Origin of the sequence: Enterococcus phoeniculicola ATCC BAA-412, assembly GCF_000407505.1 — a bacterium.
Lineage (GTDB): Bacteria > Bacillota > Bacilli > Lactobacillales > Enterococcaceae > Enterococcus_K > Enterococcus_K phoeniculicola.
This window is the reverse complement of sequence record NZ_ASWE01000002.1, coordinates 692,057-749,727: the sequence shown is the minus strand read 5'-3', so window position 1 is coordinate 749,727 and position 57,671 is coordinate 692,057. Positions and strand designations below refer to the sequence as shown.

General features: G+C 35.3%; 52 protein-coding genes (1 of these 52 cut by a window edge). 42 read left to right on the top strand and 10 right to left on the bottom strand.

Features of this window, described 5'->3' with window-relative positions; translation table 11 throughout:
• From I589_RS10245 to murC, 8 genes are all read left to right on the top strand, one after another.
• A protein-coding gene (locus I589_RS10245) for an L-cystine transporter (RefSeq protein WP_010767510.1) crosses the window boundary here: on the top strand, window positions 1–685 show its end. It extends 707 nt beyond the left edge of the window; 685 of the gene's 1,392 nt are visible here — the last part of the coding sequence; its start codon lies beyond the left edge, outside the window; it ends in the stop codon at window positions 683–685.
• 140 nt (window positions 686–825) lie between these two features.
• Window positions 826–1,197, top strand: a complete 372-nt coding sequence (locus I589_RS10240) for a VOC family protein (RefSeq protein WP_010767511.1) — start codon at window positions 826–828, stop codon at window positions 1,195–1,197.
• Window positions 1,198–1,439: 242 nt separating this feature from the next.
• On the top strand, window positions 1,440–2,393 hold the full coding sequence (trhO, locus tag I589_RS10235) for an oxygen-dependent tRNA uridine(34) hydroxylase TrhO (protein ID WP_010767512.1): 954 nt from the start codon (window positions 1,440–1,442) through the stop codon (window positions 2,391–2,393).
• A 291-nt stretch (window positions 2,394–2,684) separates the two neighbouring features.
• Complete coding sequence (locus tag I589_RS10230) at window positions 2,685–3,419, top strand: metallophosphoesterase (RefSeq protein ID WP_010767513.1); 735 nt, start codon at window positions 2,685–2,687, stop codon at window positions 3,417–3,419.
• A gap of 193 nt (window positions 3,420–3,612) precedes the next feature.
• Window positions 3,613–5,799 carry a Tex family protein gene (locus I589_RS10225; protein WP_010767514.1) on the top strand — a complete coding sequence of 729 codons (2,187 nt, stop codon included), beginning with the start codon at window positions 3,613–3,615 and terminating at the stop codon, window positions 5,797–5,799.
• Window positions 5,796–6,263, top strand: coding sequence for a SprT family protein (locus I589_RS10220; protein ID WP_010767515.1), 468 nt, complete (start codon window positions 5,796–5,798; stop codon window positions 6,261–6,263). Before I589_RS10225 ends, I589_RS10220 begins: the two co-directional genes overlap by 4 nt.
• 94 nt (window positions 6,264–6,357) lie before the next feature.
• Entirely contained in the window at window positions 6,358–7,104 is a 747-nt protein-coding gene (locus I589_RS10215) for a YdcF family protein (protein ID WP_010767516.1), read from the top strand.
• A 182-nt stretch (window positions 7,105–7,286) separates the two neighbouring features.
• Entirely contained in the window at window positions 7,287–8,621 is a 1,335-nt protein-coding gene (murC, locus tag I589_RS10210; protein WP_010767517.1) for a UDP-N-acetylmuramate--L-alanine ligase, read from the top strand.
• Between the two features lie 104 nt (window positions 8,622–8,725).
• On the opposite strand, the gene I589_RS10205 is transcribed toward murC, so the two are convergent.
• Window positions 8,726–9,766, bottom strand: coding sequence for an AI-2E family transporter (locus tag I589_RS10205; protein WP_010767518.1), 1,041 nt, complete (start codon window positions 9,764–9,766; stop codon window positions 8,726–8,728).
• 363 nt (window positions 9,767–10,129) lie between these two features.
• Between I589_RS10205 and I589_RS10200 the strand changes: the two genes are divergently transcribed.
• Window positions 10,130–10,612, top strand: coding sequence for a MaoC family dehydratase (locus I589_RS10200; RefSeq protein ID WP_034685123.1), 483 nt, complete (start codon window positions 10,130–10,132; stop codon window positions 10,610–10,612).
• On the top strand, window positions 10,605–11,285 hold the full coding sequence (locus I589_RS10195; protein ID WP_010767520.1) for a Bax inhibitor-1/YccA family protein: 681 nt from the start codon (window positions 10,605–10,607) through the stop codon (window positions 11,283–11,285). The genes I589_RS10200 and I589_RS10195 overlap by 8 nt, the downstream gene beginning before the upstream one ends.
• An 88-nt stretch (window positions 11,286–11,373) precedes the next feature.
• On the opposite strand, the gene I589_RS10190 is transcribed toward I589_RS10195, so the two are convergent.
• A complete protein-coding gene (locus I589_RS10190; protein WP_010767521.1) occupies window positions 11,374–12,891 on the bottom strand; it encodes a helix-turn-helix domain-containing protein in 1,518 nt (505 codons plus the stop codon).
• 483 nt (window positions 12,892–13,374) lie between these two features.
• Between I589_RS10190 and I589_RS10185 the strand changes: the two genes are divergently transcribed.
• Genes I589_RS10185 through I589_RS10170 form a run of 4 tightly spaced genes read left to right on the top strand, consistent with a single transcriptional unit; the run spans window position 13,375 to window position 17,140 of the window.
• Entirely contained in the window at window positions 13,375–14,070 is a 696-nt protein-coding gene (locus tag I589_RS10185; RefSeq protein ID WP_010767522.1) for a WxL domain-containing protein, read from the top strand.
• Between the two features lie 19 nt (window positions 14,071–14,089).
• Window positions 14,090–15,160 carry a WxLIP family cell surface protein gene (locus I589_RS10180; RefSeq protein WP_010767523.1) on the top strand — a complete coding sequence of 357 codons (1,071 nt, stop codon included), beginning with the start codon at window positions 14,090–14,092 and terminating at the stop codon, window positions 15,158–15,160.
• Between the two features lie 19 nt (window positions 15,161–15,179).
• The gene (locus tag I589_RS10175; RefSeq protein ID WP_010767524.1) at window positions 15,180–15,518 is read left to right on the top strand and encodes an EF2685/EF0750 family sortase-dependent surface protein; all 339 of its coding nucleotides are present in this window, start codon (window positions 15,180–15,182) and stop codon (window positions 15,516–15,518) included.
• On the top strand, window positions 15,506–17,140 hold the full coding sequence (locus I589_RS10170) for a hypothetical protein (RefSeq protein ID WP_010767525.1): 1,635 nt from the start codon (window positions 15,506–15,508) through the stop codon (window positions 17,138–17,140). Before I589_RS10175 ends, I589_RS10170 begins: the two co-directional genes overlap by 13 nt.
• Before the next feature lie 54 nt (window positions 17,141–17,194).
• Here the strand turns inward: I589_RS10170 and I589_RS10165 are convergent, their stop codons facing one another.
• The 3 genes from I589_RS10165 to I589_RS10155 are packed head-to-tail and all read right to left on the bottom strand — an operon-like array spanning window position 17,195 to window position 20,582.
• The gene (locus I589_RS10165; RefSeq protein ID WP_010767526.1) at window positions 17,195–18,346 is read right to left on the bottom strand and encodes a pyridoxal phosphate-dependent aminotransferase; all 1,152 of its coding nucleotides are present in this window, start codon (window positions 18,344–18,346) and stop codon (window positions 17,195–17,197) included.
• 9 nt (window positions 18,347–18,355) lie between these two features.
• Window positions 18,356–19,078, bottom strand: a complete 723-nt coding sequence (locus tag I589_RS10160) for an amino acid ABC transporter ATP-binding protein (RefSeq protein WP_010767527.1) — start codon at window positions 19,076–19,078, stop codon at window positions 18,356–18,358.
• Window positions 19,071–20,582: an ABC transporter substrate-binding protein/permease gene (locus tag I589_RS10155; protein ID WP_010767528.1), complete on the bottom strand. Its 1,512-nt coding sequence runs from the start codon at window positions 20,580–20,582 to the stop codon at window positions 19,071–19,073. The genes I589_RS10160 and I589_RS10155 overlap by 8 nt, the downstream gene beginning before the upstream one ends.
• A gap of 183 nt (window positions 20,583–20,765) precedes the next feature.
• Here I589_RS10155 and I589_RS10150 point away from each other — a divergent pair, with 183 nt between their 5' ends.
• The 8 genes from I589_RS10150 (at window position 20,766) to coaE (ending at window position 30,003) form a co-directional block, all read left to right on the top strand.
• Entirely contained in the window at window positions 20,766–21,854 is a 1,089-nt protein-coding gene (locus tag I589_RS10150) for an iron-containing alcohol dehydrogenase family protein (protein ID WP_010767529.1), read from the top strand.
• A 775-nt stretch (window positions 21,855–22,629) separates the two neighbouring features.
• The gene (locus I589_RS10145) at window positions 22,630–23,397 is read left to right on the top strand and encodes a hypothetical protein (protein ID WP_010767530.1); all 768 of its coding nucleotides are present in this window, start codon (window positions 22,630–22,632) and stop codon (window positions 23,395–23,397) included.
• Complete coding sequence (locus tag I589_RS10140; protein ID WP_010767531.1) at window positions 23,387–24,181, top strand: hypothetical protein; 795 nt, start codon at window positions 23,387–23,389, stop codon at window positions 24,179–24,181. Before I589_RS10145 ends, I589_RS10140 begins: the two co-directional genes overlap by 11 nt.
• 3 nt (window positions 24,182–24,184) lie before the next feature.
• Entirely contained in the window at window positions 24,185–24,967 is a 783-nt protein-coding gene (locus I589_RS10135; RefSeq protein ID WP_010767532.1) for a hypothetical protein, read from the top strand.
• Entirely contained in the window at window positions 24,964–25,611 is a 648-nt protein-coding gene (locus I589_RS10130; protein WP_010767533.1) for an ATP-binding cassette domain-containing protein, read from the top strand. Before I589_RS10135 ends, I589_RS10130 begins: the two co-directional genes overlap by 4 nt.
• 213 nt (window positions 25,612–25,824) lie before the next feature.
• On the top strand, window positions 25,825–28,470 hold the full coding sequence (polA, locus tag I589_RS10125) for a DNA polymerase I (RefSeq protein ID WP_010767534.1): 2,646 nt from the start codon (window positions 25,825–25,827) through the stop codon (window positions 28,468–28,470).
• 103 nt (window positions 28,471–28,573) lie between these two features.
• Window positions 28,574–29,416 carry a DNA-formamidopyrimidine glycosylase gene (gene mutM, locus I589_RS10120; protein ID WP_010767535.1) on the top strand — a complete coding sequence of 281 codons (843 nt, stop codon included), beginning with the start codon at window positions 28,574–28,576 and terminating at the stop codon, window positions 29,414–29,416.
• A complete protein-coding gene (coaE, locus tag I589_RS10115; protein WP_010767536.1) occupies window positions 29,413–30,003 on the top strand; it encodes a dephospho-CoA kinase in 591 nt (196 codons plus the stop codon). Before mutM ends, coaE begins: the two co-directional genes overlap by 4 nt.
• Window positions 30,004–30,069: 66 nt before the next feature.
• Here the strand turns inward: coaE and I589_RS17865 are convergent, their stop codons facing one another.
• The gene (locus tag I589_RS17865; protein ID WP_010767537.1) at window positions 30,070–31,482 is read right to left on the bottom strand and encodes a polysaccharide deacetylase family protein; all 1,413 of its coding nucleotides are present in this window, start codon (window positions 31,480–31,482) and stop codon (window positions 30,070–30,072) included.
• Window positions 31,483–31,625: 143 nt separating this feature from the next.
• On the opposite strand from I589_RS17865, the gene I589_RS10105 reads away from it, so the two are divergent.
• The 17 genes from I589_RS10105 (at window position 31,626) to I589_RS10025 (ending at window position 49,649) form a co-directional block, all read left to right on the top strand.
• Window positions 31,626–31,961: a CsbD family protein gene (locus I589_RS10105; RefSeq protein WP_010767538.1), complete on the top strand. Its 336-nt coding sequence runs from the start codon at window positions 31,626–31,628 to the stop codon at window positions 31,959–31,961.
• Window positions 31,962–32,343: 382 nt separating this feature from the next.
• Complete coding sequence (gene nrdR / locus I589_RS10100; RefSeq protein ID WP_010767539.1) at window positions 32,344–32,823, top strand: transcriptional regulator NrdR; 480 nt, start codon at window positions 32,344–32,346, stop codon at window positions 32,821–32,823.
• A gap of 18 nt (window positions 32,824–32,841) precedes the next feature.
• Window positions 32,842–34,236, top strand: a complete 1,395-nt coding sequence (locus tag I589_RS10095; protein ID WP_010767540.1) for a replication initiation and membrane attachment family protein — start codon at window positions 32,842–32,844, stop codon at window positions 34,234–34,236.
• Window positions 34,236–35,162: a primosomal protein DnaI gene (gene dnaI, locus I589_RS10090; protein ID WP_010767541.1), complete on the top strand. Its 927-nt coding sequence runs from the start codon at window positions 34,236–34,238 to the stop codon at window positions 35,160–35,162. Before I589_RS10095 ends, dnaI begins: the two co-directional genes overlap by 1 nt.
• A gap of 32 nt (window positions 35,163–35,194) precedes the next feature.
• Complete coding sequence (locus I589_RS10085) at window positions 35,195–35,671, top strand: hypothetical protein (RefSeq protein WP_010767542.1); 477 nt, start codon at window positions 35,195–35,197, stop codon at window positions 35,669–35,671.
• 150 nt (window positions 35,672–35,821) lie between these two features.
• Entirely contained in the window at window positions 35,822–36,991 is a 1,170-nt protein-coding gene (locus I589_RS10080) for a hypothetical protein (RefSeq protein ID WP_010767543.1), read from the top strand.
• Window positions 36,992–37,006: 15 nt separating this feature from the next.
• Window positions 37,007–38,485: a glycan biosynthesis hexose transferase WsfD gene (wsfD, locus tag I589_RS10075; RefSeq protein ID WP_010767544.1), complete on the top strand. Its 1,479-nt coding sequence runs from the start codon at window positions 37,007–37,009 to the stop codon at window positions 38,483–38,485.
• Window positions 38,482–40,065, top strand: a complete 1,584-nt coding sequence (locus I589_RS10070) for a hypothetical protein (protein WP_010767545.1) — start codon at window positions 38,482–38,484, stop codon at window positions 40,063–40,065. Before wsfD ends, I589_RS10070 begins: the two co-directional genes overlap by 4 nt.
• Window positions 40,062–41,324 (top strand): glycosyltransferase family 2 protein, encoded by a 1,263-nt coding sequence (locus I589_RS10065; RefSeq protein WP_010767546.1) that lies wholly within the window; start codon window positions 40,062–40,064, stop codon window positions 41,322–41,324. Before I589_RS10070 ends, I589_RS10065 begins: the two co-directional genes overlap by 4 nt.
• Before the next feature lie 11 nt (window positions 41,325–41,335).
• Complete coding sequence (locus I589_RS10060; protein ID WP_010767547.1) at window positions 41,336–43,402, top strand: cellulose biosynthesis cyclic di-GMP-binding regulatory protein BcsB; 2,067 nt, start codon at window positions 41,336–41,338, stop codon at window positions 43,400–43,402.
• A gap of 1 nt (window position 43,403) precedes the next feature.
• Entirely contained in the window at window positions 43,404–44,255 is an 852-nt protein-coding gene (locus I589_RS18530) for a hypothetical protein (protein WP_010767548.1), read from the top strand.
• Between the two features lie 178 nt (window positions 44,256–44,433).
• Complete coding sequence (locus tag I589_RS10050; protein ID WP_010767549.1) at window positions 44,434–44,922, top strand: MepB family protein; 489 nt, start codon at window positions 44,434–44,436, stop codon at window positions 44,920–44,922.
• A 144-nt stretch (window positions 44,923–45,066) separates the two neighbouring features.
• On the top strand, window positions 45,067–45,768 hold the full coding sequence (locus I589_RS10045; protein WP_010767550.1) for a tRNA (adenine(22)-N(1))-methyltransferase: 702 nt from the start codon (window positions 45,067–45,069) through the stop codon (window positions 45,766–45,768).
• Entirely contained in the window at window positions 45,765–46,889 is a 1,125-nt protein-coding gene (locus I589_RS10040; RefSeq protein ID WP_010767551.1) for a Nif3-like dinuclear metal center hexameric protein, read from the top strand. Before I589_RS10045 ends, I589_RS10040 begins: the two co-directional genes overlap by 4 nt.
• A gap of 15 nt (window positions 46,890–46,904) precedes the next feature.
• Window positions 46,905–48,134 carry a peptidase T gene (pepT, locus tag I589_RS10035; RefSeq protein WP_010767552.1) on the top strand — a complete coding sequence of 410 codons (1,230 nt, stop codon included), beginning with the start codon at window positions 46,905–46,907 and terminating at the stop codon, window positions 48,132–48,134.
• Between the two features lie 168 nt (window positions 48,135–48,302).
• Window positions 48,303–48,587: a DUF1294 domain-containing protein gene (locus I589_RS10030; RefSeq protein WP_010767553.1), complete on the top strand. Its 285-nt coding sequence runs from the start codon at window positions 48,303–48,305 to the stop codon at window positions 48,585–48,587.
• An 18-nt stretch (window positions 48,588–48,605) separates the two neighbouring features.
• Window positions 48,606–49,649 carry a lysylphosphatidylglycerol synthase transmembrane domain-containing protein gene (locus I589_RS10025; protein WP_010767554.1) on the top strand — a complete coding sequence of 348 codons (1,044 nt, stop codon included), beginning with the start codon at window positions 48,606–48,608 and terminating at the stop codon, window positions 49,647–49,649.
• A 161-nt stretch (window positions 49,650–49,810) separates the two neighbouring features.
• Here I589_RS10025 and I589_RS10020 read toward each other — a convergent pair whose 3' ends face one another.
• Window positions 49,811–50,824, bottom strand: coding sequence for a zinc-binding alcohol dehydrogenase family protein (locus I589_RS10020; protein WP_010767555.1), 1,014 nt, complete (start codon window positions 50,822–50,824; stop codon window positions 49,811–49,813).
• A 199-nt stretch (window positions 50,825–51,023) separates the two neighbouring features.
• On the opposite strand from I589_RS10020, the gene clpB reads away from it, so the two are divergent.
• The 3 genes from clpB (at window position 51,024) to I589_RS10000 (ending at window position 55,436) form a co-directional block, all read left to right on the top strand.
• A complete protein-coding gene (gene clpB, locus I589_RS10015; RefSeq protein WP_010767556.1) occupies window positions 51,024–53,633 on the top strand; it encodes an ATP-dependent chaperone ClpB in 2,610 nt (869 codons plus the stop codon).
• 719 nt (window positions 53,634–54,352) lie between these two features.
• On the top strand, window positions 54,353–54,790 hold the full coding sequence (locus I589_RS10005) for a hypothetical protein (RefSeq protein WP_010767558.1): 438 nt from the start codon (window positions 54,353–54,355) through the stop codon (window positions 54,788–54,790).
• A gap of 226 nt (window positions 54,791–55,016) precedes the next feature.
• Window positions 55,017–55,436: a GNAT family N-acetyltransferase gene (locus I589_RS10000; RefSeq protein ID WP_010767559.1), complete on the top strand. Its 420-nt coding sequence runs from the start codon at window positions 55,017–55,019 to the stop codon at window positions 55,434–55,436.
• A 78-nt stretch (window positions 55,437–55,514) separates the two neighbouring features.
• Here the strand turns inward: I589_RS10000 and I589_RS09995 are convergent, their stop codons facing one another.
• The 3 genes from I589_RS09995 to I589_RS09985 all read right to left on the bottom strand — a co-directional run bounded on the left by I589_RS09995 (window position 55,515) and on the right by I589_RS09985 (window position 57,638).
• Entirely contained in the window at window positions 55,515–56,417 is a 903-nt protein-coding gene (locus I589_RS09995; RefSeq protein WP_010767560.1) for a magnesium transporter CorA family protein, read from the bottom strand.
• Between the two features lie 282 nt (window positions 56,418–56,699).
• Entirely contained in the window at window positions 56,700–56,936 is a 237-nt protein-coding gene (locus tag I589_RS09990; protein ID WP_010767561.1) for a hypothetical protein, read from the bottom strand.
• A gap of 66 nt (window positions 56,937–57,002) precedes the next feature.
• Window positions 57,003–57,638: a pentapeptide repeat-containing protein gene (locus I589_RS09985; RefSeq protein WP_010767562.1), complete on the bottom strand. Its 636-nt coding sequence runs from the start codon at window positions 57,636–57,638 to the stop codon at window positions 57,003–57,005.
• Between the last annotated feature and the right edge of the window lie 33 nt (window positions 57,639–57,671).

Genomic DNA, 57,671 nt, shown 5'->3' with positions numbered 1-57,671 from the left:
AACTCCATACGGTGTTTTAGCCCTAATGACCAATGTTATGGCAACTAGTGATTTTGCAGCAATTGTCAACTTAGGGAAATTTGTTCTTGCTTCATATGTAGCATTAATTCTTGTACTTGTGGTTCATTCACTTGTTCTTGTCTCTGTAAAAGTTAGTCCTATCACGTATTTCAAAAAAGCTTTCCCTGTATTAAGTTTTGCATTTACCTCACGTTCAAGTGCGGGTGCATTACCTTTAAATATTGAAACACAAACAAAGGCATTAGGAGTAGATGAAGCAACAGCAAACTTTGCTGGAAGCTTTGGCTTATCAATTGGTCAAAACGGTTGTGCTGGTGTTTATCCTGCAATGTTAGCAACGATTGTCGCACCAACTGTCGGTATTAATGTGTTCAGTTTGGAATTCATTCTAATGCTTGTTGCAGTTGTAACGATTAGTTCATTTGGTGTGGCTGGAGTTGGCGGTGGCGCAACATTTGCTTCATTAATTGTTTTAGGTTCAATGAATCTGCCTGTTGCCATTGTTGGACTTGTTATTTCAGTTGAACCTTTAATTGATATGGCTAGAACAGCTGTAAATGTTAGCGATAGTATGCTAGCAGGTGTAGTAACAAGTAGCCACATTAAAGAGCTTGATCGAGATACGCTCAATGACAGTACAAAGCTTATTGATGTACAAGCATAATAATTTATAAAGAAACATGCAACTCTCTATTGACAAGGTCTAACCAGCCTTGTCTTTTTTTGTAAAGCAATTTCTAGCATAAGTGCTTATCTTTTGGTACACTGAGCAAGAAACGGATTATTTAATTTAGGAGTGAGACGATGTTTACTAATCAAATAAAAATTATGCTATATGTTGATAATGTAGAGGAATCTGCCGCTTTTTGGCAATCAGTAGGCTTTCATGAATTTGAAAGACAAGAGATGGATGGCACGCTAATTGTAGAAATTGGCCTATCTGCGACAGCTGAAAGTCGTTTAGTTTTATATGATCGAACCTTTATTGAGAAGCATTCTCCTGAGGTTGCTTTGAATTCTCCATCGATTATGTTTTCTAGTGACGATATTGTGTCTTTGTATAAAAAGATGCAGGAACTGGGAGTTACGTTGGGAGATTTAGTGAAACTTGGAGAAGAAATGGTTTTTAATTTTGCAGATAATGATGGGAATTACTTTGCTGTTTCAGGAAAATAATGATTCAAATATACTATTTCACAAGTAAAAAAAGGCGGATTTTTCCTCTTCAATGATTTTGAAGAGGAGGAATCGGCTTTTTTCTTATGAAATGCAGAGTTAATGAGAGAATCCTATAACTATTTATCTTACCAAATAAAAAAATAGCTCTTTTTTGTTCTTTTTTACACAAGCTAATACATAGTCTTCTTCTTTATTTTTTCATATACTATTAGAGATATTGATTGAAAGGAAGAAAAAATATGGATTATCGCGTACTGCTTTACTATAACTATACAACTATCGAGGACCCAGAAGCATTTGCAAAAGAGCATCTACGTTTTTGTAAAAGCTTAGATTTAAAGGGAAGAATCCTTGTCGCAAACGAAGGAATTAATGGGACACTATCTGGGACTATTGAAGATACAGAAAAATATATGGATGCTATGTTAAATGATCCTCGTTTTAAAGATACATATTTTAAAATGGACGACAGTGAAGGACACGCATTCAAAAAAATGTTCGTACGTCCAAGACCAGAGCTTGTTTCATTAAAACTAGAAGATGATATTGATCCTCATGAATTAACTGGAAAATATTTAGAGCCAGAAGCCTTCAAAGAGGCACTTCTTGCTGACGATACGGTGGTCATTGATGCAAGAAACGACTATGAATTTGATTTAGGGCATTTTAGAGGAGCTATTCGACCAGACATCAGAAGTTTCCGTGAACTCCCTCAATGGATTCGTGACAATAAAGAACAGTTCATGGATAAAAAAGTGGTTACTTATTGTACAGGTGGTATCCGCTGTGAGAAATTCTCTGGCTGGCTTGTTCGAGAAGGCTTTAAAGATGTTGCACAACTTCATGGAGGCATCACAGCTTATGGCAAAGATGAAGCTGTACGTGGTGAGCTTTGGGATGGAAAAATGTATGTGTTTGATGAACGAATTAGTGTTGAAATTAATTCTGTAGATAAACAAATCGTAGGGCGTGACTGGTTCGATGGAACACCCTGTGAACGTTATGTAAACTGTGCAAATCCAGAATGTAATCGACAAATTCTCTGTTCAGAAGAAAATGAAGCAATTCATTTAGGTGGCTGTTCGTATGAATGTAGTGCGCATCCGCATAATCGTTATACTGAAAAACATGGTATTTCAGAAGAAGAAAAAGCTCTTCGTTTAGAAGCTTTGAAAGTGAACGAAGCGGTATAAAAATAAAGGAAACTAGAATTCAACGACGTTTTTGTTTTTATATCATCACCCGTTTATAAAAAATGAGAGTGGGGCATCACCATCTATGTCCCATCCTTGGAAAATATTAATAAAGGTTGGGAAAAGGAGGAACATACCTGCTTGATTCTAGGAGTTAAACGCTTCTGTTTTCTGACCTAGTTAACCTATTTTAAGAGTCTGACGGATCACTCATTATGAGAGAGAGTTGAGGCTCTTTTTTTCTTGCTATTTTTTTAGCATTTGACGTATAGTAAAGTAGGAGGGGATAAGATGAAACCCTATGTTTATGCAATTAGTGATATTCACGGAGAGTATGAGTTATTCAAGCAAGTAATTTCTTATTTTGATCCTACGCTTCATCAGCTCGTTTTAATGGGTGACTTAAACGATCGAGGAGCACATACAAAAGAATCTTTTTTATTGGGAATGAAGCTAGTAAAAGAATTTGATGCCATCTATTTGAGGGGAAACCATGAAGAGTACTTCCTCGAATTTTTAGTCTCACCGGAAGACTGGTATCCTATGTATCTTAGAAATGGCGGGAAAGAAACGATTGAGAGTCTCCTGCACAAAGGAGCAACAGAGGAATACTCGCCTACCGAAATCTCAATGATGATACGAAGCCGTTATAAAGAATTGGTAGACTTTCTTGTCGAACGTCCTTTATATTATGAGTGGCAGCAATATGTATTCGTTCATGCTGGTGTCGATTTATCTAAAAAAGACTGGCATGAAACGAGTCCGCGTGATTTTTTATGGATTCGAGAGCCGTTTCACCAAGGAAAAAATAAGACAGGAAAAACGATTGTTTTCGGCCATACAATCACACCTATGCTTCATGGGGATATGCAAACTACCGATTTATGGCTTTCTGATAACAAAATAGGAATAGATGGCGGTGCGGTATTTGGCGGGTCTGTGCATGGTGTCATTTTTGATGAGAATGGGATTGTACAAGATATTGAATACCAAAATTTAAACGGCCCATGGCAGCCAGATAGATAAGAAGAGAGCAGGAAGTAACTATCCTAGTTATGAATCCGGCTCTTTTTGTCTTGCAGTCGTTTGCAGCAACAACCCAAAAACATAGACAACAAAAAATGGAAAGTCTCTTTCAGTCATGTGATATTCCATATGCCAATCAATGAAAACTTATGGTAGAATAAACAAGTATGTATTGTAGAAGTGAGGGAAAAAAATGGCAGAAAATTTAAATCAGGAAATTATTCAACTCGTTCAAAAAGAGTTGTCAGAATTTCGTCCAAAACAATTAACTACCGTATTAACTTTATTGAGTGAAGGAAATACGGTTCCTTTTATCGCTCGTTATCGAAAAGAAATGACAGATAGCTTAGATGAAGTTCAAATTCGACAAATCGAAGAACGATATGCGTATTTAGAAAACTTGGAAAAACGAAAACAAGAAGTCGTTCGTTTAATTGATGAACAGGAAAAATTGACACCTGAGTTAGAAGCATCTATAAAAAAAGCAACAAAGATGCAGCAAGTGGAAGATTTGTATCGTCCATACAAGCAAAAACGTCGGACAAAAGCAACGATTGCGAAAGAAAACGGCATCGAACCTTTTGCATTGTGGTTGTTAACCTTCCCTAAAGAAGCAGACGTCTATGGCGAAGCCAAACACTATATTAATGAAGAAAAAGAAGTGAACACAGCTGAAGAAGTTCTTCAAGGAGCCCACGAAATTATTGCTGAACAAGTTAGTGATGAAGCAAAATTCCGTACATGGATTCGTTCATTTACTTTTAATAAAGGAATGTACAGTAGTACGGTAAAAGAGAAGCAAAAAGATGAAAAAGAAGTTTATGAAATGTATTATGAATTCTCTGAACCAATCCATAAAATGGTTTCTCATCGAATTCTTGCAACAAATCGTGGAGAAAAAGAGGATATTTTAAAGGTCTCATTAGTAGTGGAAGAAGAGAAAATTTTTACTTACTTAGAAAGACAGCTAATTAAAAATAGTGAATCACCCGCTGTTCCTTTTGTTCGTGAAGCTTACCAAGATAGCTATAAACGATTTATTGGCCCAGCGATCGAGCGAGAAATTCGAAATGAGTTAACGGAGAAAGCAGATGAACAAGCGATTGCTATTTTTGGTGAAAATTTGCGTAATTTATTACTCCAATCACCATTAAAAGGAAAAGTTGTTTTAGGCTTTGACCCTGCCTACCGGACTGGATGTAAGTTAGCAGTGGTGGATGAAACAGGAAAAGTTTTAGCAATCGAAGTTATTTACCCGCATAAACCAGCATCTGCAGAAAAACGTGCAGCAGCAGCCCCCGCGTTTCGTAAACTAATTGAAACGTATAAAGTGGAAATGGTGGCCATTGGAAATGGAACGGCTAGTCGTGAATCTGAATTATTTGTTTCTGAACAATTAAAACAGACAGCACAAGAAGCCTTCTATGTGATTGTTAACGAGGCGGGTGCTTCGGTTTATTCTGCAAGTGATATTGCACGTACGGAATTTCCCCATCTTCAAGTAGAGGAAAGAAGTGCTGTAAGTATTGCACGTCGTTTGCAGGATCCGTTGGCTGAGCTTGTAAAAATTGATCCTAAAGCTGTTGGCGTTGGACAATATCAACATGACGTATCTCAAAAACGTTTAGCAGAACAATTGGATTTTGTGGTAGAAACAGCAGTAAACCAAGTTGGAGTGAATGCAAACACGGCAAGTCCTCAATTACTACAGCATATTTCAGGATTAAACAAAACAACTGCACAAAATATTGTAACCTATCGTGAAGAAAATGGTGCTTTTACGGCAAGAAATCAATTAAAGAAAGTTCCACGATTAGGACCGAAAGCTTATGAACAAGCCATTGGTTTTTTACGAATCCCAGATGGAAAAAATATATTAGATAATACAGGGATTCACCCTGAAAGCTATCCAATCGCAAAAGAAGTACTTAGTCTAGCAAATCTTAAGGAAAAAGAATTAGGTGAAGACTCTTCAAAGGAAAGCTTGCTGCGTTTAGATACACAAGCCGTTGCAGATCAATTAGCCGTTGGAAAAGAAACCTTATCTGATATTATTTCCGGCTTGGTACAACCAGGTAGGGATATGCGTGATGAAATGGCTGCTCCGCTATTAAGAAAAGATGTTCTTTCAATGGAAGATTTAAAACCAGGAATGGAGCTAGAAGGAACTGTCCGAAATGTGATTGATTTTGGGGCATTTGTCGATATTGGCGTAAAACAAGACGGTTTAGTTCATATCTCAAAACTAAGCAAAACGTTTGTTAAACACCCGACTGATGTTGTTGCTGTTGGAGATGTCGTAACCGTATGGGTAGAACAAGTTGATACGAATAAAGGAAGAATCAGCTTAACGATGCTATCTCCTTATCAAGAAAAATGACCAATCAAGAATTACAGCTACTTGTAGAAAAGGTTTCTCTTAATTTTTTTAAGAAGCCTTTTTTACATAAAGCTTCATTTAACCGAAGATTGAAAACCACTGGCGGACGTTACCATTTAGAAGGACATGGACTTGATTTTAATCCACGTATCTGGGAATTATATGGCGAAGAAGAATTAATTGCTGTCATTAAACACGAGCTGTGCCACTACCATCTGCATTTGGAAGGAAAAGGCTATCAGCATAAAGACGCTGCGTTCAAAAAACTTTTAAAAGACACTGGTGGTTCTCGTTATGCTCCGCCATTAGTTGATGTTCTTTACCAAGTCTATGAATGTCAAAACTGCGGGGCACAAATAAAACGCAGAAAAAAATTGAATACACAACGATTTGGCTGTGGCAGATGTAGAGGAAAATTAAAGTGGCTAAACGAACAAATGTTTTCTGTCCATGAGTTAAAATAAATCAAATTTTTTTAAAAAACTCTTTTCTATGAAACTTAGATAGCTTTTTTGTATAAATAGTTTTGTTTCCACTAGTGCAAAAGGAGGGAACGGAGTGAATACGATTGAAAAATGGAATGTGTTGTTAACATTCCTAGCAGAGAAGGAAGAAAAGAATCTGTCCGCTGACGTTTTAATTCTTGCAGGAAATTGCCTGCCGTATCTTACAAATTATGCAGGGACCCTTCTTGTTGAAGGGCATATCAAACAGATAGTGTTATCTGGCGGAGTAGGACATGCTACAGAAAAGCTGAGAAATAATTATGAAAAACTCGGCTATAAGTTTTCTAAAAAACTCAGTGAAGCGCAAATGAATGCGAACTATTTGTCATCAAAATTTTCAATAAATGACACGCAGCTTATTCTTGAAACGCATTCGACAAATTCCGGGGAAAATGCTCGCTTTTCTCTTGCTTCTTTTGGGAAGGCCGTGCCAGAAGAAGTCTTATTAATGAATGATCCTATTTTGCAACGACGTACACGGGCAACTTTTGAAAAAGAATGGGCGCATACTGAAACAAAATTTGAGAATTATGTTCCTTTCATCCCCAAACTTATCGAATTTTCCAGCAGACCGATTTTTCAACAAAGTGAATTAGAAATCAGCTGGTCAACAGCCTATTTTAAATCCTTGGTTTTGGGTGAGCTTCAGCGAATGCAGGATAACGAATGGGGATATGGAACAAAAGGGCTGAATTTTATGAAAGATATTCCTTTGCCAGCGAATGTTCAAAAAGCATTTGAAGAACTACTTATACAAGAAGATGAGTCTCTATCCGTGAGAAGAGAGTCTCTTTTATAAGTTCTTTTACCCCTTGAACACATGAATTTTTCGGTTCAGATTGTTTGTATTCTACGTAAGAACAAATAAGTCGGATATTTATGATTGAAATTTTTTCCATTTTATAAGATAATGATGAGCGTGTAATAATATATGATTTTTAATAAACGTATGTTTTATAGAATAAGAGAAGAGGATTTTTAATGGGAAATCAAGACAAGTTGTATCATTTTGTAGGTATTAAAGGTTCGGGTATGAGCTCACTTGCACTTGTATTATTCGAAAAAGGGTATCATGTACAAGGCTCTGATGTTGAAGAATACTTTTTTACACAAAGAGATTTAGAAAAAGCCAACGTTACTATTTTGCCATTTGATGCAAAGAACATTAAAGAAGGTATGGTGATTATTGCCGGAAATGCCTTTCCAGATACACATGAAGAAATTGTTCGTGCCAATGAACTTGGCTTAGATGTGATTCGCTACCATGATTTTATTGGACAATTTATTCAACCCTATACAAGTATTGCTGTCACAGGCTCACACGGAAAAACAAGCACAACTGGTTTATTATCCCATGTGTTAAGTGGTATTCGCCCAACAAGCTATCTAATTGGAGATGGTACAGGACATGGTGATCCGAATGCAGAATTTTTCTCATTTGAAGCATGTGAATATCGTCGCCATTTCTTAGCCTATTCACCTGACTATGCAATTATGACAAATATTGACTTTGACCATCCTGATTATTATGAAAGTATCGATGATGTTTTTTCTGCATTTCAGACGATGGCTAATCAAGTAAAGAAAGGAATCTTTGCCTTTGGTGATGATCCTTATCTGCGAAAACTTCAAGCTAATGTTCCAATTTATTATTATGGCGTCAATGAAAATGATGATATTCAAGCTCGTAATATTGAAAGAACGACGCAAGGCTCTGCGTTTGATGTCTATCATGGAGACGATTTTGTGGGTCATTTTGTCTTACCGGCATATGGGCAACATAACATCATGAACGCTCTAGGCGTGATTGCAGTTGCTTACTTTGAAAAATTAGAAATGACTGAAGTAGCCAAGGAAATGCTCAGCTTCCCTGGTGTAAAACGCCGCTTTACAGAAAAGAAAGTAGCTGATATGACCGTTGTTGACGATTATGCACACCATCCTGCTGAAATTAAAGCAACGATTGATGGCGCTCGTCAGAAATATCCAGACAAAGAAATCATTGCGGTTTTCCAACCCCATACCTTTACACGTACAATTGCCTTAATGGATGAATTTGCTGAAGCGCTGGATTTAGCAGATCAAGTCTACCTATGTGATATTTTCGGGTCCGCTCGGGAAGTAAAAGGTGATGTGAAGATTGAAGACCTTGGTGAAAAAATTCAAAAAGGCGGTCAAGTCATAAAGGAAGATAACGTATCACCTTTATTAAACTATGAAAATGCCGTAATGATTTTTATGGGGGCTGGCGATGTACAAAAATTTGAACAAGCCTATGAAAAATTATTAAGTAACACAACAAGAAACGTGCTATAAAATTAAGACGTAAAAAAGGAATCCCTAGGTGAGTTTACTTGGAGATTCCTTTTAATTTCTACGAATCAGAGAAAAACGAGAGCATTGTTACGAGCTCATACTTATTAAGATTCAGTTTTTTTAGGGAGTTTCTTTACACGCGAAATTGATTTAACTTTCAACAAATCTAAAATAAACACAAATACAGGAACACCCATAACGAGACCCCAAACGCCGAAATAATGTTCGCTAAATAATAGGATAACGAATGTATAGAAAATAGGAAGTTCTGTTTTACTAGACATTAATTTGGGATTTAATAAGTAAGATTCAATTAGATGTATCACAATAACTATGATTACAATCATAATCACATCGTGAATGCCTCCTTGAGAATAGGCGATAAACGAGAGTGGAATTAGAGAAATAATGACTCCAGCCACTGGAATCAGACTTAGTATAAAGACCATGATTGCCAAACTTGGCAGTTGTGTGAATCCCAAGAAAAATAAGGAAAGTGTAGTTAAAAATGTATTAACCAGCGCAATGATAAATTGAGCCTCAATCACAACACCGAATGTATCTGCAAATTTTCTCATAAAATAATGAACATCTTGGAAGAACCACGATAACTCACCCTTTAAAAATAATCTTGAAAACTGAACAGTTCTTTGTTCCTCGATGAGGAAAAAGAAGCTGAGAATAAATGACATAACTACAGCAAAGGCAATTTTCCCAAAATTTTGTACATAAGATAAAATGAGTGTAGCACCATTTTGTAAATTATCTAAAATATCAAACTGCTGCATTGAGTTATGAATAAACCGGAAAAAGCTGTCTGCATTTTTGGGTTCTTGTTCATAGAAATCAACAAGAGAAGTTACCATCTGCACCGATTGATTGACTAAGACTGGAACATATCTTGTTAAAGCAAAGTAAACTGCTGCTAAAATGAAACTATAGATAAGGGTCGTAAGTATTACTGGTGGAATTTTTATATATTTTTTGATTTTTTGTTCAAACTTGTAACCTAAAAAAGTAAAGATAAACGTAAGAAAAATCATAGTTATCATGTGACGTACCAGATAAAGAGCTGCTAAAACAAGGAATAAAACAACAATTCTTCTTAATTTAACATTCTCAATAAATTTATTATAAAAAGCCATATTGCCGTCCTTTCTGTGTATTCACAATAAATAACTTCCTACCTGTTAAATCTAACTCCTATGAGGTTTTGACTATTATTTATTGGAACTTTCAATTACTATTTCATAAAACTATTCACCATTAAAAATTATAACATAGATTGCAGCCCTTGCTAATGGACATTTCGCCGAACTTAGTTAATAATTTAGGACTAAGTGACGAATTTTCAAGAATCTATTTTCATCGTACATGACAATAAAGTACGAAAAAGAATCTCTCAGTGAATCTTAAATTTTCTTGATTATCCAGTTTCTAAACTTGCCTTTTCATTGGTTTTTGGTACAATTATCTTTGAAGAGGTTTAAAAAATGGAGGGTTCTAATTTGAACATAGGCAAGCCGAGAAAAATTGGCAAATCAATTGATGAGATAGAGGAAGGCGATTCGTTATCTTTAACTGAGTCAATTGAAGATAATCAGCTGCTTTTATATTTGGGTTTAACTAATGATGCTAACCCGTTATATATTCAGCATGATTATGCAAGAGAAACAGAATATAAACAACCCATTGTTCCATCTGTGATGCTCATGGGGATTATTACAAGTGCTATATCTAAACATCTACCGGGACCAGGTTCCCATGTAGTAAATTTTTCAGTGAACTTCATTGAACCAATTTATCATTACGAAACACTAACCTTTCAATTTGAGGTTATTAAGGTGGACAAGATGAAAGATGTGGTCACAATTTCTGTTGAAGCGCAAAATACAGAGGATCATCGTGTATTAGATGCAGTTGTTATGGTTCAGCCACCTGCTATTAGCGAGGCTGATTTTAACGAAACGAAGGAGGATTTATATGAATAATCAAGAAGTAAGAGCACAAGGACTTAATAAGTTTTACTCTAAAATATATGCATTTTTAGCAATGGGTGTGGGAATTAGTGCAATCGTATCTTATCTTTCACTAACCGTTTTTAATTATCAAGTAGCAAGCTTTATCAATAATTTTCCACTCGGATTTGTGGGCTTGTGGATTGTAGAAATTGCGTTGGTGTTTGTATTGGGAATGAAAGCTCAGAAGAATCCAAGTCTGGCAATTGGCGGATTTATCGCTTATTCTCTGATTAACGGATTAACGCTCGCTGTTACCTTGTCTATGTATACGAAAGGAACAGTAACTGCAGCTTTTGTTACATCAGCTGCTATGTTCGTTGGAATGTCTGCGATTGGTATGTTTACAAAAAAAGATTTGAGTGGTATTGGTCGTGCAGGATACAGCGCATTAATCGGAATCATCTTAGCAATCTTACTAAACACATTTATTTTACACAGTAGTCCGGTTGATTTCTTCATTTCTATTCTGATGGTCATCATCTTCTCAGGGATTACTGCGTATGATAATCAAAATATTAGAAATATCTACTTTCAAACAAACGGCACAGCAAATAACGGAGTAGCAGTCTTTATGGCGTTACAACTTTATCTTGATTTTATTAACTTGTTCCTTGCATTTTTAAGAATTTTTGGTCGTGACTAAATCAAATATTACTTCTTTCAAGTAAAAAGACTCTAAGACATCACACAGTGTGATTAGTCTTAGAGTCTTTTTGTATAACTATAAATTATTAATTGTTATTAATCTTTAGTCGGTGATAGTTAATAAATTCGTTCAAATTCTGCCACAGCTTATTATCATGTAAATTATCTAAATAAAAATAGTTTCTCTCTTTGTAACGATTTTCGAAAAAATCCGAAATGATAATATCAGCCTGATCGATGTCAGAGGCGATATGAATGTTTTCTCGACCATAGGTATTGTATAGTTGTGTCTGAATGTAGCTTTGACCAAACATATTTTTTGAAAATTGAATATATACTGCTAATGAAGGAGCTTTTATTTCAGAAAGAAGTGTATGAATCAGTCCATAGGCCAAATGTAAATGAACGTCTGATAGACGTATTTCCTCTGGTAAAGGATTTTCCTTTAAAAAGGTATCAAAAAAAATTTTCGCTTCAATAAAAATAACAGATTCCGTTACTTTAGCATCTACATTTATATGAAATAATTGTTGAAACGTTGCTGGTTTAAATTGAACGTAAAATGTATTAACAAAATACAAAGAAAATGTATAAAGTAAGCGATTTTTGATTAATTGAGGAAATTCTATAGTATATTTTTCGGAAAAAACAGACAAAAAAGAATCCACTAATAGTTTACAATAATGAATTACTTCATTTTCAAGTGAAGTAAGATATTCTCCAATCATATATTGCACATTTTCTGAATCATTGGCGGAACCAAAAATTCGACAAATAAAATTAAAGTATAGCTGTTCCTCTTCAATTGAAGCTTCGTCTCGTTTGTTTTCAGTAGACTGTTTTCGACACAGTGGCAAAGAACAATCATTTGTTTTTTGAAAAATCATTAAAATTTCTTTGAACTCTTTTGATAGTTGAAGATCTTTTTCATCATCATTTGCTTCAAGTGTCGAGACTGCTAATGAGTAAAGGTACTTTTCTTCTTTAGAAGAAGAGAGTGAAGAAAACTCTTTTAGTTCACTCTCCCTAAAATACGCGTAAAGTTCGTCAGGAGTTGTGTGTGTGAAGGGCCATTCGACGCCTTGATAGGTTGACCAAAAAAAATAAATACGAAAGAGCTGGATATCTTTTTTACTTCCAGACATATAAACTCTATCTGATTGTTTAGAATAATGTATCTTGATACCAAGAGGGACAATAAACGAATTAGTTTCTAAAAGCAGCTTATAAATATAGGTATAGCTTACATACAATTTGTCTACTAATTCTGATAAGTGGGTCACCGTGCCTAATAAAATATCTCGAATCAATTGAAAATAAATACTTTTTGAATAATATAGAAACTGAATTTTCTTTATTACGTAATATTCATTAAAAGGAGTTGGATTTTTTATGGCATAGCTAGTATCTATATCTTGAATAGATAAATTTACGAATTCCTTATATTCATGTAAATCATTATTAATTGATTCTATATATCTTTTTAGCGTAGACATTGAAATATTACAGTAAAAGGCTAATTCTTTCTTTGTTACATGACCTTTTTCCTCGATTAAATAACGTAGTGCAGTAAGTTTTCCTAAGTCTCGTTTTGTTAACATCATTTTATCATCCCCTAAATTAGAAATTAAAAATAGCATGTTTATTTTAGGAAAACTAGCAGACTAGAATCATTTCTTTTGAGTAATCAAGTCTCCATTTTTATCGAAAATAACAAAAAAAAACAGATACTTTATTCTAGCATCACAGATTTTTTCGTTTTTACATTAAAAACTACAGATATATATATTAAAATTATATAAATATTCTTAGGTAATGAATTGATATTTCCTCATAAAAAAAATAAGAAAAATCTATAATCTAGTATTGTTTCTTGCTAATATAAGGCATGCGTCAGTGTTCTTTGTTCAATGACCTCACAAAATGAGTACATGAGAAAGGGACTCTTTCTTTAATTTTAAGGCTGACTTTCTTTATTGCACTTATTATTCGTAATTAGTTATTTTCTTTTGTTCTATTTTTGAGACAATCATCTGATTGTTTTAATAAATTATAGAAAAATTTTTTTAAACTTTGGAGGAATTAAGATGAAGCAAGCAATGAAAAAAAACAGAGTAGGATTTTTACTGATGAGTAGTGTACTGTTATCAACTGCATTTAGCGCTACTGTACAGGCAACTGATGTAGGCTCTGTAGAAACTGATGTCAATGCGACATTCACTCCGGGGACATCTGTAGTACCTCCGGTGGATCCTACAGATCCTACAAAACCCGAGGTAGATCCTGGAAACCCTGGTACTGGGAATCAAGGTCCTTTAGCAGTCATTTATGCTACAAATCTGCTTGATTTTGGCTCACATGAAGTACCAGCGATGGATGCTACATTTACTTCGGCTGATGGGAATAGTAATGTATGGAATGGTTTTGAGTCTGTTCAGATTTCTGATGCTCGTGGAGGAGCGCTTGGCTGGAAGCTAAGTGTCAAAGCTGACCCATTAAAAACGGTTAGTAATGGTGATGAATTAAAAGGTGCAGAACTCGAAATCGGTGCTTCAACTGTTTCAACAAATGTTGCCGGAGCTAATCCAGCATCAGCATCAGCAGTTAAGGATGCATTTGTTGGCGGTGTAGCAGTGACAGCACCAGGCGGAGATGGGGCAGGGATTACAGTCGCTAACTTCAACCCGGCAGATATAAAATTACATGTAAAAGGTGGGACTGCTTTGGCAGAAGCGTATACCACTAAACTTGTTTGGACATTAAACGATTCACCAACTCGTTAATAAGAAAAGGATAATATATATGGATAGTTGCAAGTACCCAGTGAGACAAAATAAAAAAATTTTGCTTCTAACCGGATTGCTTATTCTATTGTTTGGAAGCTCAGTACTAGCTTTTGGTGAGTCAGAACAAGAAGAGGGAATGGTAGGCTACAGTGTGGCTGCCACCATTCCCGAGAATCAAATTCACGAAGAAAATACATTTTTTGATTTAAAAATGGAGCCTAAACAAACACAACAGATTAAAGCGACGGTATTCAATTCAACAGATCAAGACATAGTTGTTGAGACAGCGATACACACAGCCTATACAAGTGCCACAGGACAAATCGAGTATGGAAAAGATATAAACAAATTCGATGCATCACTGAAATATCGCTTAAAAGATTTACTAAAATTAGATGGAGAAAAGAGGATTACTGTACCAGCTGGAGGAAAAAAAGAAATTTCCGCTACTCTTACTATGCCAAAAGAATATTTTCAGGGAGTACTGTTAGGTAGTTGGTATTTTTCGCGTGTTGACAACTTGCCAAAAGAAACACATAAAAAGAAAGGGATGACAATCACAAGTCAATACTCTTATGCTATTGGAATCAAGCTAACAGAAGACCATGAAGTAGTTCCTGATTTAAAACTCCTTGATGTTGAAGCTGGAATGTTAAATTACCATAAAGGTGTTTTTGCAAAAATCCAAAATTACAAGGCAGTGATTGTTCCAAATCTTTCTATTGAAGGGATTATTACGAGAGAAGATGAAGACGGGATTGTAAAACAAGCCAAGTTGGAAAATCTTCAAATGGCACCTAATTCAAACTTTGATTTTCCCATTCTATATGATAAACAAAAGTTAGAATCAGGCGATTATCATCTGAGGATTAAGGCAAAGAGCGAAAGTTATTCTTGGGTATTAGATCAGGATTTTTCAATCAGTGCAAAGAAGGCAAAAAAATATAATATAGAATCATTAGATGATACATCTGGTAAAAAAATGATAAATATTGCACTAATATTTGGGATTGCCGGTGTCATTCTAACAATTCTTATTGTATTGTTAATTGTTTTAATTTATAAACGTGTAAAGAGACGTCGGTAAAAGACAGGAGCTGATATCTATGAAAATAATTGCTCGATATTTATTATTAATAACGTGTCTCACTTTATTTTTCTTTGTTGGGGAATCAGCAAAAGCTTCAGGATTACAGTCTGATATTAGTCTCTCTTTTACGCCAAACACCCATATTACTGATTCTCAAAATAACTTAACAAATGAGTCTAACAAAGAAATTCCTGATGAAAATACGATTATTGTTAATCAAAAACAAAAAAGGCTACCTAAAACAGGAAGTAGTAAAGAATTTATACTCATTGAAATTGGGCTATTAATAATTTTACTTATAGGATACTATTATTATCGAAAAAACAGAGGTAGGTGGAGAAAATGGAAAAGTTAACTACATTCAAACTTTATAAAAATAAACTACTATTTGTTGTTAGCTTGTTTTTTATCTTATTCTTACTACTGACCATTACCTCTTTCACTAATGCAGACGAAACTAGAGAGTCAATATCGGTAAACAATTATTTAGATAGTACTTCTATTGATGATACTAATCTGATGGTTACAAACTCGCTTGATAAAGCAGCAATGGAACCTATCTCAGGATTAACTTATGGTTCAGATGTTTATGATTTTTGGAAGCCATTTTGGGAGGACAAAAATGGAAATGGCGCAGATGTTCCAGAGATTATTACAGCAAATAATACTTATAAAGGAAGAATTACTAAACAGACAACCGATATATACATTAAAGGAGCAGTTGGAAGCGTTAGGGATGCTGCAGGAAGTTATTTTGATCAGAAAAGTTCACAGTTTTATATTGAAGAAGGAGGAGGAACAAAATCTCCTTCTAAAGTAAAATATGTCGATTTTACAATGAGTAATCAAGATTTTTCTAAAGTATCTGGAAGCTCGGTTACTTTGATGTGGCAGACAAAAGCCTATGGATATGCTCGATTAATGAATATTCCTTTTTTTGTTTCCAAAACACCTGATATGGAAGTTCCAACGAATCTTTCCAAAACACTAAGTGGTACCGGGGAGCCGCTATTTAACTTTACAATTACTGTTTCAAGAAATGGACAAGATATTGAGCTTGCAAAAGGAACCTTCGATGCTAATGGAGAATTCAAAAAAATCCCTATAAAAACAGGTCTTCCACTAAAAGAAAAAGAAATCTTAACGATTGAAAGCTATGATCCTTATAATTTAGAAATAAAGTCTTCTACGGTAGAAGTGATACACGAAGCACTACCCACCTCGCCAACTATTAAAGGACCTTTATTTCCAACCGCTTTAACCTCTAGCAAAACGATAAATGGAATGGGGACATTTCCAGGGGATGAGGTGTCCTATAAAATTTATAACAGCAATGGTACCTCTATAGATGAACAGGGATCGACCGTCATTCAGTCAGACAAACGATGGTCAGTAGATTTAGGGAAAGACTTATTACCATTTCAGAAGGTAGAAGTAGCAGAATTAGATCCTTATGATAACGCTGTGACAGGGATTGTTTCAACCATCGTTGCAGATAAGCCTGCACCAATGCTTAAATTTATTTCTGTGAAACCATTAGAATTTGAGACAAAAAGTTTGGATGATACAGAACCAGACGGTTATCTACTTAGTTCTCGGGTCAAAGATTGGGGACTCTCTATTTTAGATTCCAGGAATGGAGGAGTCGGTGGAAACTGGTCCGTTATGGTTGAATTAAAAGACTCTAAACTTGTCAGTACCTTAGATCCTTCACATACCCTTTTTACACCTTTAGTTTTAAAATTCGATACCTATGATGTACCTATTCAATCAAGATTAGCAGTTCTATCAAGTTCTAACTCAACTCCAACAGGTTCAATTACTGAGAGTGTGAAAGGTCAAAAATTCTTTACCTATGATTTATCATTTAAAAGCGAGGATGTAGGAATGTACCTAAAAACATCTGTTGACAAAGTTTATCCTGAAAACTATTCTGGAGTCTTGGAATATACCTTAACAGACTTACCTTCTAGGTAGATGTATAAACACAAAAAGCTCATTTTCATTTTAAAAATGAAAATGAGCTTTTTTCTAAAAATTCAATTTTTCTATTCGATCAAAAGCTTCTTTTAAAACAGTTATTTCTTGAGTTGCTGCCAGTCGAACATACGTATCGCCTGTTGTTTCACCAAAGGCTTTTCCAGGTATCATAAGTACATTGGTTTCTTCTAAGACTTTTTCTACGAACGAAACAGAATCTAGACCTGTTTTTTCAATATTGATAAAAGCATACATACTTCCTTTAATAGGATGTAAGGAAAGAAACTCAATTGCTTCAACTCGTTTCCCAACATATTCAAGGCGTTCCTTAAAGACCTCGACCACAGGGGGAACAAGTGAATCATAATGAGTCAACCCATAAATCCCGGCTTGTTGAGAGATGGTTGGTGCAGAGTAGGTTAAGCTTTCATTAATCAGTTTTGCTACTTCATTTATGTAGCTAGGACCAATCATATAGCCAATTCTCCAACCAGTCATCGCAAAGGCTTTTGAGAAACTGCTGAATGTAATCGTGTTGTCGGGAGCAAATGTTGCCATGGGAACAAACTCGTCATAAAAGCTAAATGCTTCATACACTTCATCTGATAAAATATAGAAATGATGCTCTATTGCTAATTCAGCAATTGCTTTGAATGTTTCTGGTGAGAAAACTGCCCCTGTTGGATTATTTGGCGAATTAATAATAATTGCCTTTGTTTTATCTGTGATTGCTGCTTTTAAAACGTCTAAGTTAATTTGAAATTCATCTTTTTCATACGTTGGGATAAAGACTGGTGTTCCACCTGCAAAAATTACTTGATCTTTATAAGGAGAGAAATACGGCTCATGAATAATCACTTCATCTCCTGGATCTAAGATAACTTGTAGGGCAAGATACATACCGTGTAAAGCACCAACTGTTGCTCGGACTTGATTCGCTTGGAAGCTTAAATTATATTTTTTCTTATAGAAATCGACAACCGTATCAATAAATGTTTGACTTCCATCTGATGCAGTATAATGCGTATAGCCATTTTTAGCATCCTCAAAGGCCTGCTGAATAATCGTATCATCTGTAATTAAATCTGGATCTCCAATAGATAAATCAAGTAGATTAGGTAACTCTTTTGCTCTGGTTGCAATATCCATCAGAATGTTTTCAACGGGCTGTTGGTGACGTTTTGCAATTGAAAATTTGTCCATAATAACCTCCTATAAAACTTTTCTTAAAAAGTCCTGCGTTCGAGGATTAGTCGGGTGTCCAAAAATTTCTTCTGGTGTTCCTTCTTCTTGAATAATCCCCGCATCCATGAAGATGACTCGGTCTGCTACTTCACGAGCAAAACCCATTTCATGAGTTACCACAACCATCGTCATTCCTTTTTCAGCAAGAGCTTTCATTACCGATAATACTTCACCAACCATCTCAGGGTCAAGAGCCGAGGTTGGCTCATCAAATAACATTACATCAGGATCCATTGCCAATGCACGAGCAATGGCAACCCGTTGTTGTTGCCCACCAGAAAGCTTCGCAGGGTAACTTTCTGCTTTTTCCTTTAGTCCAACTTGCTCCAGCAGCTCAAAAGCCTTTTCCTTTGCTTTTTCAGGTGCTTCTTTTTTTACCTTAATCGGACTGATGGTTAAGTTTTCTAGAACAGATTTATGAGGGAAGAGGTTAAAGTTTTGAAACACCATTCCCATTTTTTGACGAAGCTGGTCAATATTTACTTCTTTTGATAAAAGGTTTTTCCCTTCAAACTCAATGATTCCTTCATTGGGTTGTTCAAGCAGATTTAAGCAGCGTAAAAAGGTACTTTTCCCACTTCCAGAAGGACCGATGATAACAACTACTTCTCCAGTTTTTACCTCTAAATCAATTCCTTTTAATACTTCATTTTTACCAAATGTTTTATGCAAATTTTTAATATTAATCACTTGTACTCATTCTCCTTTCAGCAACACCTAATAGACGAGAGATTGTAAATGTTAGAACAAAATAAATCAGTGAAACGATCAAGTAAGGTAGGAAGGGCTTAAAGCTTGCTCCTTGAATATTTCCAGCTTGGAAAATTAACTCCGACACACCAATTACAGAAACAACTGATGATTCTTTGATTACTGTCACAAATTCATTTCCTAAAGCAGGTAAGATATTTTTAATTGCTTGAGGTAAAATGATAAACCGCATGGATTGTCCTTGATTCATGCCCAATGAACGAGCTGCTTCAAGCTGTCCTTTATTGACCGCATTAATTCCTGCACGGATAATTTCAGCAACATATGCACCACTATTCAAGGCCAAGGCGATACAACCTGCTGCCACTTTTGAAAGATCAAATGCAATTGCGCCTAATCCAACTGCTTGAGTAAGAACGGAAATTCCTTGAAATAGAATCGGCGTCCCAAAATATACAATAAAGATTTGAACAAGCAGAGGTGTCCCACGAACATATTCAATGTAAATAATGGCAATTGCACGTAAAATTTTTGATTTTGCAAGCTTCATTAAAGCAAGCAGGCCGCCAAGAATTGCCCCAAATAATACGCCGATGAAAGCCAAGAAGATTGTATAGCCGGCACCACTAATATAAAATTTCCCATATTTTTTTAAGAATCCCTGATCGTCGGTAAACATTAGTTTGCCTGCTTCTTTTTTATAACCCTCTAACAAGTTGTTCTCATTTACGGTCTTGATAGAAGCGTTGACTTTTTCAGTCAAAATGGGCGCATCTTTAGAAATTGCAACCGCCGTTTCTTTTGCCCCTTGTTCAAACGTCACATCGGCAAAGACGAGGTTTTTATCTCTTTCTACATAGGCATCTGCTACGGGACCTTCTAAAATAGCAGCATCTACTTTTTTATTGGTTAAATTCATCATCACGTCAGGAATCTTTTGAAGAGAGGTAGGGATAGAACCCACTAACTCATTATTTGCAAGTTCTTCTTGGGTTGTTTGCTTTTGAACAGCTACTTTTATCCCTTTAAAGTCATTTACCGACTGAAATTTTTCTTTGTCTTCTTTTCGAACAATCACTCGCTGTTGAACAACTAGATAAGAATCAGAAAAGTTTACTTCTTTAACACGCTCTGGTGTAGGGGCCATTCCTGAGATAATTAAATCAATTTTCCCTGTTTTTAATGCACCTAATAATGCATCAAATCCTAATTCTTCTATTTTTAATTTTACGCCTAAATCATCTGCAATTTTTTGCGCAATAGAGATATCAAACCCGACAATGGTATCTTTTCCATCTACCTCTGCGTGAAATTCATAGGGTGCATAATCAGCAGAAAGCCCAACAACCAATTCTCCGCGTTTTAGTACATCCTCATAGATAGCATCTTTCTCTTCTGCAAATGCTGAAACCGTCGGAATGAGTGTACTCAGCGCAATAATCAATGTAAGAATGAGTGCAAATAGTTTCGATATTTTTTTCATTTTATATTTCTCCTTTATTTGACTTTTTTTAATAAATATTCCATTTTTTTGAATAAATGTATAAAAATTTATTGTTTTCAGATGTGAGTTATCATATCATAGATTAAGTAGAAGGAAAAGAGATTTTCATAAACAAATCAGAAAATTTTTATACAGTAAGAAAACGATAGAGGAGAGAAGAAAATGTCATTGTCATTAATTGTAAGAGGAGCGCCTCAGGAATATGAATGTAAGGAACATGCATGGAACGAATTGGAAAATCATTTAAATAGAAGAAACTTGAAAAAGGTCATGATTCTTCATGGAAAAAACTCATGGGAAGCAGCAAAACCCTATTTTCCTGAACTACATACTGTACAGACACATTTTGTTTATTACGGTGGCGAATGTACAGATGAGCGCACACAAGAACTAACGACCATTATTAAAGAACAAGAGCTGGATGCAATTGTTGCTGTGGGTGGCGGAAAAGTAGCCGATTTAGGCAAAGCAGCGGCATACGCCAATGGACTTCCCGTGTTAATTTTACCTACTTTAGCTGCTACCTGCGCAGCTTACACGCCTCTTAGTGTAATCTATCATCCAGATGGGTCAATGGCTCGCTATGACGTGTTCCCAGTAAGTAATGCGCTTGTTCTAATTGATCCGGAGGTAATTTTACATTCGCCTAAAGAATTGATGATTGCAGGAATTGGGGATACGCTAGCAAAATGGTATGAAGCAGATGCCATTATCTCCCAGATGAAGATACAGCCTATCGAAATTCAAGTAGCAGAATTTGCTGCCAAAAAATGTCATGATGTTCTCTTAACAGATAGCAAAGAAGCGTTGAAAGCAATGGATACATTAACCCTTAATCAAGCCTTTTTGAATGTGGTGGAAACAAACATTTTAGTGGGAGGAATGGTTGGAGGATTTGGTGATGACTATGGTCGAACTGCGGGTGCTCATTCGATTCATGATGCTTTGACCTTATTGCCTGAAAGTCATGCACACCTGCATGGAAATAAAGTAGCTTATGGGGTGTTTGTCCAACTTGTTATTGAAGAGAAGTGGAACGAAATTGATTCACTATTGCCCTTTTATCATGAACTTGGCTTACCAATCAGTCTGAAAGCCATGGAGATGGAACTGACTGAAGAGTCATATAATCGGGTGGCTAAACGAGCGGTCGAAGATTATGAGACGATTCATTTCATGAAAGAAACGATTACGGCAGAGATTGTGAAAAAGGCGATGGTGGATTTAGAAGAGTATATGCAGGGACGTTAATGATTGATTTCAGAACAAAAATAGAAGAAACCAGATTTGCTTATTAAAACAATTAGTTATTGAGAGAAAAAGAAAGTAGGGGGAGTCCTTTGTATTCCACCCTACTTTCTTTTTTTTAGGATTTTTTCAGGAGTAAACACTACCCTTAAACTACTTGCTACTCTCAACAGATGAAGGGAGTCACTCTAATTCGTTTCTCTCTCCTGTTTGTAAGCGTCAATTTTTGATAGAAAAGAAGTAAGACAGATTTGCCGGTCTTGAAGGCAAATGATTTATTCTGACGAAAGAGAAGTGTATATAGAAAACTAATAAGCTGTTTTCCCACCTAATTAGATTATGGGTGGGTTATTTTCTTTTTACCGAAAAAAAGACAAACAGACACTTTAACAGTCGCTAAACTAGGTAAAATAGGTTGTTTTTATTGAAAACTTTCTATCATTAAATAATACATTCTTCAAAATAGAAACACGAGGCAATTCTTCCTATTTTGAAAGAATGAACGGGAATAATTATTCGATAAAAAGAAGTATTTTTTTACTAGATGACCCTCAAAATGAATAAATAAATGACCCTCTGTTATGTAACGAAAACCTCGTTGACAGGGGATTTTGCTTATTCAATAATAAGGTAACAAAACAACATTAGCTTTGTCTACACCTCTAACTACTGTTGTGAGCGTCGATGCCCAAGGTAGTTGGAGCCCCGATGAGTCATTATATTTTCAATTGATATATTTGATAACGCTATCTTTTACTTAAAAAGGAGGATCTTACTTTTGTCCTATTTTATCTATGAACTAAAACTTAGTTTAAAGTCAAAATTATTTATATTTGCCATGATTCTATCATTCCTTAGTATCCTCTTTGGTATTTTAGGGAACAGATTGTTAATAGAAATGGAAGAGGGGCTGACTCTCTTCTTTTCTGGTTTCAGTTTCAGCACGTCCTCGTTGCTTCCACTGTTAGCACCGTTAATAGCTGCTTTGCCGATGGGGAACACCTACTTAAATGACCAACAAAACAATATGATTACAGCAATTTTTGTTCGAATGACTAAGAAGAAATATTTTTTTATAAAATTTTTTTCAGTAGGAGTGATGGGAAGCTTGGTCATTGTTCTTCCTCTTATTTGTCTATTTCTACTAAATCTACTCATCTATCCAAGCAGTGCACCTGCTTATATGGGGGAGATTGGCGGGCCATTTTCTACGATTTTTAAAGAAAATCAACGACTTTATGCAGGTCTACTTATTTTAAACAGCGGTTTATTTGGCTTTATTTACGCTAATATTGGTTTTGTAAGCTCAATATTTATCAAAAATAAATATATTACCGCATTTTTTCCACTAATTATTTACTTTTTTCCTTCATTTATTTTTCCGTTGCTTCATTTAGATCGCTATGAACCAGTGACGACATTTGATTTATCTGCAAATACAACGACTACTTTCCAAAATATTTACATTCAATTCGCTTTCCTATTGGTTGTTTTATTTTCAATTGGAACAACTTATTTTTCAAAGGAGAACAAAAATGATCAATAGAGTAAATACAATCAGAGAAAAAAAGAGTAAAGGAAAAAGTCTGCTATATCTCATTTCCTTAGCTGTATTAATTGGTGTGTCCTATTATCAATTTATTCTGGAAACAAAAAATGATCGACTCGTTGCTTGGTTATTCTATAATGTACAAACACTTTATACCGTACTCTTTGGTATCCCGCTATTATTTATGATTTATCTAACTATCGAATTAGAATTTCCAATAAAAAAATACATGTTTCTGGTTCGTCTTGGAGGAAGGAAACAATTATTTTTGACTGATTTTTCCTTCTTATTAAAACTGTTATTTCGGTTTTTTATCTGTTTGTTGTTAATGGTTATCGTTATTGGCTTACCCACTCAAAAGCAGTATTTTTCTTGGGACAAAGAGTTAATCGACTACTATACATCTGTCCTAAAAATAGTTCCAAATACGCAGGTCGCCCCCTTAATACAGGTCTGTTTTGCATGGAGCTTCTTCTTTCTTTACTTATTTTTTATAGCTAACAGTTATCTTCTCCTCACATTTGTATCAAAAAATCGAGCCGTCGCGTTCCTTATTCTTTTCTTTTTCATTGGTATTCAAGCATATTTTTATAAATTATCACAAGATACTCTAGTAAGTGACTGGTTACCTTTTACTCATTACTTACTGTATACAGGTACAGAACCTGTTAGAAATTTTTCCAGCCTCGTACTAAAAAATCTACGATATTGGGGACTTTCTCTTATGATAATTGATGGAATTCTTTTTTATTGTTACACACATAAATCAGTAGGAGAATAATCCATGAATACATTCATTCGTATACAAAAAATCTATTTTTTAGCTCTTAGAAGAAGAAATGTCTTAAGTCTTGTTTTTTTCGGAGTCTGTTGTTTATATGTGTCAGTTTGGATTGATACACCACGAACTATCTCTGATTTCTATAGTATTTTACTTGCAGGAGTACCTTATCAAGATTTTTCTGTATTACAGATACTGCGCTTTCTATTTTTTTATTTGTTCTATCTTTACTTTTTTAGTTTATCCAGTCATAGTGCTGAAAAAAGCGATTTGTATCTGCTTCTTATTCGTTTCGATAGCTTGAAGAAGTGGTACAAATCTATCTGCTTCTATGCTTTGAATCTGGGGATTATTTATTGGGGACTTTTTCTGTTTTTCACCTTCTTATTTGTTCTGATTTCTTCCATATTTTTTACTGAGCCTTCAGCAGTTATCCAGCTCTTTTTTTCAAAAGAAACAGCTCTTTTCTATTTTGAAAATGTACTATCTAGCATTACTTTAGCAAATTTATTTTTGCTTCTAACAATAATCTTTACTGAAAAAAATGCAATATTTAGTGTGCTGGTTTTTCTATTATTTAGTTATTGCTTTTCCTATTTTCTTGTTGGAAAAAAGGAGATTCTCTTTTTCAATACAAGTATCCTAACTCTTGCCCGAACACTAGCAAAATTTGATAAAAACAATAATCTTTTAGTAAGTTTACTATGGATTTTTATTCAAAACCTTTTAGTTTATATCGGATTTAGTATTTATTTATTGAATAGAAGTTGGAGGAATCACAGATGAATATTATTGAAGTTACTCATGTAAGCATGAAATTTAAGCATCATTTATTATTTGATAATCTTTCATTTTCTTGTAAAAAAGGACAAATTATCGGAATCGTTGGAGAAAATGGTTCCGGAAAAAGTGTCTTGTTTAAACTTATTGCTGGTTTTTTAAAACCTGCAAAAGGACAAATCACCGTAAAACAAACTGAAATCACAAAAACAAATACCTTTCCAGAGAATCTGGGTGTACTGATTGAAGAACCGTCCTTTTTGGCTGAGCTTACGGGATTTGAAAACTTGAAATTACTCTCAAGTATAAAAAATAAGCTTTCTGATACAGAGATTCACTCTACGATGAAGTCTGTCAACTTATTCAGTGAAAAAGATAAGAAAGTACAGGCATATTCTCTTGGAATGAAAAAAAAGCTTGGAATTGCCCAAGCCATTATGGAATACCAAGATGTTATTTTATTAGATGAACCAATGAATGGGCTAGATGAAAAAAGTATCATAAAAATCCGACAGCTTTTGAGGAAAATGGCAGAAGAAGGAACCACTATTTTACTGGCTAGTCATAATAAAGAGGATATACATGAATTATGCAATCGTGTTTATAGAATTGAACAAAAAGAGCTGATAGAAATTCCTATTCATTCTTAGTTTATTGTAGCTTCAGAACCTGTGTACCGAACAAACTAATCAACTAGTCATTTTTATAGAGTTTCACTATCTTTTATGTGGATTTTTCCGATGAAAGATAGTTTTTTTATTCATTTGTAAATCAACCAGTTTTTCTTTTCGCAATCACTTCTAATATTTGTTAAAATAGATAAGTATGAAAGAGAGTATGGAAACAAGTGAGGAGTCGTATTGATGACAAAAAATAAATTATTGCTGGTGGATGGAAATAGTGTGGCGTTCCGCGCCTTTTTTGCCCTACACAATTCGTTAGAGCGTTTCAAGAATAAAAATGGTCTGCATACCAATGCAATTTATGCATTCAACAATATGTTTGAAAATGTGATGGAAAAGGAGCAACCGACACACGTACTTGTAGCATTTGATGCGGGGAAGACAACTTTCCGAACAGAAATCTACTCAGATTATAAAGCAGGCCGCTCAAAAACTCCTGGTGAATTTAAAGAACAGATGCCTTATATCCGCGAGCTTTTAACGGGACTTGGCGTGAAATATTATGAACTAGATAACTATGAAGCAGATGATATTATTGGTACATTATCTGTTCTTGCACCAAAAGATGAGTTTGATGTCGTAGTTCTTTCAGGAGATCGAGATTTAACACAGCTGACTACAGATTCTGTAAAAGTAGATATTACAGTAAAAGGAGTTAGTGATTTAGAAACGTATACGCCGGCATATGTTGCAGAGAAGTATGACGGACTTGAGCCAAAACAAATTATTGATATGAAGGGACTTGCAGGAGATACTTCTGATAATATTCCTGGTGTTACGAAAATTGGAGAAAAAACAGCGATTAAACTGTTGAAGGAATATGGCTCTGTTGAAGGGGTCTATGAAAATATTGATAAGCTAAAAGCAAGTAAGATGAAAGAAAATCTAATTAACGATAAAGAACAGGCCTTTATGTCAAAAGAGCTTGCTACCATCAATACAAAAGCTCCTATCGATGTATCTATTGAGTCACTGAAATATGAGGGGAAAGATTTAGAAAAGTTAGTTCCTTTTTACAAAGAAATGGACTTCAAACAATTTTTAGCTAAGTTAAATATCCAAGAAGAAGAAGTTGAAATGCAGGACATACATTTTGATGTTGTTAATGAATATACGCCTGAAATGTTTACAACAGACATGTCATTATATGTAGAAATGTTAGGAGATAACTACCATTTAGAGGATATTGTCGGTGTCGCATGGGGAACAAAACACAAAGCATACGTAACGAATGATTTAGCGTTATTTGAAAATCCACATTTTAAATCTTGGTTAGAAGATCAAACCATGTTAAAAAAAGTGTATGATGCAAAACGTACATTCGTTGCACTAAATCGCTATATCACACGTACGCAAGGAATTGACTTTGATGTTCTTCTAGCAGCTTATCTACTGGATACAAACGACAACAGTAACGATATCGAAGGTGTGGCACAACATTATGGTTACACAGAAATCCGCTCAGATGAAGCGGTTTATGGAAAAGGTGCAAAAAGAGGACTTCCAGAAGAAGAAGAGGATTTTTTTGCTCATCTTGCACGTAAGGTTTGTGCAATCGATGTATTGTCAGACAAGTTAAATAAAGAATTAGAAGAAAAAAATCAAGCAGATTTATTCTATAAAATGGAATTACCTTTATCTATGATTCTTGCCGATATGGAAATTACAGGGATTACAGTAGATGCTTCACGTTTGCATACCATGAAGGGTGAATTTTCAGCGAAGCTTCAAGAAATTGAATCCAAAATTTATGAAGAAGCGGGTGAAACCTTCAATCTGAATTCACCTAAACAGCTCGGAGTTATTCTATTTGAAAAAATGGGCCTACCTGTCATTAAAAAAACAAAAACAGGGTATTCTACTGCAGTAGACGTATTAGAACAATTAAGAGAACAAGCACCTATTGTTGATGATATTCTTATATATCGTCAAATTTCCAAAATCCAATCGACATATGTTGAAGGATTATTAAAAGTCATTCAATCAGATGGGAAAGTTCATACCCGATACGTTCAAACATTGACACAGACAGGTAGATTAAGTTCAGTTGATCCAAACTTACAAAATATTCCTATCCGTTTAGAAGAAGGAAGAAAGATTCGCCAAGCCTTTGTCCCTAGAGCAGATAATTGGGTGATGTATTCTTCGGATTACTCTCAAATTGAACTGCGTGTACTTGCCCATATCTCAGATGATAAGCATTTGAAAGAAGCCTTCATTGAGGGACAGGATATTCATTCCAGTACAGCGATGCGTGTCTTTGGTATTGAAAAAGCAGAGGACGTTACACCAAATATGCGTAGACAGGCAAAAGCCGTGAACTTTGGAATTGTCTATGGGATTTCTGATTATGGATTGTCACAAAACTTAGGAATTACTCGAAAAGAAGCCCAACAATATATTGATACGTATTTTGAAAAATATCCCGGGGTAAAACAGTATATGGAAGACATTGTCCGAGAAGCAAAAGATAAAGGCTATGTTGAAACACTGTATAACCGAAGAAGATACTTACCAGATATTAATTCTCGAAACTTCAATATTCGCTCATTTGCAGAACGAACAGCAATCAACACACCCATTCAAGGAAGTGCTGCAGACATCCTGAAAATTGCGATGATTGACTTAGCAAAACGTTTAAAAGAAGAAAAACTAGAAGCTACACTACTTTTACAGGTTCATGATGAATTAGTATTTGAAGTTCCAGAAAAAGAATTAGAAAGACTTGATGAACTGGTTAAAGAAGTCATGGAACATGCAGTGGACTTACACGTTCCATTAATTACAGACAGCAGCTGGGGAAAAACTTGGTATGAAGCAAAATAATGTGATTGGCTAAGTGATTACCTGGCAATCACGAAGTCCATAGATTGTTCATTTTTTGTTGAATAATCTGTGGACTGATTTTTTAATACGGAGGTGTCAAATCATGCCAGAATTACCAGAGGTAGAAACCGTGCGAAAGGGACTTGAACGATTGGTTATCGGAAAAACAATTGATTATGTAACCGTGCGTTGGCCACGAATTATTGAACAACCTGATGCAGAGTTATTTGCACTTGAGCTTATCGGTCAAACAATTGAGTCTATTCAACGAAGAGGTAAATATCTGATTCTTCAACTAACCGATTGGGAACTAGTTTCTCATTTACGGATGGAAGGAAAATATGAGTTTTATTCAGAAAATGCTCCAGAAAACAAGCATACACATGTCATTTTTCATTTTACGGACGGCAGTGAGCTTCATTATAACGATGTGCGAAAATTTGGACGAATGGCACTTATGGAAAAAGGAAAAAGTGCCTCTTATAAGGGGATTGCAAGCCTTGGTCCTGAGCCGCTTCCAGAAGTGTTCAAATTAGCCGAGTTTGAAAAAGGATTAAAAAAATCCCACAAAGCAATTAAACCGCTGTTACTTGATCAAAAACTAGTTACAGGATTAGGAAACATCTATGTGGATGAAGCGCTTTGGCAAGCAAAAATCCATCCTGAACAGCCGGCTGATACACTCAATAAAAAGGAAGCAGCAACCCTACGTTTAGCTATTATTGATATTTTGGGAAAAGCAGTAGAAGCTGGTGGGACTACGATTCGCAGCTACTTAAATGCATTAGGCGAGGCTGGTAAATTCCAAATTTCTCTTCAAGCTTATGGACAAACAGGCGTTCCCTGTAGTCGATGTGGTACCCCGATTATCAAAACAAAGGTTGCTCAAAGGGGAACGCACTATTGTCCAACCTGTCAAAAATTGAAAGTGAGGAAGGTTCGATGAGTTTCATTTTAGGCATTACTGGGGGAATTTCTACTGGAAAGAGTAGTGTTGTTGCCGTTTTCAAGGAGTTAGGGTACCCCATTGTTGATGCAGATATTGTAGCACGACAAGTAGTAGAACCTCAGACACCAGGACTGAATGCCATTGTTGAAGTGTTTGGAAATGAAATAATTACCGAGGATGGACATCTGAACCGTAAAAAGCTAGGGTCAATTATTTTTCAATCTGATGAAAAACGACAACAGCTGAATCAGCTATTAAATCCATTCATCCGATCAGAAATAGTGGCACAAATTGAAGAAAAAAAGAAGCTAGCTTCTTTGGTTATCGTTGATATTCCTTTACTCTTTGAAGGTCATTATGAGCAATATATGACACAGGTTGCGGTTGTTTATATTCCAGAAGTATTGCAATTACAGCGATTGATGAAACGAGATCATCTCAATGAAGAGGATGCGCTAAAACGAATACACAGTCAATTAGACATCGAGGAAAAGAAAAAGAGAGCCGACATTGTTTTTGATAACCAGGGGTCACAAGAGAAGACAAGAGAGCAAGTGATGGCCTGGCTCTCAAAATTTAAATAACAAATAAACACGTTGGCTAAACAGTCAACGTGTTTATTTGTTATTTAATTGAAGGTTTGTCAATTTCTACTGAAAGACATTAATTTCTCTTGAACCGCCAAAATATTGTGTTCCTCGATGTGGGCCTTCGAATAGTGAATTAATGGAAGTGAACGTATACCCTTGTTTTTTTAGGGATTGTATTAGCGGCTGCACAGAATCCACACTTGTTTTATGAATATCATGGAGCAAGATAACCGAACCATTCTCCAAATTTTCATTCACTGCACCTACAATGTCTTCGGGGCTTCCTTTTTTCCAGTCCTCCGTATCAATATTCCAGTGAATTAAGGGCTGATTTAAGGTTTTTGCAATTGATTCTTTCATTGCACCATAGGGTGGACGAATATATTTTGGTAGTTGACCGGTTGTTTGATAAACGATTTTGTCTGTATCTTGCATTTCTTTTTTTACCGCTTCCGGACTAAGCTGTGTTAATTTTGCATGGTCATAAGAATGGTTTCCAATAACATGCCCCTCAGAAATAATCTTTTCCAAGATTGATGGATTTGCTTGTGCTGCATTTCCTAAGACGAAAAATGTAGCTTTGACATTTTCTTCTTTTAAAATATCCAATAATCTTTCAGTCGTTTCTGGACTCGGTCCATCATCAAAAGTAAGAGCGACTTGTTTAGTTTCTTTTTTGGGAAAATATTGTGTAGAAACGTATTTGGGATTTAAATAATAGGCAAACTCGGCCCAAGGGAGTGTAAACGATGAGACATCTCCAATAGGTTTTGTCAGATTTACTTGAATTCCAACATCATTGACTTTACTCACCGTTAGTTCCTCAGGGGTAAAGGGTTGTTGGTTTAACACCTCATCAATAATCTTATTACCGTCCTGACTACTATTTAATATTTCCTGTTGAATAAGGAAATGGCTATGCATTAGTTCTGTTTTACTTGGGAAAAAATCGGTAATTTTAGGTAACTCATGCGTATCAGCTTTCATAAAACTTGCCTCTCCAGAGTTTGACTCCGTTTTGTCATAAATCTTTTTTGTTTCATTCCAAGTATAGCTAGAAAAATCATAATAGACTCGCTTTAACGCCTCTGAGTAATCTTCAGAAACTTCTTTTCCTGTAACGATCTCAGGTGCATTTTCTTTTGGGAAATGGCTGAATAACAAGCCTAAATTTTCTTCATTTTTTAAGTCGTCAATAAAAAACGTTTGTTCACTGGTTGAATAGCTCTCGCTTTTCGTCCATTTTTCATTTGATAATTGCGTAAGAAGTGACTCTTTTGCTTGTTCTTTTTCAGATTTTTTTGATGAGCTGCTTGCATGTGCTTTTTCTTGTTGTGGATTTAAGTCAACAAGCATTTTATTAATCACGTACGTGCCGCCTGCAAGAAACAAGATACAGACAGGAAGTAACGGTAACCAGTTTTTCTTTTTTTTACGATGAATTTGTTTTCTTGATTGGTAGGGTTGCGTCATGAAAAAAACTCCTTAAAAATAATTTACTTTTCTAGGTTACCACGTACTGTAGGGAGTTTCAATCATCCAGATTATGAATTGCGTATATTTTGAATCAAATGGAAAATTTTGATATTCTATCAATAACAGAGGGAGGAATTGGTATGAGCGGAATAAAAAATCAATCAGATAAAGTGATCGGTTCAGTCAAGGAAAAAGTCGGTGATTTACTGCATAATCAAACGCTTAAAGAAGAAGGCAAAGAGCAAATGAAAGAAGCAAAAGCACAACTTCAAAAGGAAAAAGAGCGCATAGAAGAGTTAGAAGACAGCTACGATGAACTGGCAGCCCGAAATCAAGATTTAACAAAAGAACAATCTGTTCATAAAGCAGAAGATCCGCTTGCTGAACATGTCAGTCAATCTCCGCACATTTCTCCAGAACAACAAAGAGAAGAAATTCGTATGAAACACTACACTGGAATTGAAGAAAAAAAATAGACATTACTCCTTATAGATGAGTCGAGATTCTTTCCTCATCTGTAAGGTTTTTTCTTAAGTTAACAGTGAAAAATCAAGTAACAAGAAAAAAACGATACAAAAAAATTGAATAATAAGTTGGTTTTACAAAAAAGAACAAGAATCTCCATTTAAGAGCTGGCTTATTAGAGACATGTTTTCTACACGAATAAAAAATCACTCCTGCCATACAAATAAATCAATGAATAGAGGGCTTTTTTAAGTAGAAATCTACGACTACATAGAAATTCATGTTATAATAAAATTGGTACAAAAGAAGAAAAAGAAATTTCACAACTTTGAATGAAAATGACTGTTTTATCCTAGTGATAAGTTTAATAATAATTAAATTGAGGTGAAAATCATGCGCTGTACAAGATGTCAAAATAATAACTCTCGTGTAGTAGATAGTCGACAAACAGATGATGGACGTGCGATTCGTCGTCGAAGAGAATGTGAAAACTGTGGATTTAGATTTACAACCTTTGAACGAATTGAAGCAGCACCTTTATTAGTCATCAAAAAGAACGGTGATCGCGAAGAATTTAACCGAGAAAAAATCTTGCGAGGTCTGGTTCGTTCCGCTGAAAAACGACCAATTGCAATTAAACAAATGGAAGCCATTGTTGACCATGTAGAAAATCGGGTGCAAAATTTAGGAGAAAGCGAAGTCTCTACTAATTTAATTGGTGAATATGTAATGGAAGAACTCGTTGATCTAGATGAAATCGCCTATATCCGTTTCGCCAGTGTCTATCGTCAGTTCAAAGACATGTCTGTCTTCTTAAAAGAACTGCAAGATATTGTAGAAAAAGCAAAGGCAGACAATAAAAAAGACGAGTAGTGAAAAGGAGGCCTTTTCTTGGAAAATGCTTGGAAAGAAATCCAACCCAAAAATATTTATCGAATCGTAAGAATGCTCCCCAATACAGATCTCGCAAGTGAAGCTTTGCTCCATTTGTATCAACCAATAATGGGGGCACAAGCACTCGCTTTATACCTTACGATGACAAGTGAAATTAATCAGCTAACAGGAAGCAGTGAAGAGTCACTTCATGCCGAGTTGCTAACGATGCTGAACTGTGGCATTCCGCAGTTTTATGAAGCAAGAAGCAAGCTAGAAGGTATTGGTTTATTGAACACGTATAAAAAAGACTCTTCTGAGCTTGGTACTGTCTTTGTCTATCAGCTTCTCTCCCCAATGGAGCCTGTTGAATTTTTTAAAGATACTGTTTTATCATTTCACTTACTAAATACAGTCGGAGAAAAGAAATTTCAACGTCTTGTTCAACAGTTTGAACCTAAAACATTTCATGTGGAAGGTTATCAATCAATAACAAAAAAATTTTTAGATGTGTATGGCTGGCAAAATCAGGAACTCATTGAAAAAAGCGAGAAATTAGAGCGTGTAACAGAAAAATTTCAACTACTACAAGCCAGAAAGCCTGTTGCTAACGAGCTGGAAGTTTTGAATTGGTCCTTTGTGGAAGAACTGTTAAAGAGAAAACTAGGAACTACTGTACATTTAACAGATACCATTAAAGAACTTTTTTCTCTTTATCATTCAATGTATGGAGTAGATGAGTTGGAACTAATCGAATTAAGTTTGCCTGCATTTGATATGATGTCAGGCGAGTTTAATCAAAAAGAGCTACAACGCGTTTTAACAGTTTCTACGCTGCCAAACAATAAAAAACAAGTACCTGAAGCTATTTCCAATGAGGGACCCGACGAAGAGCTGCGACGTTGGAATACGTTACGTCAAGAAGGCTTTAATGAAGAGGAACTTGCGCTAATAAAAGATAGTGAGACTATTCCTCCAATGATTTATTTAGAAGCAATCAAAGAGCAAAAAGGCGGCTTCGTTTCAAAAGAGGAGACGTGGCTTATACAAGACTTAATTAATAAATCTCCTTTAAAAAATAGTGTGCTAAATATTCTCATTAACTATGTTCTGGTTGTTAAAAATAATGCCAGTCTTACACGAAGCTTTGTTGATAAAATTGCCAATGATTGGTCACAGTTAAAACTTCAGTCACCTGAAGCTGCTATTCGACATTTAAAAAGTGTGAAAAAAGAAGCAGCAAAAAAATTAGAAACAGCACCTAGACGAACTGGACAAAAACGAGTTCGACGTGAAAAGCTTCCTGACTGGCTAAACAAACCACAGCAGGAGACAGCTGCTGATCCAAAAAAACAGGCTGAGATTGATCGCAAACTTCAAAACTACCTAGCAAAGAAGGAAGGTGACCATTGATGGAAGATGTTGGAAAAGAGCTTTCAAAAATAGTCAAACAAAGAAACTATCAAGATCGATATACTGAAATGATGAATACCGTTCTATCCGATAGTGATGTCCAAGCATTTTTAGCTGAGCACAAAGAAAAGTTAACGCAAGAGGACATTGAAAAAAGCTATGCAAAGCTTTATGAATTTGTACAAGAAAAACGAAAATATCAACTAAATGATCCTACAATGATCGCTCCAGGCTATGAACCTCAGCTGATGCTTAATTTTCACTATGTGGATGTTACCTACGTACCCACAGAAGCATTAATTGCCAGACGTCGTCAAGAAGAGATTAGAAGTCGAATCCATGCGGTTGATATGCCAAAAGATATTCAAAATGCGTCATTCAAAACCTTTGAAAACACGAGTGGCCGAGGAGAAGCACTTTCTGCAGCTCTGGACTTTATTGAAGGCTATACAACGGACAAACAGGCTTTCCATAAAGGTCTATACTTAGTTGGAAGCTTTGGTGTTGGGAAGACTTATTTATTCGGGGCGATTGCGGGCGAATTGGCAATTGCTGGATTTAGTACCACATTAGTCCATTTTCCAACGTTTGCCGTAGAAATGAAGCAAGCGATTGGAAAAGATCTTGTTTCTGAAAAATTAGATGCCGTGAAAAAATCACAAGTGTTAATGATTGATGATATTGGTGCTGATTCTATGAGTAGCTGGATACGAGATGAAGTGTTTGGTGTTATTTTACAATATCGGATGCAGGAACAGTTGCCAACATTCTTCTCTTCTAATTTTTCTATGGAAGATTTGGAAGATCATCTTTCTGTAACACAAAGAGGGGACGAAGAACCACTTAAAGCTAAACGTATTATGGAAAGAATTCGTTATTTAACAAAAGAAGTGTGGATGTCTGGTAAAAATCGCCGAAATGGCTAAACCTATCTAATTAGTAGGAAAGGGGACGTTTCATGAAAAAATTGATTATCTGGACAATGATTGCTGGAAGTGCTGGTATTCTATTAGCTGGCTGTTCTAAGAACAATACAAAACCGAATACAACCGTTAGCACAACTGAATTGTCAAAAGAAAGTAGTGGGAAAAAAATGACCGAGACAACAAGTGAAACGCCTCAGACTCGTTCTGAATTCACTGCAGTACTAAGTGATGATGCCACTGAAAATAAGGATACGCAAAAAACGATTCGACTAGCGCTTGATGAAGTAGCTGCAGTTAAGGATCCTGAAACTATTTTGCCAATGATGCAAAATGATGGCGTCATTTTAAATGTGACAAAAGAACAATTAAGCAAAGACTCAGACCTAACTACCTTAAAAAAAGGAACAAAAATAACCTTTATTTTAACTGGCTTACCAGTTATGACGATGTCTATCCCTCCTCAAATCCCAGGGAACTCTGTTGAGCAGGTTATAGTAGACGCGTTTTAATAAAAAGTGTTGCCTACATACTTATTTGGGCAACACTTTTTTTGCGCGCTCGTAGTCAGTCATGTTTTAAAAAAATATTGTTAATTCTTGGCTTATTTTTCTATAGATGTGTATCATAAATATATATACAATAGCTGAGGGAGGGAGCTTATGAAAAAATTTATTCTCATGTTCACAAGTCTTATTATTATTGGGGCGGGTGTCTATTTTTTCTTTTTTCGGAACAAGGAGACAGATATTCAGGTAGCACACGTTAGTGAAGAAGTGAGAGCCCAGTTTACGGATTCAAAGGAGGCGTTTGTTGCGAATGAATCATTTCATGTAGAAGGAGTCGAAGAACGAAAAGAATTACTCGACTCATTTATTAAAGATCAACTGATTGATGATGGAGCGATTATCACGAATTTTTTACCGGATACTTCACAAAAAGAACAAGCAACAGGACACGATTTGCTTAGTGAATCTGCAGGATACTATCTATCTCATCTTGCACTAGCAGATACAAAAGAACATTTTGATTCATTTTACAAAAATACAAAAAAATTATTTTATGATGGAACACAATTTTCTTACCGAATCGGAGAAGATGGAAAACGGTACGACGTAAATGCAAGTTTAGACGATTTGCGCATTTTCCGCTCACTGATTATTGCAGGAGGAACATTTGATACAGATGACTATGATAAAGATTTAAAAAACTTTTCAAGCAAATTTATCGAGCATTCCACGAATAATGGATTGATGGTTGATTTTTATGATGAAAAACAGGATGAAAAAGCAGCAGATATTTCACTTTTTTATCTGGATTTTAAAACGTTGGGCTACATATATGAGTTAAATGATATAAAACCAGAGGCACTACAGTATTTGCTAAATATCGTAGAAGGTGGCTATTTATCTGATCAATTTCCACTCTACCAGCAAAAATATAATTATGAAAAAAAAGAATATAGAAACAGTGGAACGATAAATATTCTTGAATCTTTGACGACGATTCGATATTTGGCGGAGCTAGGGGTGGCAAAGCAAGAAAGTATTGAATTTGTGAAAGACAATGTCATTAAAGGGACACTCTTTAATTCTTATGATTTAAAAGGAAATCCGGTTGACACAAACCAATCTGCAGCAAGCTATGCACTAGCTGCTCTTATAGGCTTGTTCGTGGAGGATGATGAATTATATGAACAATCTATTCAAGTATTAAAAAAATTTCAAATTACGGATAAAACTAGTCCGATTTACGGTGGCATTGGGGACCCGCAAAGCTTAGAAGTATATTCATATAATAATTTAACAACACTTATTGCTTTTGACTTTTAGAAGGGAGGCCTCTCAATGAAACATAGTTGGTCAAAAATAAAGGATTTTTTTTCCTTTTTAACCAGATACATTTCTCCAGCACTGTTTGCTGTGTTGGTTGTTGCGATTACGACAAGTATCTTACTTTTTTTGCCACCTATAAATGGCCTAGCCGACAACGGTGATTATTACAATGTTTTAAATGTCAATGGATTGTATATTCATAATCCTAAGACCTATCAATATGGTGACTATTTTCAAAATCAGTATGGTATTCGCCAATATTTTAATGATACGGGAACTACTTATTTATCAACCAGTCAAATTTTTATTACCTTAGCAATTTGGCTGAACAAATTATTTTATAGCACAACGGTGTTTGATTTGCGTTTTTTGGGTATTGTTCTACTGGCCTTTTATTTACCAGCAATTTATCTAATTACAAAGGGACTTGTATTTAAAATGCCTTTAAAAAGACAGTATGTTATGGCATTTATCGTGACATTCATTTTAGGCGATGCGACGTATATGATTTATTTTCAATCTTTTTATCCTGAAACAACAGCCTTTATTGCTCTTCTTTACATTGTTGGTGGTCTCTTATATTTCACACGTGTAAAGAAAAACTTTTTTATGCTCTTTAGTCTTTTACTTATCGGTTCATTTTTCTTTTTAGGTGCATATAGATATTATTACGGACTAACTGCTGGTACAGTTGTCATGCTTTTGGGCTTACTTGCATATCTTAAAACAAAATCACAGAAACTCACATTAATCAGTGTGATAGTTGGGATAATTGTCTCGGTTATAACGATTACTTTTATTACTCCAGATTTGACTTACGAAAGAGACGTCTACCATTCCATGAATAGGGGTGTTCTTTACACTGTTGATAATCCAGGAGCTATTTTAAAAGAAGGGGGAGTCAATCCTCAATATGGCTTATTAAAAAATACAAGCTATTACGATGAATTTTCACCTGTTCCAATACATTCTGAGGAACTTACAGAAGGACTGATGGGAAAAACAGGGTATTTTTGGATAATTTTAAGTTACTTAAACCACCCGGATCAATTGAATAAACTGCTAAATATAGCTGTTCAAGATATTTATCTTGTTAAACCAAATGAACTGTCGAATTACACACAGCAAGATAGTAAGACTCCTCAAGAAAAGACCAATATATTTATGGGCTATAACAGAATCAAAGCAGCCTTTTTCCCAAAATCATTTGGCTTTTATTTATTATTTACAGCGGTCATGTTAGTTGTTTACGGCATTGGTTTTTATAATGGGTTGAAAAAAAAGCAAGCTTGGCTATGTTTTCGTTTCTTTGTAGTCTTTGGCGGACTAATAAATATGCTGCTCACTTTTTTATTCGCTGTATGGTATGCAGGTGATGCGGATTTTGCTAGACATCTATTTTTAGCCGCCGTATTCTTTGACCTGTTAATCTTGCTATTTATCGGAGATATATTAGGCAAGAGATTATGGTCTGAGGAGGAAAATGAATGAAAAAAAGAACGATTATCCTAATTTTTAGTCTTTTTTTTGTACTTGTTTTCTCACAAAAAGCTTTTGCTGCAGAAGAAAAGAAACTCTTACTCGTTTATGATAGTTTAAATATTGCAGGAGAAAAACAGGCAGACATTGATTCTCTCCAGCGGCTCCTTACTAGTATGGGTGCAGAAGTCGTAACAACAACAGACAATACCTATGTTGCTGGAGAATTAAATGACAACCAATTTTATGGAGTCATTTCCTTTGTAAATTGGGATGAAAAAGGACTGCAATCAAATGTATTTGAAGATGATCGAAAACAATTTACTGGAAAAAAACTTCACATTGGATTGGATATAGCAGAAGATGAAAAAAGTGGATTTGAAGGAACTTGGCGAGCGCTGAGTCATCGCCAATTTACACTTATCCATGAAGAAAAAAAGTATCAGGAGCTTCTTGATTACCAAGACCAGTCGCTTGTTTTAGAAACAAATATAGGCACAAGATTCGGTGTTTTGACTAGTCAGGAGCTAGATGAAAAGGAATATCCTTTTGGTGTTATCCAAGGAAAGAACGGCTTTTTACCTATGTACAGTCATTCTGGAGCAGTCTTTCTACAAGCAAGTGAGCTGATTCATCGATGGTTAGAGGAAACAGAAACGTACCAGCCGATGCTGACATTTAACCAAATGAATCCTCTTATTGATATGGAAACAGCAGAATGGTTTGAAGAGGAATTGGCAGATTTAGCAGATTATTATGCTGTCAGCACAACAAGTGTTAATCAAAATAGTGAGGTTCTCTCTTTTAAACGGTTCACCGATCTGCTTCGGAAAATGCAGACGCAGCAATCTGCAGCAGTTTTTCTTTCTGTCCCTGCAGTAAATGCGGCAAATACTTCCGATAACCGAATATTAGGTCAGCTGATGAATCAACAGGTAAGCTTGCTTGTTGGACAAAATGTTTTTCCTATTGGGGTAAGTGCTCCAGGTTATTGGAATCAAGATGCTGATTATCAAGCAGACGCATTGGCGATTGCAAATTCAGTTATTTTAGAAGAAAATCCTCATGACGAAGCCATTTTCTATCGTGTACAGACCAATCAAAGTAAAATATACGATACGGCATTTTATTCTTTAGCTGATTCTGAACTTGATGGTATCGAATGGTTGACGAATTCACAGTACACTGACTATAAATTTTCTATGCCAGTAAGTTATGGCTATACGTTTCCAAGAACAAAAAAAGAAGGGCAGCAACTTTTAGATAAGCTAAACGCTAGTTTCTTGAATTTTACGCATCCTTTTGACACACAATACACTTATTCTATAGAGACCCAGACACAATTAATTGAAATTAGAAATGGGCAATTGTTGTTAAATCGTGTGCCTGTTGAAGAGTTAACAACGATTAAGGATACTGAAATACCGTCTGTTTCAACAGATGGATTATTTTCAACTTTCTATAACTTGACTAATAATTTATTGATTTCAATCATCGTGATTACGATTGTTATTTTAATTATTCTGTTTATCCGCGGTCGGAGAAACTATCGCGCTAAATTTATCCGCTCAGAAAGGGGCAAGAAAAAATGACGATAACCGATGGGATTATGCTTGCTGCTACACTCATTATTTGGTCACTACTAATAGTAAATATTTTATTAGTGATTGCAGGATACATCTATTATCTGCGTACAGATCCTGTTGATCCGCCAGCACTTGATGAAGAACTTGCACCTTTTGTCAGTATCATGGTGCCCGCGCACAATGAAGGAATTGTGATTGTCCGTACAGTAGAAGCGTTACTGAATTTCAATTATCCAAAAGATCGATATGAAGTAATTGTGATTAATGATAACTCTTCGGACAATAGTGCAGAGTTATTGGCAAAGTTAGGAAACGAATTTCCAAATCGAAATTTCCATGTAATTAATACGGATAATATCACAGGTGGAAAAGGAAAATCCAATGCGTTAAATATCGGATTTAAACAAGCCAAAGGATCGGTCATCGCAATTTACGATGCAGACAATACACCTGAACCCAATGCTCTTCGTTATCTTGTTGGCGAACTTGAAGAAAATCAAGAATACGGGGCCGTCATTGGAAAATTCCGAACACGAAATAAAAATACCAACTTACTGACCAAATTCATTAATGTAGAGACATTAGCTTTTCAGTGGATGGCACAAGCTGGACGCTTTCAGTTATTCAAGCTTTGTACAATACCGGGAACGAACTTTATTGTTCGGCGAGAAATCATTGAAGCAATTGGTGGTTGGGATGAAAAAGCGCTGGCTGAGGATACTGAAATCAGCTTTCGTATTTACATGATGGGCTATAAAATTAAGTTCCAGCCAAAAGCGGTGACGTGGGAACAAGAGCCTCAGACACTTTCTGTCTGGTTTCGACAACGAACGCGTTGGGTAAAGGGGAATATCTATGTAATTGTTAAAAATGCGCGTTTATTATTTGAACCAAAAGCAAGACGGATTCGTTTTGATATTTTGTACTTCTTATCTATCTATTTCTTGTTGATGACTTCCTTAGTTTTATCAGATATTTTTCTTGTGTTATCTGTTTCAGGCTATGCGAATACTTCACTTGAAGGATTTAGCAACGCACTATGGGGGCTTGCTGTTCTCTTATTTATCTTTAGCACGTATTTAAGTATCAGCACAGAAAAAGGGGAGATGACCCTTCAAAATATTGGGGTCATCGCATTAATGTATGTAACCTATAGTCAGATGTGGCTAGCAGTTGCAGCTTACGGAATGTTTATGTATATCAAAGAAAATGTTTTTCATAAACAGACGCAAACAAAATGGTATAAGACCGAACGGTTCAAATAAGGAGGAGCCTCATGAAAAAGATTATTATGTTCGTTTCTATTTTAGGAATCTTATTTTCAGCACCTGTGCTTGCTAAAGCTGCAGAAAACTCAGAACAAGATAACCATACATTTACACAGCCTTTTCAAAATACGACCACTTCATTAACTGGGACGGCGGTAAAGGCAACAACCTATTTTACAAAAATTGATTATTGGGATGTAAAAAAAGCAACTTTTAATTTAAATTATCAAATTACACAATTGGAAAATCAGCAAACCTCTGATGTAACTGTCGCTGTCAATGGCGTGAAAATTCACTCATGGCGTCCTGAAAATAAAAACGGCCGACAGACGGAAACGATTGACTTGCCTTTAAACTTGCTTTCAGGAAGTAACACGTTAACGATTGAAGGTCAAATTGTCAATTATGAAGGAGATGACGGCTACCGCTTAATCGAGACACCTGCAAACTGGTTAACTGTATATGATGGATCAAATGTGAACTTTCAATATGATTTGAAATTGCCAGAAGATACGATTCATTCTTTTTATAATCATTTTGTAGGTGCAGATACCATTGCAAATGGACAAAGTGTTGTCTCAGTTCCAGAAAATGCATCTGATGTTGAATTAGAGGCAGCAAGTTACGGGATAAGTGGGTTTTCACGAATCATCACAACCAGTGAACAATATTTGCAGCTAACCAGCTGGACGAAGAATCAAACGCAACCTTATCAAGTGATTGTTGCAACTTATAAGAATCTTCCGGAACCTTATAAAAAAGACATTGATGAGAAAAAAGTGGAAAACGATGCAGTCATCAAATTTTTGAACGCTAAAGATCAACATATTCTGCTAGTGACTTCAAAAAATGAAAAAGCATTACTAAATGCAGGACGTTATCTTGCAAACCAAGAGCTGATGACACAAACGGAAAAAAAAGAAACCTATATTTCTGAGAATACGGATACCTTCACTTCCTCCCTTGAGTTTGACGGGAAAATTCCATTTACTACGACAGGAGACCAGCTCATTGGTGCGTATCATCAGGAACAGGTTTACTTTGTCAGCTTGCCTACTGATTACAACAATATAAATGGAAGTTCAGTAGATTTGGCAATTAAGTATGCGGATAATTTAGATTTTGACACGTCACTGGTCACAGTTTATGTAAATGATGTACCTGTGGGAAGTCAGAAGTTAACTGCTTCAGGAGCCAATGGGGATCGTGTGCAGTTGAAGTTTCCTGATAATTTGGAGGTTGCTGATAGTTTTGTATTAAAAGTAGCGTTTGATTTAAACGTGAAAAGTCCTGAAGTAATTCGCAATGGGAATACGCCTTGGGCATCAATTGAGAATACTTCTAGTGCATTTATCAAGTCAGAAGATACAGATGTTGCCTTGTTTGAGAACTATCCAAATATTTTCATCGCCAACAATGCATTTTCAGATTTGGCCATCGTTCTTCCAGAAAAAATGACAGATGAGTACTTTAAAGCTTTATCTAATGTTTTAAATTTGTTGGGAAATTATGCAAAAGATAATACTGGAAATTTAACTTTTTACAAAGAAGATATTTCTAAACGTGATTTAGGAAGCCATAACTTGATTATTCTTGGAACACCCAAAGATAATACGGTCGTAAAAAATATGAATAAAGATTTGTATTTTACCTACAATAACTCACTGTCTACTTTTGTTTCTAACGAGAAGCTAAGTATCGAGCCAGAATATGGGAAAACCTTAGGCACTGCTCAATTAATGTTTTCGCCATTCAATAGTGATTTAACTGCATTAGTTTTGACAAGTCCAAGCGCTGAGGGCGTTTATCTTGCTTCTACACAGCTAAATTCACAAAAGAGTGTTGCTATTTACAAGGGGGACTTGATTGCAGTGGATAGTAATTATCGTCGTTATGATTACCGATTTAAACAAGAAGCTAGCCATGAAAAGAAAAATTCATTAACTAGTCAAATTGAGAACAATTTAAATGTCTTTGTTTATGGGCTTATTTTGCTAATTGTACTAGCAATTGTAGCGACATCTATTTACTTCATTAGTCGAAAATATGCAGATAATACAAAAGGAGGGAACTAAGATGAATACCATTTCCCGACGAAGAGGAATTGAACTGGATATAGCACTACTCTTTTTTATGGTTTTAATGGTTGTGACAACTATTTTTGTCTCATTAGGTCCTAACTCTTTCTTTTTTGATTTACTCTGTTTCTTAGTTACACTCCTACTCATTGTGATTACTTATTTCGTTAACGTTGTGAGTGGACTGATTTTTGATTTATTGTTTATTTTTGCTCAACTTATCTATGTGATTTATCAATATGTATATCAAAATCAGTTTAACTATGGAATGATTTATTGGTTAATGATCCCGACATTGTTCTGCTTAACGATTCACTTTATCACCTTAAAATTACGAATAATTGAAAAAGAAAATTTAGAGCTTCGCCGTTCAACAACCCAAGCAAACGCATTAGATGTAGATACACAGTTACGCACTTTAAACATGTTTGATGATGATTTTTTAGTTTTATCAAAAGCTGCGACGCAATACCATATTCCACTTAACATTATGGTTATCCGCATTCGCTACTGGGAAGGATTAAAATCAATGATGACCGTAGAGCAAATTCAGGAATTGGTTTTTGCTGTTTCTCAAACAATTACTGATTACTATAAAGCAGATAATTTTAAATATATCATCGATCACAGTACCCCAACATGGGGTGTTCTTACCTTTATAGAGGCTAGCGAATTAAAAATAACCCGTTCGACAATTAAGGAAAATTTCAACAATACTGTTCGCGTTTCACAAAATCTTGCCAATCTAAATTTAGAACTAGTGATTTCAACGGCTGAGTTCACAGATGAAATGACTTCGTCTACAGATTTACTGGCAGATGGAATCAGAGAACTGCAATATGATGTATAACGAATTATAAAGACTCACTTTAACTTATTTCACCTATTTAAAAATAAGTAGCTCATTCGTTACTGGTAATTTACTAGAATCGAATGAGCTTTTATCCGTCAATTCATAAAAAAAAGGGTGCCCTATCATTTGTACTACTGGTCAGATAGACATCTTTTTATTTTTAAAGGAGGAAGCTATGAATGACTCTCTCATTTTGACTAAAGGTATAGTGAAAACCATAACCAACGAAAGTATCCAGTATGTCGAAGAAGAAAATCAGAATAAGGAGTATGAAGGAGTTCGTTTTTCAATTGGACACAGAACTTACCGAAGTCGGTTGGCAAAGCGGACGCCCAAAAAAATCGGATACTTTGTTGCATTCTGGGAAAAAAGCACAACCGGTAAAAATCAAGCTTATCAATATGATAGCAGTCCCGACAAGCTGATCATTTCAATCATTGACGAAGAACGTAAAGGGCAATTTATTTTCCAAAAAGAAATTTTATTAGAAAAAGGAATTTTAAGAAGCACCACGACTAAAGGAAAGATGGGTATTCGTGTCTATCCCTCATGGGAAACCTCTCTAAATAAAACAGCTTTGAATACACAAAATTGGCAAAAGCCATACTTTTTTGAATATTCTAACGATAGGAATAGAGCAAAGATAAAAGAATTATACGCTTAACTAAAAGAAGAACCTCATCATTCTTTAGGTAGAGATTGAGAAGACGCCTTAACTCTTCACTCAATCAGGTAGAGGATAGAATTCACTTCCTTCTCTTTTTTTTTACGGTAAGAATGTTATAATTATGGGCGAAGGAGTGTCGCTATGAATCAACAGGAATTATCAAAACGATTAGCTGCAGTGGGAGAATTTGTTCCTGAAAGAGCGCGTCTAGCAGATATTGGCTCAGATCATGCTTATTTACCCGTTGCTTTAGCTTTAACAAATAAAATTGAATTTGCAGTTGCAGGTGAAGTAGTCATTGGTCCATTTACTTCTGCAGTCAATCAAGTCAAAAAAAATGGTCTTGAACAACAAATTACCGTTCGACTAGCAAGTGGCCTAGAGGCAATTGAATCAGAAGATAACATTTCTGCTATTACGATTGCAGGAATGGGGGGAGCGCTCATTCGAGATATATTAGCCCAAGGAAAATCGAAAAATAAACTATCTGGTACGGAACGCTTAATTTTGCAGCCGAACATTGGAGAAAAGAACGTCCGAACTTGGCTGATGAACGAATCCTATCAAATTATTGCGGAACACATTTTAGAAGAAAATCAAAAAATTTATGAAATTATTGTTGCAGAAAAGGTTGCGGAACCTCTTGCGTATTCAGAAACAGACTTGTTATTTGGCCCTATCTTGTCAAAAGAAAAAAGTGAAACATTCATCAAAAAATGGCAAGCGGAACTAAAACAACGAGAACATGTGCTCCATCAGCTTTCATTAGCTGCAACTGTACCTAGTGAAAAAATAGCACAAATCGAAGAAGAACGAAAACAGATTGAGGAGATGTTGGCATGACAAAACTAACGGGCACTGAATTTATTCAACAATTTGAATCTTACTGTCCTTTGTGGTTAGCCGAAGAGGGAGATCCTGTAGGGCTTCATATTGGTACACTGAATAAGCCGATTGAACGTGTGATGATGACGCTGGATGTTCGACCAGAAGTTGTGGCAGAAGCTATCGAAAAAAAAGTAGACTTATTAATTGCAAAGCATCCACCTATTTTTCGTCCTGTTTCAAGATTAACAACCGATGAGCCGCAACAAAAGATGTACGCAGACTTACTTGCTAACCAAATTGCCGTTTATGCTGCTCATACAAATATGGATATTATTGACGATGGCTTAAATGATTGGTTTTGTGAAGCTTTAGATATACACGTAGAGGATTACTTGACCAAAACTCACGAAATTCCTTTCCAAAAGCTAGCAGTTTATGTTCCTGTTGCTTCCGCTCAAGCAATGCGACAAGCACTTGCACAGGCTGGCGCAGGAGAACAAGAAAATTATCAGCAAACCAGTTTTTCGACAATCGGAACAGGCCGATTTACGCCAGTTGAAGGGGCAAAACCAACGATTGGTCAGTTGAATAAGGAAGAACAAGTCCAAGAAGCAAAAATTGAAGTGATTTTCCCAGAGCCGTTAGCTGATATAGTCCTTCAAGCGATGTATGAAGCACATCCCTATGAAACACCTGCATATGATTTATTTTCCCTCAATAATCCACCTAAAACTTATGGGATTGGTCGAGTAGGGGAGCTAAGCCAAGCAATACCGTTACCTTCCTTTTTAGCGAAAGTAAAAGAAACATTTGGTTTGGACGGTTTACGAGTAGTTGAACCGAAAGAAAAACTGACTACTGTAAAAAGAGTGGCAATTTGCGGCGGAAGTGGCGAAAAATTTTATCGGGATGCATTAAAAAAACAAGCAGATGTGTATATAACTGGAGACATTTATTATCATACTGCACATGATATGCAGACAGCCGGATTGACTGCAATTGATCCAGGGCATTATATTGAACAGTTATGCAAAGAAAAAATGGTAGAAAAATTTAATCAATGGAAACAAGAAAAAAATTGGACGGTAGATTTTCTTATCTCAGAAACGTCAACCAATCCATTTTCATTCAACTAAAGGAGAGAATTAATTATGTATGAAAACTTATTACCTCGATTTTTACGTTATGTAAAGACAGAAACGCGCTCGGATGCAGCAAGCACAACAACACCCTCTACACCAACACAAATAGAATTTGCACTAGTTTTAAAAAAAGAACTTGAAGAGCTAGGAATGTCTGATGTTTCCTATAATGAAACAAACGGATTTGTTATGGCTACATTACCAAGCAATGTTGAAAAAGAGGTTCGCTCTATTGGCTTTATTGCCCATATGGATACGGCTGATTTTAACGCGGTCAACGTAAACCCTCAAATCATTGAAAACTATGATGGAGAATCAACTATTCAACTAGATAAAGAAGGAAAATTTACCTTAAATACGAAAGATTTTCCAAACCTTAAAAATTATGCCAATCAAACATTAATTACAACAGATGGGACAACTTTATTAGGTGCAGATGATAAATCAGGAATTGCAGAAATTATGACAGCAATGGAAATTTTGCTTACCCATCCTGAAATCAAGCATGGGACAATCAAGGTCGCTTTTGGTCCTGATGAAGAAATTGGTGTGGGTGCAGATAAATTTGATGTTGAAGCATTTGCTGTTGATTTTGCTTATACAATGGATGGGGGACCTGTTGGTGAGCTCCAATATGAAACGTTTAGTGCAGCTCAAGCCGATATTACGATTCAAGGGAAAAATGTCCATCCGGGAACTGCAAAAGATACAATGATTAATGCGTTACAGCTTGCGATTGATTTTCAAAATGCACTTCCAGTAGATGAAGTACCTGAAAAAACTTCTGGTTATGAAGGTTTCTTCCATCTTATGTCCTTGACTGGAAATCCAGAAGAAGCAAAATTGAGTTATATTATCCGTGATCATTCCCGCGAAAAATTTGAGGCACGTAAACAAATGATTCTTGCCATTCAACAAAAAATGAATGAAAAATTTGATCAAGAGCGTATTCAAATAAACATGTATGATCAGTATTACAACATGAAAGAAATTATTGAAAAAGATATGAGTATCGTTGAATTGGCGAAACAAGCAATGATTGAGTTGAATATCCAACCAATCATTGAACCTGTTCGCGGAGGAACAGACGGTTCGAAAATTTCATATATGGGTATTCCAACACCAAATATTTTTGCAGGTGGCGAAAATATGCATGGACGTTTTGAGTTTGTCTCTCTACAAGCAATGGAAAAAGCAACAGATGTGATTGTCAAAATCGCAGAAAATAATGCAAAATAATGGGTATCATTTGACTTAAACTAGTCAAAGATCCATGATTAGAATAGGATAAGAAAAGAGTAAGGTTTCTCTAGAAATTTTACTCTTTTCTTTATAAACCGTTGAATTTCCTTTGCAAGTGACCGCATTTTAAGGTACGCTATTAACGTGTGATTTGGAGGAAAGAAAATGGATCGTATACTACACGAACTTACTAGAAACCCTTTGTGGTTTTACCTTTTTATTGTTAATTTTTATTTATTTTGCTTAATGGGCTATGATAAACGTAAGGCACAAAAAAAACAATGGCGTGTGCCGGAAAGCAATCTTCTTTTTGTTGGCTTAATTGGCGGCGGGTTAGGTGGACTGATTGCACAACAGGTATTTCATCATAAGACACGAAAACGAAAATTTCTGATTTGTTTTTTAATTGGCGTTTTAACAGATGGTGTGCTGCTATACTTTTTCCACTAATTGAATTGAGGAGCATTTATGAAAAAAAATAATAAACTCAAAGTACTGTTAAATCTGCTGATTTTGGTAGGGATGATTTGGATTATTCTCTATCTTGTTCAAAGTTCACTGGCAGACATTTTTGCCGAGCTACGTTCGACGAGTGTAGTTGTTTTAGCTGGAGTTTTCGTGATAGGAATTATTTATCTTATCGTTGAAGGACAATCCATTAAAGAAATTGCCAAGCATTTCGAACCTAGTTTTTCAAGACAGGATGGTTTTTGGACGTCTTGTTATGTAGCTTTCTATCGAATTATTACCTTTGGAACAGGGACTCTTGTTTCTGAAGTCTATTTTTATCGAAAAAAAGGATTGAAGGTTTCACAAGGAGTAGGTGTCACTGCTCTACATATGGTGATGTATAAACTTGCGGTTATTACGTATGCAGTGGCTGGACTGATTATCCAGTTCTCATTATTTTACTCAAACTCCCCCAAGATGATTCCATTTATTCTCGCAGGAATGATTTTAACGATTGTCCTAATTATTGTACTTTTATCTCTATCTAGTAGTGTAAATCTGCAAGTCTTACTGCTTGTTATTGCCAATCGATTGTTTAAAAGTGAGAAGCTTAGAGGCTGGGTCGATCAATGTAACCTTCAAATTTACTCTCTAAGAGATACGGTAAAAACGATTATGCTAGACAAAACAGCCGTTTGGCGAATTTATTCATGGAATTTAATCAAACTTGCCTTGTGGTATGTCATTCCTTTTATCGTATTGGTAAACAGTCATCCTACACTTGACTTCTTACAAGCATTTTCATTTACGAGTTTTGCGGTGATTTTATCAGGAGTTGTCCCTACACCTGGCGGAATTGGCTCCTTTGAATTTGTCTACCTGCTATTATTCAGACCGCTTGTAGGAACGGTAGATGCGATTTCTTCTGTCTTGCTCTATCGATTTGGCACATTTGTCTTACCTTTTTTATTGGGCTTTGTCTATGTCCTTATTGAGAAGAGAAAAGCGATACATGAAGAGTTACAAGAAGTAAAAAAGCAAAAAAAGGCGATGAGTGAATAGCCCATTGTCTGTATAAGAAATAAGCCAAAAACAGCTGAATCTGAAGCTCTTTACACATTAGACTCAATAATCTAATGTTTGGAATAGTGCTCAAGATACAGCTGTTTTTATTCGTAAAGTCCGAGTATTATTTAGGAATATTCTAATGAAAAGCAGGCTAATTACTTCACTCGAATCACGATTTTTCCTAGTGTTCTATTGGTTTCTAATAGGCGATGTGCTTCAAAAATGGTTTGACTCGACAATCCTTCTAAGGTTGTCGTATGTGTCGAAACTATTTTTTTATCATCAATCAACTGAGCGATGATTTTTAGTATCTCTCCTTGAGAGTCAATTTGGTAATCATAGTTTGTCTTAGCAAACATGAACTCCCAGTCAAAACTAGCTGATTTGTTTTTTAAGATTGATAAATTCACAGGCTCTGTTGTTGCAACAATTGAAGCGAGATGACCAAATGGGGCGAGAAAATGAGCCATGGACTCAAAATAATAATCAGTAGAATGGAGAAGTAAAATTCGTTTCATTTCAGTTAAATTCAATTCTCTCATTTGCTCGACTAAATCTTTACGATGATCCAAAGAAATATCTGCACCCATTTGTTTAATCCACTGACTCGTCTCTGGTCTTGAAGCAGTTGCTAAAACATTCAAGCCTGCCCATTTTGCTAACTGTATAGCAATAGAACCTACACCACCTGCACCATTGACAATCAGAATATTTTCGTCCAAATTCCCATTTTCTTCAGGAATTAGCCCTAATTTTTCAAACAATACCTCATATGCAGTAATGCTTGTTAAGGGCAGGGCAGCCGCTTCTTCAATAGATATGTTTTTGGGTATGTTTGCTACAATTCGTGAATCAACTACTTGATGTTCTGCATAGCTTCCTGCTCGTTTTTCTGTTCCGCTGTACATAATCATATCCCCAATAGAAAAGTCAGAGACATCAGATCCACACTCGATAATTTCTCCAACTGCATCAAAGCCCAATACCCTCCATTGATCAGTCGAAGCAGATTGTCGTAATTTCGTATCGACAGGATTCACCGAAATCGCATGAACTTCTACCAATACATCTAGCGGAGAAAGTGATTCAGTCTGCCACATAATTTCTTCAAAATGATTTCCTTCAATTAGTGCAAATCCAGTGTTAAAGGCAATTGCTTTTGTTTCCATTTTCTTCACTCCAATCTTTAAATTCAGTGTATCATCAAATGAGTCATGAACGAAACAATTTCTTCTTATTGAAAAACAGATAAATTAATTAGTTTAAAAAAAATTAAAAAACATTACCTATCCTTTGACCAATATTGACCAAGAGAGTATACTTAAAAATGTAAGGAGAAATAGATTACTTGAGTGGAGGAGATGTGTTATGAATATTGAAAAAATGACCACAACCTTGCAAGAAGCAATTGCTGAGGCACAAAATGTTGCCGTTACAAGACATCATCAAGAAATTGATATTGTACACCTTTGGAAAATATTCTTACAACCAAATCATTTTGGTCGTAATTTTTATACAGATGCTGGCGTTGATGTTGAGGCATTTGAAGAGGAAATTGATTTAGCTTTGGATGAATATCCAACGGTATCTGGCGGAAATGTTCAATATGGACAAAGTATGAGTCAAAATTTGTTTAATCTGTTAAATGAAGCAGATTCGCTTCGTGAAAGCTTTGGTGACGAATTTTTATCAACAGAGATTGTTCTTCTCGCCTTGATGAAGCTTAAAAATTATCGTTTAACCAAATATCTTTTAAAAAATGGGATTAACGAAAAAGAATTACGTAAAAATATTGAAGACATGAGAGGGGGAGATCGTGTGACTTCTCAAAATCAAGAAGAGCAGTATAAAGCGCTAGAGAAATACGGAATTGATTTAGTTCAACAAGTAAAGAGCGGAAAACAAGACCCGATTATTGGGCGAGATGAAGAGATACGTGATGTCATTCGTATTTTATCTAGAAAAACAAAAAATAATCCTGTTCTAATCGGTGAACCTGGTGTTGGTAAAACTGCCATCATCGAAGGACTAGCACAACGGATTGTTCGAAAAGATGTACCTGAAAATTTAAAGGATAAAACAATCTTCTCGTTAGATATGGGGGCATTAATTGCAGGAGCCAAATTCCGTGGTGAATTCGAAGAACGACTCAAAGCCGTTTTAAAAGAAGTGAAAAAAAGTGACGGACGTATCCTTCTATTTATTGATGAAATTCACAATATTGTCGGTGCTGGAAAAACAGAAGGCAGTATGGATGCCGGAAACTTGTTAAAACCAATGTTAGCAAGAGGAGAGCTTCATTTAATTGGGGCAACAACGCTTGATGAATACCGTCAATATATGGAAAAGGATAAGGCGCTAGAACGTCGATTCCAAAAAGTTTTAGTAAAAGAGCCTACGGTTGAGGATACTATCAGTATTCTTCGTGGATTAAAAGAACGATTTGAAATTCACCACAGCGTGAATATTCATGATAATGCGTTAGTTGCTGCGGCTACTTTATCCGATCGTTATATTACAGATCGTTTCTTACCTGACAAGGCGATTGATTTAGTAGACGAAGCTAGTGCAACAATTCGCGTAGAAATGAATTCTATGCCAACAGAACTTGATCAAGTCACTCGTCGATTAATGCAGCTTGAAATCGAAGAAGCAGCCCTAAAAAAAGAATCAGACGATGCAAGTAAAAAGCGTCTGGTTGCGCTGCAAGAAGAGTTAGCTGAGCTTCGTGAAGAAACAAATGCGATGAAAATGCAATGGGAAACAGAAAAAGAAGAAGTTAATGCTGTTTCTAACAAACGTGCTGAAATTGATAAAGCAAAACATGAGTTAGAGGATGCAGAAAATAATTACGATTTAGAACGTGCAGCAGTCTTGCGTCACGGAACAATCCCAGCACTTGAAAAAGAGTTAAAAGCACTTGAAGAAAAGAATGAAAAAGAAAATATTCGTATGGTTCAAGAGTCTGTTACTGAAAATGAGATTGCAGTAGTCGTTGGACGTTTAACGGGTATTCCTGTTACTAAATTGGTAGAAGGCGAACGCGAAAAATTAATGAAATTGAATGAAACACTTCATAAGCGCGTGATTGGACAAGATGAAGCCGTTGATGCAGTGAGTGATGCGGTCATTCGTTCTCGTGCAGGCTTGCAAGACCCAAATCGCCCATTAGGTTCGTTTCTATTTTTAGGACCAACAGGAGTCGGAAAAACGGAGCTTGCAAAGGCGTTGGCAGAAAACTTATTTGACTCAGAAGACCACATGGTGCGAATCGATATGAGCGAATACATGGAAAAACATGCAGTGTCCCGTTTAGTAGGCGCACCTCCAGGCTACATTGGTTATGAAGAAGGAGGACAGCTTACAGAAGCTGTACGAAGAAATCCATATACGATTGTGTTATTAGACGAAATTGAAAAAGCACATCCAGATGTTTTTAATATTTTACTGCAGGTGTTAGATGATGGCCGTTTAACAGACTCTAAAGGTCGCGTAGTGGACTTTAAAAATACAGTAATGATTATGACAAGCAATATCGGTTCCCAATTACTTCTTGATGGTGTCACCTTAGATGGAAAGATACCAGAAGATGTGGAAGAGGATGTTCGTACAATTTTAAGAGGAAGCTTTAAGCCAGAATTTTTAAATCGTATAGATGACACCATTCTTTTCACACCTCTAAGTTTAGACAATGTAAAAGGAATCGTAGATAAAATGATTCAACAATTGTCTAAACGGCTAGAGCATCAAGAAATTCAGTTAGAAATTAGTGATAATGCAAAAACTTGGATAGCTGAAAATGCATATGAACCAGCTTATGGTGCAAGACCCTTGAAACGTTTTATCACAAAAGAAGTGGAAACACCACTTGCAAAAGAGATTGTTTCTGGTAGAGTTATGCCAAAAACAAAAGTGACGGTTAGTATTTTGGAAGACAGCTTAGTATTCCAAAATGAACCAATCAAAGAAGAAGCTTAATTAAAAGCAGAAAATTAGGAAATCCTAGTTTTCTGCTTTTTTAATAAAAATATATATATTTAAAAAATTAACCATTTACATAACGAATAACTAAATTTATAATTAATATACATTATATTATCAGGAGGGAATAGAAAAAAACAGATAAGTACGTCTTATTTAGTTATTGCTATTATTGGTATAGTCACTGCGATTCCAAAGTTAGGAGCTTTCATGGATATTTTTAGACTTCTCACATTTATATTATTAGGGTTCTCTTTCTTTATTCTCGTGAAACAACCGAACGCTCCTTTTAAAAAAACAGGGGCCTTGTTAATGCTTATATCATGTCTACTCTCTTTGTTTGGAGAAGCAATTCTGAGCATCTTGGGATACATTCAGTTACAGACTATAATTAATAATAGTATGGGAGGAGAGTTCTTTAATAATTCGCCAATCTTTGTAATCATGAAGGGAATTGTCATTGTACTTTTTATTTTTTCATCCTGGGTCATTAAAATTGTTGCCATTATCTTTTCATTCAAAGTCTACGGAAAATTAAAACAATAGAACATCTTACCATCGGAACTATTTACTTTATAACTATATACGAAATATTAAAAATATTTTTTTGGAATTTATTTTAAAACGATATTTATACACATTTCCATAAAAAATTATTTACAAATATGATAAAAAAGTTTATATTTAATACTTAAGAAAGTATTAAGGAGGAAGAAATGAATAAAGGTGTAAGTACATCATATTTAGTTATCGCAATTATTGGAATTATTACAGCGATTCCAGTGTTAGGATCAGTAGTTGATATTTTTAGAATCCTAACATTTGTATTATTAGGTTTTTCAATTTATATACTTGTAAAACAACCAAAGGGACCAATAAAAAAAACAGGTGCTATCCTAATGGTTATTGCTTGTGCGCTATCATTAATAGGTGGGTTAATCGTGATGGGTTCTCTTGGTAGCTTAGCAGCTATTGATACTACAAGTAATCTGAGTTCGTATGAAGCTGGTGAAGCACTAGGTGGCGCTATTGGCGGTTCACTGCTAGGTATGATTTTCACATTTCCTGCGTGGATTATTAAAATAATTGCCATTGTTTTTTCATTCATAACTTATGGGAAATTAAAAACTCCTGTATCTCAACAAAACTTATAAAAAAATCCGAAGTAGAATCTTTTGATAGGCTCTCTTATAACAGGTACTAGAAAACTAAATGTTTCTAGTTTGTTATAGGGGAGGTTTTTTATATCAAAAAGACTCATCTGATGTTCCTCACCATTTCTCTATAAGTAAAGGGCAAGGCAATACTACACTATTTCTTCCTTTTTTTATGCTACACTATGGCTAGTGAATCTTAATTTTCTATAATAGGAGAGGTTTTATGATTTTTGTAACGAAGGCAACACTCGCTGACTGGTCGCTTTTAATTTCTCTAGATACACATCTTTCTAAAGAAAAGATTAAAGAGAAGATTGAACGACAAGAAATTTTTCTTGCAAAAGAAAATAATAAGATTATTGGATTTCTTCGTTTCAACTATTTTTGGGATGAGCTTCCTTTTATCAACCTTTTATTTGTGGAAGCTGATCATCGAAAACAGGGGATAGGTTCCGCGCTTATGAATGCCTTTGAACAGCAGATGAAAGAACTAGGGTATAGTCAAATTTTACTTTCTACTCAATCAGATGAAGAAGGTCAACACTTTTATCGAAAATTAAACTATACAGATTGTGGTGCACTCTTATTATCTAAAGAACCAACAGAGTTATTTTTTGTCAAAAAACTAGACTCATACATGTAGTAATGAAAATAAATTGCTCTTTTGAACTTAAAAAAGGTCGAGCCAGAAGTGTCTCACTCTGTATCGACTTTTTTTTAGCTATTTCATTAATCGTCTAAGAATAAAGGATAAGGTAAACCATAACAAAACACTAATACCGATGGTAAACATCCAGCCAAAAATATTGTGCTCAAAAGGCAACGGCATATTCATACCAAAAAATCCCGTAATAATTGTGGGCACAGTTAATAATATGGATAGGACTGTAAGTATTTTCATTGTGTCATTTAGATTATTATTCAAAACATTATTGTAGGTACCTGATAATTGCTGTAGTATTTGAGAAGACAGTTGTGTCATTTCCACTAGCTGTCTTGCTTCAATGAGGACATCATCTAAACGTTCTTTTTCACTTTCTGTAAGTAATCTGAAAATTTGATGCGCCTTAACTTGTTCAAGTAGAACAACATTTTGCTTAGATGCGGAAACAAAATAAATAATCCCTGTTTCCAAGTCTGAAAGTAATAACAAATTTTGCTTCGTCGTTTTTTCTTTCAATTTATTATTAATGATTTTTCGATCTCTATCCATTTCTTCAATATAAGGAAAAAATGAGTCGATAATCATGAACAAACTACCAAATAAAAATTGAAAAATACTCTCTACCTCTTCAGAAGTAACTTGTTTCATCATAATATCGGAAACATAGTGATTGATTTCATTCGTAACAGTTAGTAAGATGTTATCTTTCACAATAAAGGTCATTGGAATAGTTTCATAATGGTTATCAATCTTTTGGGGATTTGTTACGTTAAAAATAAGAACAAACGTATTCGTCCGTTGATCGTAATCTAAATGCGCTCGTTCGTTTTCATCTAAGGAATAGTCAACAATTTCTTCATCAATTTCATAGTGCTCATAAAATCGTTTCAGTTCTGATTTATCCTCTGTTTGTATATTAATCCATTTGATGTCATTTGTTAACGGTGTATGTGTAATCAACCGTCTCACCTCCAAAAATTTACTCTACGTGTCTAGTATAACAGTTTCAATAAATAACACAAAAAAGTGATGTATTTCTCAAAATATTAAATTTACAAATTAAAATAAGAGGGAAGATATAACTATCTAAGTTATATCTTCCCTCTTAAAATCTTAATAAAGTTTGGGAGTTATAAAAAACTACCTAATTAGCTCTGGTTGCTGAACTTTCTGTTCCAACTTCTCACAATTAACTATCATAAATGTAAAATTCTTGTTTTTGATTACACCATACTTGCGCGTTTAATGACCAAAAAGACCAATTAATACAAATAAGCAGACAAAAAATAGATTTAGTGAAAAACCAAAACGATTTTTCATATTAAAGCTATTGCCATATCCTTTCCATTTAGGAATAATAAAGGATTTCTGAACAAAATAACTTCCATAGTTTTTTTTGTTTTTCAAAAGTGATGGTATAGAGCATAGATTCCATAATAATAGGAGTCCAGCTAATGTAAAAGCAATTGTTGAATTCATGAACAACACCTCAAAGTTAGTATAACACACGTCTTCTTTTTAAAAAAGATTTTAGAAATAAAAAAACTATCCTTTTATTTGAATTGCTAAGTATTTCTGTGCAAAATAGATAGCTTGAAATTGATTGAGGATACATCCGCGAATATTTTCTTTTTGTGTATCAAGTGTATCGAAATGACAGCTACTTAAGTCTATTTTCCGTAAACTCGTATCGTATAAATTTATATTTTCTAATTTACATTCAGTAAATGTTGTTATTTGCAAATTACTTTCAACAATATCTCCATTTGAAAGATCAGACTTTTCAAAGCCTACTGACTTAATTTTTGAATCACTAAAGTTTGAGAAGGGCATATAGCATTCTTTAAATAAAACGTTTCCTAAATAACTTTCAGAAAACTTTGTTCCTACTAATTTACAGTCCACAAACTGTGTGCGATGAATCGTACTCTGTTGAAGATTAGCATTTGAAAAATCACAATTTTTAAAAATACAATCGGTCACTTCTAAACGGGTAAATGTATTTTCTGAAAAAAGAACATTTTCAAATGCACAGCCTTCGAAAGTGGGATGGTCAATCACTTGGTGCTCGATAAACTCTTTTTGGATCACTTGATTTTGTAGTGTATAGTCTTCTTCATCATAAATCTGAAAAAAAGAACCTTCTTTTAAAGTAGCTTTTACAAGCTTTGGGTTTTGCATGTTCATCTTCTCCTTATCTGTTTATCTGTATCC

Coding starts and splice junctions, on each gene's coding strand:
- I589_RS10050 (WP_010767549.1), top strand. CDS start 44,434: ATGAATGACTCTCTCATTTTGACTAAAGGTATAGTGAAAACCATAACC.
- dnaI (WP_010767541.1), top strand. CDS start 34,236: ATGGAAGATGTTGGAAAAGAGCTTTCAAAAATAGTCAAACAAAGAAAC.
- pepT (WP_010767552.1), top strand. CDS start 46,905: ATGTATGAAAACTTATTACCTCGATTTTTACGTTATGTAAAGACAGAA.
- I589_RS10000 (WP_010767559.1), top strand. CDS start 55,017: ATGATTTTTGTAACGAAGGCAACACTCGCTGACTGGTCGCTTTTAATT.
- I589_RS10165 (WP_010767526.1), bottom strand. CDS start 18,346: ATGGACAAATTTTCAATTGCAAAACGTCACCAACAGCCCGTTGAAAAC.
- I589_RS10025 (WP_010767554.1), top strand. CDS start 48,606: ATGAAAAAAAATAATAAACTCAAAGTACTGTTAAATCTGCTGATTTTG.
- wsfD (WP_010767544.1), top strand. CDS start 37,007: ATGAAACATAGTTGGTCAAAAATAAAGGATTTTTTTTCCTTTTTAACC.
- I589_RS10030 (WP_010767553.1), top strand. CDS start 48,303: ATGGATCGTATACTACACGAACTTACTAGAAACCCTTTGTGGTTTTAC.
- I589_RS10060 (WP_010767547.1), top strand. CDS start 41,336: ATGAAAAAGATTATTATGTTCGTTTCTATTTTAGGAATCTTATTTTCA.
- I589_RS10150 (WP_010767529.1), top strand. CDS start 20,766: ATGTCATTGTCATTAATTGTAAGAGGAGCGCCTCAGGAATATGAATGT.
- I589_RS10220 (WP_010767515.1), top strand. CDS start 5,796: ATGACCAATCAAGAATTACAGCTACTTGTAGAAAAGGTTTCTCTTAAT.
- I589_RS17865 (WP_010767537.1), bottom strand. CDS start 31,482: ATGACGCAACCCTACCAATCAAGAAAACAAATTCATCGTAAAAAAAAG.
- I589_RS10170 (WP_010767525.1), top strand. CDS start 15,506: ATGGAAAAGTTAACTACATTCAAACTTTATAAAAATAAACTACTATTT.
- I589_RS10140 (WP_010767531.1), top strand. CDS start 23,387: ATGATCAATAGAGTAAATACAATCAGAGAAAAAAAGAGTAAAGGAAAA.
- I589_RS18530 (WP_010767548.1), top strand. CDS start 43,404: ATGAATACCATTTCCCGACGAAGAGGAATTGAACTGGATATAGCACTA.
- mutM (WP_010767535.1), top strand. CDS start 28,574: ATGCCAGAATTACCAGAGGTAGAAACCGTGCGAAAGGGACTTGAACGA.
- clpB (WP_010767556.1), top strand. CDS start 51,024: ATGAATATTGAAAAAATGACCACAACCTTGCAAGAAGCAATTGCTGAG.
- nrdR (WP_010767539.1), top strand. CDS start 32,344: ATGCGCTGTACAAGATGTCAAAATAATAACTCTCGTGTAGTAGATAGT.
- I589_RS10040 (WP_010767551.1), top strand. CDS start 45,765: ATGACAAAACTAACGGGCACTGAATTTATTCAACAATTTGAATCTTAC.
- I589_RS10105 (WP_010767538.1), top strand. CDS start 31,626: ATGAGCGGAATAAAAAATCAATCAGATAAAGTGATCGGTTCAGTCAAG.
- I589_RS09990 (WP_010767561.1), bottom strand. CDS start 56,936: ATGAATTCAACAATTGCTTTTACATTAGCTGGACTCCTATTATTATGG.
- I589_RS10225 (WP_010767514.1), top strand. CDS start 3,613: ATGGCAGAAAATTTAAATCAGGAAATTATTCAACTCGTTCAAAAAGAG.
- I589_RS09985 (WP_010767562.1), bottom strand. CDS start 57,638: ATGCAAAACCCAAAGCTTGTAAAAGCTACTTTAAAAGAAGGTTCTTTT.
- murC (WP_010767517.1), top strand. CDS start 7,287: ATGGGAAATCAAGACAAGTTGTATCATTTTGTAGGTATTAAAGGTTCG.
- I589_RS10195 (WP_010767520.1), top strand. CDS start 10,605: ATGAATAATCAAGAAGTAAGAGCACAAGGACTTAATAAGTTTTACTCT.
- coaE (WP_010767536.1), top strand. CDS start 29,413: ATGAGTTTCATTTTAGGCATTACTGGGGGAATTTCTACTGGAAAGAGT.
- I589_RS10175 (WP_010767524.1), top strand. CDS start 15,180: ATGAAAATAATTGCTCGATATTTATTATTAATAACGTGTCTCACTTTA.
- I589_RS10180 (WP_010767523.1), top strand. CDS start 14,090: ATGGATAGTTGCAAGTACCCAGTGAGACAAAATAAAAAAATTTTGCTT.
- I589_RS10005 (WP_010767558.1), top strand. CDS start 54,353: ATGAATAAAGGTGTAAGTACATCATATTTAGTTATCGCAATTATTGGA.
- I589_RS10080 (WP_010767543.1), top strand. CDS start 35,822: ATGAAAAAATTTATTCTCATGTTCACAAGTCTTATTATTATTGGGGCG.
- I589_RS10070 (WP_010767545.1), top strand. CDS start 38,482: ATGAAAAAAAGAACGATTATCCTAATTTTTAGTCTTTTTTTTGTACTT.
- I589_RS10085 (WP_010767542.1), top strand. CDS start 35,195: ATGAAAAAATTGATTATCTGGACAATGATTGCTGGAAGTGCTGGTATT.
- I589_RS10190 (WP_010767521.1), bottom strand. CDS start 12,891: ATGATGTTAACAAAACGAGACTTAGGAAAACTTACTGCACTACGTTAT.
- I589_RS10240 (WP_010767511.1), top strand. CDS start 826: ATGTTTACTAATCAAATAAAAATTATGCTATATGTTGATAATGTAGAG.
- I589_RS10130 (WP_010767533.1), top strand. CDS start 24,964: ATGAATATTATTGAAGTTACTCATGTAAGCATGAAATTTAAGCATCAT.
- polA (WP_010767534.1), top strand. CDS start 25,825: ATGACAAAAAATAAATTATTGCTGGTGGATGGAAATAGTGTGGCGTTC.
- trhO (WP_010767512.1), top strand. CDS start 1,440: ATGGATTATCGCGTACTGCTTTACTATAACTATACAACTATCGAGGAC.
- I589_RS10135 (WP_010767532.1), top strand. CDS start 24,185: ATGAATACATTCATTCGTATACAAAAAATCTATTTTTTAGCTCTTAGA.
- I589_RS10230 (WP_010767513.1), top strand. CDS start 2,685: ATGAAACCCTATGTTTATGCAATTAGTGATATTCACGGAGAGTATGAG.
- I589_RS10185 (WP_010767522.1), top strand. CDS start 13,375: ATGAAGCAAGCAATGAAAAAAAACAGAGTAGGATTTTTACTGATGAGT.
- I589_RS10065 (WP_010767546.1), top strand. CDS start 40,062: ATGACGATAACCGATGGGATTATGCTTGCTGCTACACTCATTATTTGG.
- I589_RS10045 (WP_010767550.1), top strand. CDS start 45,067: ATGAATCAACAGGAATTATCAAAACGATTAGCTGCAGTGGGAGAATTT.
- I589_RS10020 (WP_010767555.1), bottom strand. CDS start 50,824: ATGGAAACAAAAGCAATTGCCTTTAACACTGGATTTGCACTAATTGAA.
- I589_RS10205 (WP_010767518.1), bottom strand. CDS start 9,766: ATGGCTTTTTATAATAAATTTATTGAGAATGTTAAATTAAGAAGAATT.
- I589_RS10155 (WP_010767528.1), bottom strand. CDS start 20,582: ATGAAAAAAATATCGAAACTATTTGCACTCATTCTTACATTGATTATT.